This window comes from Winogradskyella tangerina (assembly GCF_003260205.1).
Classification (GTDB): Bacteria; Bacteroidota; Bacteroidia; order Flavobacteriales; family Flavobacteriaceae; genus Winogradskyella; species Winogradskyella tangerina.
On the sequence record NZ_QERF01000002.1, the window covers coordinates 173,015 to 230,685 of the forward strand.

A 57,671-nucleotide genomic window follows, 5' to 3' on the forward strand; every position below is an offset into this window, starting at 1 on the left:
AGCGTAGGACAGATCAAGGAAGTTAAAATTGAAGACTTATTAGGAAGAGATCCAATTAACATTAAAAATCCTGATCTCGAAGACCAATACGATAATAAAGTTATTCTAATTACTGGTGCAGCTGGTTCTATTGGTAGCGAAATTTGTCGTAAAGTCAGCCTGTACAATTATAAGAAGCTGATCTTGGTTGATAATGCTGAGTCTGCGCTTTATGATATCCAACAGGAATTCAAACAATTAGGACTTTCAAATATCGATGCCATTGTAGCCGATGTTCGAAATAAAACCAGAATAGATCAGATCTTTAATCTTTATAAGCCAAAGATCGTTTTTCATGCGGCAGCCTACAAGCATGTCCCTTTAATGGAGAATAATCCTTATGAAGCGGTGAGTGTAAATATTGGCGGAACTAAAAATGTAGCTGATATCGCTGTAAAACACAGTGTAGATAAGTTTGTTTTGATTTCTACCGATAAGGCAGTTAACCCTACAAATGTTATGGGTGCCACAAAACGTATTGCCGAACTATACGTGACTTGTCTTAAAGGTAAAGGACATACAAAATTCATAACCACACGCTTCGGAAATGTACTCGGTTCTAATGGATCTGTGATCCCATTATTCAAAAAACAAATTGAAAAAGGTGGTCCTTTAACTGTTACCCATAAAGAAATCACACGTTATTTTATGACTATCCCAGAAGCTTGCCAGCTTGTATTAGAAGCAGCTGCAATGGGTAATGGTGGCGAGATCTTTGTGTTTGATATGGGAGAGCCCATTAAGATTTTCAATTTAGCTAAGAACATGATCATACTTTCAGGTTTACGTTTCCCTGAAGACATCGACATTAAGATCACCGGACTCAGGCCAGGTGAGAAAATATACGAGGAACTTTTAGCTGATGGTGAAAACACTAAAAAAACCTATCACGAAAAAATAATGATTGCTAAATCGAGATTTGTCGATATTGAAAATACAGAGAAAGGCATCAATAAGTTAACCTCAATTAATTCGTTAACGCAACCATTAGAAATTGTATCCTCTATAAAATCATTAATACCAGAGTACATCTCTAATAATTCAACCTACGAGGTTTTAGACACAAAAAATAATACTAACTTATAAATAATAATCATAAAACGTAACATGAAAACTCGCAACTTTATACTTCCATTATTAGCAATTGTTATGCTAACTTCATGTGGATCAAGAAAGAATATAGTTTATTTTCAGGATGAACCGATTTCAGATGTCATCACATCAGAACCAAAACAACTGATCTATAAACCAGACGATATTATTACTATTAATGTTTCGGCTTTAGACCCTGAAACTGTAAGACCATTTAATCTGACGCTTGTTGCCGGTGGTGCACCTGCAAATAACCCACTTAATGCCCAGGCTGGTTTACAACAACAATCTTATTTAGTAGATTATGACGGAAATATTGAGTTTCCTGTATTAGGAACCTTAAAAGTTGCAGGTTTAACACGAACAGAGTTGACTGATATGCTCACAGAGATGATCTCTGAGTATGCGAAAGATCCTATCGTAAATATTAGATTGGCCAACTTTACAGTGACTATTCTTGGTGAAGTTAGAAATCCAGGAACGTTTACAATACAAGATGAAAGAATAACAGTATTGGAGGCCTTAGGTCTTGCTGATGACCTTACTATCTTTGGTAAGCGAAAGAATGTACTTTTAATTCGTGAAGTTGACGGTAAGAAAAAGTTTGCCAAAATCGATCTCACCTCTATCAATAGTGTGAATTCTCCAGTGTATTATTTACAACAGAATGACGTTATTTATGTGGAGCCAAATACGGCGAAAGTAAGAGCTTCTACCTATAACCAGAATAACGCAATTTTAATCTCAGCTATCGGAACATTAACCACTATTATTACTGTTTTCCTAGTTAATAATAATTAAAATAGTTTTTTTATTTTCACTAAATGGAATCTAAACCAGTCTCTACTACAAATGAAATAAGACAGAGTGTAGAATTATTTCTCGCACAATGGAAGATGTTATTATTATGTGCTGTAATTGGTATTGCACTTGGGGTGACCTATTTGAGGTACGCTACAAATGAATACAATGCAAGCGCCACTATTAAAATTAGAGATGAGAAACAATCGCAAAAGATTCCTACCATGGATGAAATTGCAAGTGAAGGTTTATTTTCTGATGGAACCAATAAGATCAAAGATGAAATTGAAACCATCAAATCAAGGTCCTTATTACGTAAAGTTGTAAAAAGTCTAGGGCTTAATATTAGTGTTTACGCAGAAGGAAACATTAAAGAAAGAGAGATTTACAGAAATGCTCCAGTGAGTATTAATTTCTTTGAAAACGACTCTATCATAGATCGTGTTGGTGCAGATATCCATATTAAAGTGACATCGCAAACCGATTTTCTACTTTTCGACGAAAAGGTTAAATCATTAATAGATAATGGCGATGAAGGTGGTACACCATACGCATTTGGTGATAGAATTGAAATGGGTTTCGGTGATGTTGTAATTACACCAAATATTGGTAAACACGCACCAACAATAGGAAGTAATCTAAAAATTGCAATCTCTCCTGTTGACCGCATAGTCAATAAGTATCAAGCTGCAATTAACATCACAACTGATGTGGGCTCGAGTGTTATTAGGCTAGAACTTAACGATACCAATTCATATAAGGCAGTTGACATTTTAAATCAGATCATTGCAGAATACAACAACGATGTGCTTCTTGATAAAGAGGAAGTTGTTAAAGTGACTTCAGATTTTATTAATAACAGATTACAAGAAGTTGCAGCGGAATTAGGAGAAGTTGAATCTAGTGCCGAATTATTAGCACAGCAAAACAATCTTACAGCATTAGGATCACAATCTGATCTTAATTTACAGAGTAAGAAGCAAATCCAGTCGCAAATATCATCAACAGCGACTAATATTCAAATGATTGCCTATTTACAGGAAGAAATTGCTGATGAAAACAAAATTAGCGACATGCTTCCAGCCAATATCGGAATTGGAGATAGTAATACTGCTCAGGTGATTAAAAGTCATAATGAATTAGTTGCGCAGCGCGATCGTATTCTAAAGAATTCAACAGAAAAGAACCCTGTAGTTATTCAGTTAAATAATCAGATTGAAGCTTTAAAAACAAATCTTCAAAACTCGTTAACATCGATTAAACGAACCTCCGAGCTCACCCTCGAAAACCTAAATGCAGAAAGCAATAGAATCAGTGGTCAGCTGTATACAGCGCCAACAAGAGCGCGTCAATTAAGAGGTATTAAAAGACAACAGGATATAAAAGAATCTCTGTTTTTGTATCTATTACAAAAACGAGAAGAATCTGCCATAAGATTAGGTATGTATACACCAAGTGCGAAGATCGTTGACAAAGCTTATTCTTCACACCGACCTGTAGCACCTAACCCAATGATGGTTTACCTCGCCTCATTAATTTTCGGTTTAGGTATTCCAGTTGGTTTAATTTATATTTCAGACCTTATAGATACTAAAATTTATACGAAAGAAGATCTTGCGAAACTAGTAGACATTCCTTTTTTAGGTGATATTCCAAAAACTTCTAAAAAGCAGAAGCTCGTTAAAAAAACGGATTACTCACCAAAAGCCGAAGCCTTTAGAATTGTGCGTTCTAATATCGATTTTATGCTGAGGGATCTCACAGGAAGGTCTAAAAAATTATTTGTAACATCAACTAAGGCACAAGAAGGTAAATCGCATACCAGTACTAATTTAGCTACCTCTATATCATTCTCTGAAAAATCAGTTTTACTAATTGAAATGGATATCAGAGTACCGAAAATATTGAAGTACCTCGAAATAGATGAAAAACCTGCCAAGGGATTATCAGACTACATCGCAGATACAAGTATCAAACCTCAAGATGTTGTTGTGAAGCATCCTGAAAATAAGTTCTTAGATATTATCCCTTCTGGAAGTATTCCACCGAATCCTTCAGAATTATTAATGAGTGAGAGAGTTACACAGTTGTTCAAATTTTATGAAAATAAATACGACTATATTATCGCAGATACTTCTGCGGTTGGATTAGTAAGTGATACGCTTCTTATCTCAGATCATGCAGATATTTTCATTTATGTGGTAAGTGCTGATAATGTTGATAGTAGACGACTTGTAAGTGTTGTTCAACCGCTTTATGAGAACAAAAGACTTCCTAATATAACCATGCTTCTTAACGGTGTTAAACCTGGTAAAAAAGGATATGGTTACGGTTACGGTTATGGTAATAACCCGTCGAAAAAGAAGAAGTGGTATCAATTTGGTAAAAAATAGAGCTTCCCTTAAACCTATTTTTTTTTAAAGACTATAACTTTCGTCGGCGTTTTTCAGTTTTTAACAACTCTAATTCTCTATTCGTTTGTCCGGCTACTGAAGTATTCTCCTCTGCCCTTCTAATTAAATATGGCATAACATCTTTTACAGGACCAAAAGGAATATATTTTGCAACGTTATAGCCAACAGCAGCAAGATTATAACTGATATGATCACTCATACCATATAATTGCCCAAACCATACATTGTTATCATCCTTGCTAATATTATACTTCTCCATGAGTTCCATGGCTAAATAGCAGCTTTCTTCATTATGCGTCCCAATGAATAATGAAATATCACTGATATGCTCAAGAATATAAGACAATGCATTATTGAAATTATCGTCTGAAGCTTGTTTATTTTCACAAATTGGTGATTTGTAGCCATGTTCTGAAGCTCTTTGACGCTCTTTTTCCATATAAGCGCCACGGACTATTTTCATCCCAACTTTAAACCCACCAGCCTTAGCTCGCTTGTGCAGTTCTTTTAAATAATCTAAACGATCCCAACGATAGCACTGAAGTGTATTGTAGACGATTGTTTGATCGGTGTTGTAAATGCGCATCATTTCCTCTACGAGATCGTCAGCGGCATCTTGCATCCAGCTTTCTTCGCCATCGATTAAAACTTCCACATCTTTTTCCTTCGCCAATTTACAGACAGCATCAAATCTAGCTACAACCCTATTCCATTCCTCCTGTTCAGGTTCATTAAAGGCAATACCTTCTGATTTCTTTTGATAAAGCGCAAATCGCCCAAATCCTGTAGGCTTGAATACTACAATTGGCATCGCTTCTCTCTCATCACAAAAATGAATGATCTTCAAAATCTTTTCTAATGCACTATCAAACTGTTCTTCTGTTTCTTTGCCTTCTACAGAGTAGTCTAAAACAGAGCTAACACCCTTAATAAATAACTTGTCGATAACTGGTAAACAGTCTTCTTCATTTACACCACCACAAAAATGGTCGAATACAGTAGACCTAATTAAACCTTCCACAGGTAAATTAGCCTTTAGCGCAAAATTAGTTGCTGCCGTACCAATACGCACAAGAGGTTGCGAAGAAATCATTTTAAAAAGAAAATAGGCACGTTCTAATTCAGAATCAGATTTTAATGCAAAGGCCGTACCTGTATTTTCAAAGAGTGAGCGATTTATCATAGGTTAGAGAATAATTAATGCAAATATATTTAATCCATTGCTTATTTTTTTCTAAAAAAAGGGAGTATTTTCACAGTCCGAAAAAAGGAATATTGAAAATGACATCCATTACAACAAAAAATGCTGTAGTTCATTTTAATGAGCAGGTTTATGAAGAATTGAATGCTTATATCAAATCTTCGAGTCCTTCTAAAATTTTCATATTGGTAGACACAAATACGCACGAGTATTGTCTTCCGCAGTTTTTAGCAAAGCTTGAGAATGGTGATATTGTCGTTGAAGTTATGGAAATGCCTGAAGGCGAGGATCATAAAACCATAGACATTTGCACAGGTGTCTGGGAAGCACTTTCAGAATATCATGCCGATCGAAAAAGTCTACTTATAAACCTTGGTGGCGGCGTTGTAACGGACCTTGGTGGATTTGTGGCAAGTACCTATATGAGAGGAATCGATTATATTAATGTCCCTACCTCTCTATTAGCTATGGTTGATGCCTCAGTCGGTGGAAAAACAGGTGTAGATCTCGGTGCGCTCAAAAATCAAATTGGTGTTATTAGCGAAGGAAGCATGGTTTTAGTAGATACATCATATCTCGAAACATTACCACAAAATCACATGGTTTCGGGCTATGCTGAAATGCTGAAACATGGACTCATTGCAGATAAAGCCTATTGGGAGCGACTAGTAAACCTTCAGGATTTAGATATTTCAGATCTCGATAAATTAATATACGATTCGGTGGTTATTAAAAATAAAGTGGTTACCGAAGATCCCACAGAGCAAGGGCTGAGGAAAATTCTGAATTTCGGGCATACACTAGGCCATGCCATTGAGAGCTACTTTTTAGGTAATGCAGATAAAACACCATTACTTCATGGTGAAGCTATCGCTTTGGGAATGCTTCTAGAAGCCTACCTTTCAGTAAAAAGTACCGGATTATCAACTTCTGAATACGAAGAAATTAAAACAGGTATACTCAATACCTTTTCAAAAGTTGAAATTACTGAAGCCGATCAGAAAATAATAATCAACTTACTGATGCACGACAAGAAAAACAGTCATGGTAAGGTGAAATTTGTTCTTTTAGAAGCAATCGGCCAGCCAAAGATCAACTGTGAAGTAAGCAATGATTTAATTCTAGAGGCTTTCGCTGACTTTAATTCTTAGAGGTAACGTGTTTTTATAACCTCAATGTGATGGTTTTCATGTCCGGTTATGATATACCCTAATGCCCTTACAGAAATTGGTGCACCGCTAGCCTCACCAACTCGCTGTTGAGACGTTCTGTCAAAACTATCGAATAAAGAGATTGTCGCTTTTCTAACACTTTCATATTCTTGAACAAGACTTTCGAACGATCGATTAGAGGCATTTGATTTAATCACATAATCATTTTGTTCAAAACCAGCTAATGGCGTTTGATCTCCTCTGGCAATCCGCAAGGCTCTATAGGCAAAAATCCGCTCGGTATCAATGATATGAAGTAATACCTCCTTAATCGTCCACTTTCCTTCAGCATAGGCATAATTGTGTTTGCGCTTTGGAATTTCAGACAGAAAATCGCTAACGGTTTGAAGATTACTTTTTAGACCTTCAACAATAACTGTGCCTGTAGCTTTATCTATGTATGCCTTATAATATGGGTGATACTCTGATGCATCTAATTGGTTTGAAATCATAATCCTTTGGGAAATAAAAAACCCTTAACAAAATTGCTAAGGGTTTAAATATATCGACTTTTACTTATAGTTCGTTAAAAATGGTATGCATTAGGCGTTTTTTGTCGTTAATGCTTTCTTCAAGCGATATCATGGTCTCAGTTCTGTAAACACCTTCAATATCATCTAGCATAAAAATTATGTCCTTTGCATGCATGGTATCGCGTGCGCGAATTTTACAGAAAATATTGAATTTTCCTGTGGTAATATGAGCAACTGTTACATATGGTATACTTTCAATGCGCTCTAAAACAAATTTTGTTTGTGATGTATTCTGAAGAAAAACACCAACATAAGCGATAAATGAATATCCTAATTTTTTATAATCTAAAGTTAGAGAAGAACCTTTAATAATTCCTGCTTCTTCCATCTTCTTAACTCGAACGTGAACTGTACCTGCAGAAATCAATAATTTTTTTGCAATATCCGTAAATGGAATACGCGTATTATCGATAAGCATGTCTAGGATTTGGTGGTCAACTTCGTCTAATTTAAACTTTGCCATAATTGTATAATCTTTAAACTTTATGCAAAAATAAAGGATTTTTATTAGCAATTACGCATTGAAAAAGAGTTTTTTTAGGGTTTTAGTACGATTTTTTCATTATTTATCAATACGAAATCGTTTTCGTTAGTAACTTTTATCTCTGAATTATTTTGAGATTTTACAAGTTGACCACGCGCATTAATTTCTCTATGACCAAAAAATTCATCAAGTTTTGAAATTTTTTCAACCGTTGGAACAAATTCAATTTTACCATTCTTTAATAGTTCTACATATTGAATTGCAATGTCTACAACATCAGATTCACTTTCAGATATGCGGGCGTTTCTAATTATGATATCATAAAACTGTTTGCCGTTTTCTGGAATTTTAAAATAATCCTCGTGGTTGAGATTATTCATGCCTTCAGAAATAACACCTAAACCTTTTAAAATAGCCATAAACATGAAGTAGCGCACTTCTTCCCTATCGTAATCGTTAGGTAAATGTCCAGCTTCAAATAAAATGGTTGGAATTCCAAAACTCTGAAATGTATCCCCAACACAGTTTAAATTAAATCCATCATTGTATCTCGCTACTCCATTCGGAATCTCCTCCTGAAGTAATTGGTTGATCCCAATAATGATCTGCATTGCAACCTTTCGATTAGGCGTTATGCTACGTGCTTCATCTTGAGCTGGTGATAAAAACGAAACTGTTGATGATATGTTTGTGTTTCCGACATTATAAATGGTGCGTTGGCCATGTAAATTAAAACAATAATCAGGCTTAAATTTATCATAAACAGCCCTTAAAACCTTACTCTCCGCCTGTGAGAGCTCTTGGGCGTCTCTATTAAGATCAATAGCATTTGCGTTTAAACGTGTGTAGCGCTCAGCCCCATCAGGATTTAATATAGGTATTACCAACAGCGTACAGGCCTCTAAAATAGAATTTGGAACAGTGTTATTAGTGAGAAATAGATTAAAACAATCAAATAATGCCTTGGTTGTCGTTGATTCGTTACCATGCATCTGAGACCATAAAAGTACTTTTCTTGGTCCGTTTCCAAATCTTAAACTATAGATGGGACGTTTTTCTTCGGAATTACCAACGACAGAAACTAGAGACTTCGGAAATTCTAATAAGCAGTTTTCAATATCAGAATTGGTAATATATCGGCCTTTTAATTGGGCTTCTTTTACCAACGAATACAAACTTTTGAGATGACTGATTTTCATTTAGAAATTTTAGCTGTTACAAATGTAACTATTTGATTATTTACAATTGTAAACAGTCAATTGTGATTCTAGTGTTACATAAGTATACAGATGAGTCACAATTGTAGCTAAGGTATAATGTTGGCTTTGAATTATTTTCAATAGGTTTATTTTATTTTTTATATAATATTGTATTTCAGTTTATTATATAATTTTAATAAAGTATTAATTTAATTATATTGGACGTTTCAAACCTTTATTATTGTCTTTTGAAATACTATTGTTTATTTTTGTAACGTTATTTATAAGGATAACCTGTTTACAATGATAAACTCTGCCGATTTTACTATTCGACTTCAAAAAGTCATTGATTTTTACGACGAGACCGCCTCAAGTTTTGCCGAAAAAATTGGTGTGCAGCGCTCTAGTATTTCACATATTCTTTCAGGCCGAAATAAGCCAAGTTTAGATTTTGTGATGAAGGTGCTACACTCCTATCCAGAAGTAGAATTATACTGGTTACTAAATGGCAAGGGCAGTTTCCCTAAAATAGATTCTGCTCCGAGTACTGAACATTCAACGACAAATTTTTCTGAAGACCTACCCGATAATCCGTCTACTACAGATTCAGAAATTGAAAAAATCGTGATCTTTTATAAGGACGGTACTTTTAAAAGTTACAAGCCTTAATATTCAATTTACTAGAGTATCTTTGCACAAACTGTAAGGATGAAGCGTTTAATTATACTCTATTTTTTTCTATCATTAACCAGCTGTTACGAGGTAGAACGAAACTGCAATGACTTTAAAACTGGGGAGTTTGAGTTTAAATACATACTCGACGGTGAGGAGAAAACCGGGCGATTTGTAAGAACAGACTCTCTAAATATAGACTACTACGAAGACACCATTGACACCTCTTCTGTGCGTTGGATTAATGATTGCGAGTTTATCCTTAAAAAAATTAATCCCAAAACCAATGCTGAAAAAGAGGCTATACATATGAAGATTTTGTCAACAGATGGTATGTCCTCATACACCTTTGAATATAAATTAGCAGTGAAAAAACCTAATCGCCCATCGAGAGTGGAAAAAGGTGTTGCTTACAAGATTAACTAGAGACTATGTTAGACTTTTTACTTTCGTCAGACGCAATACTGGCATTACTGACATTAACCTTTTTAGAGATTATCCTCGGAATAGATAATATCGTTTTTATTTCTATTGCAGCCAACAAACTCCCAGAAAATCAACGAAGCAAGGCCACCAACATTGGTTTAATACTAGCAATGGTACAACGTATTGTACTACTGTTCTTTGTCTCCTTCTTAATTGGATTAAGCGAACCTTTTTACACCTACAAATCAAATTGGTTGAACGTAGCTCTGAGCTGGCAATCCATTATACTATTTGCTGGTGGTTTATTTCTACTATATAAAAGTACCGTCGAAATCAGGGAAAAAGTCGAAGAGCCCAGTCATGGAGAAGACACTCTTAAATCAAAAACGTTTAGATCGCTTTCTCATGCTATTACTCAGATCTTAATTATCGACTTTATTTTCTCTGTAGATTCTATTTTAACGGCTGTTGGTATGACTAACGGTCTTCATCCCAACTCTAACTACACTTTGGTATTAATGATTATTGCTGTGGTTATTTCAATTATCGTTATGATAGCATTTGCTAACCCAATACGGAAATTCATCGATAAGAATCCAAGTATGCAAATTTTGGGTCTCGCCTTCTTAATTCTGATCGGTTTTATGCTTATCACAGAGGCAGCACACCTTTCACATACAGAGTTCTTTGGCAAAACTGTAGGTGCCATTCCGAAAGGCTATTTATATTTTGCGATTGCCTTTTCTCTATTTGTAGAATTCTTAAATCTGAAAACGGTACGAAAAAGACGAGCTAAAAAGCAATAGAACATTTTATTTATTCCGCAGGACTGAAATTTTAAGTTATTTTGAGCTAAGTGTAACAAATTTCTACTAGAAGAGCGTCACCTGACCCGAATCGTCAACATCGAGATCTTCGTCATCTTGACTATTTGATGCCTCATCTTTAGTTGTCGATTTCTGCTGCTCCGCATCACTATTTTTTTCCACATTTAAATCTACAGTTACCGTTTCTTCATCAACAACTTCTAGTTCGTCAGCGTGCACTTCTTCGGGAGCTTCAAAAGGCAATGGATCTAATTGATTTATCTGATTTATTTTTTCTTTAGTTAGTTGATTTCCAAGTGCATTAATCCCTTTTACTGCAATAAATTCTTCAAGATTAACCTCCATGTTAGGCTTACGATCTTTTCCTCTAGATTTGGTAAATTCTACCTCAACCATTGGGCGCCATTCGGTTGAAACAATTTCTAGCTGAGAATCGGGATGACTAGAAATAAAAGACTCTTCTCGCCCTTCATTTTCAATCAAGAATCGCTTGACATAATAACGTTCTTTTTCACCGTCGTAATAAATGGCCGAAATTGGTTTTTTTGGAAGCCACTTTTCAAGGACGATCATATCGCTATCAAAATGCGTGGTCAATTCAGGAATAATAGTTTTTACAATACCCGATTGCGTTATCACCAACAAGCGGTCTTCACCTCTAAATTCTCCAATTAACTCGCCGCGCTCATCAACATTAAGGCGTTGCACTGCATCATCGAACCAAATCTTACGAGGTTTTAATGTAGAAACTCCCTTTTCTTTTAATTCAATACGCTTAACTGAGTATTTGGTTACCAAATTTCCTTTAGACGTCCGGCCTTTAATAAGGATATCGGCAAAATTGAGATCCCATTTCAGTTTCTTAATACTTCCTACCTGGCGAAGCAAAACCGTCACTACTTCAGCCTCACCATTTGGATTTGCTGAGAAATACCAGACCACAGAACCCTTGTTTCCATTTGTGAGGTCGTACTCCCGATCGCGGGTAATGCTAGTAACAGCAAAACGTTTCACATAAGACGGACCACCCTTACCATCGCGATAGATCATGTTGTAAATGGTACGCTTGTCTTTCTTTTTAAATACCGCTACATGAATGATATTCTTACCAACAAAGGTTTTAGAATCCACCTTAGTCACCATCATTTTACCTTCCTTGGTAAAGACAATTATATCATCGATATCACTACAATCCGCCACGTACTCATCGCGTCGCAAAGAAGTTCCTATAAAGCCTTCCTCTCTATTGACGTAAAGTTTTGTGTTTCTGATAACCACTTTGGTAGCATCAACATCATCAAACACGCGCAGTTCGGTTTTACGCTCTTTGCCTTCGCCATAATCTTTTTTAAGTCTTTCGAAATAGGCAATTGCATATGCAATGAGGTTGGCTAAATGATGCTTAACCTCAGCGATTTGATCTTCTAAAGCATCGATTTTTTGTTGAGCCTTATCAATATCGAATTTAGAAATACGCTTAATTCTTATTTCTGTAAGCCTAACGATATCGTCTTCAGTCACCTTGCGTTTTAAATGCTTAATATGTGGTTGAAGCCCTTTATCTATTGCGCTTATTACACCTTCCCAGGTTTCTTCTTCTTCAATATCGCGATAGATTCGGTTTTCGATAAAGATGCGTTCTAAAGATGCAAAGTGCCATTGTTCTTCGTATTCACCGAGTTTTATTTCTAACTCTTGTTTTAAAAGCTGTACCGTATTATCTGTTGAACGACGTAACATTTCAGAAACACCAACAAAAAATGGCTTGTTCTCTTCGATAACACAACCTAAGGGTGAAATTGATGTTTCACAATTTGTAAAGGCGTATAGTGCATCAATGGTCTTATCTGGCGATAACCCGGAAGGTAAATGAATTAATATCTCAACCTCAGCTGCCGTATTATCTTCAATACGTTTAATCTTGATCTTCCCTTTATCATTGGCCTTCAAGATCGAATCGATAAGAGATGATGTTGTTGTTCCGAAAGGAATTTCAGTGATTGCTAGCGTATTTTTATTGATTTGAGAAATCTTTGCGCGCACTCTCACTTTTCCACCTCGCATTCCATCATTATAATTTGAAATATCAGCAATTCCGGCCGTTGGAAAGTCTGGTAACAAAGTGAATCGCTTGCCTTTCAAATGCTTAATGGATGCATCTATAAGCTCTAAGAAATTGTGTGGAAGTATTTTTGTCGAAAGTCCGACCGCAATCCCTTCACCACCTTGTGCCAAAAGCAAAGGAAACATTACAGGTAAATTTATTGGCTCTTTTCGTCTGCCATCATAAGAAGCTTGCCACTCCGTGATTTTCGGATTGTAGACTACATCTAAAGCAAACTTAGACAATCGTGCTTCAATGTAACGCGAAGCCGCTGCTCTATCACCTGTGAGAATGTTTCCCCAGTTCCCCTGGGTATCAATAAGAAGATCTTTCTGACCTAATTGCACCATAGCATCGGCAATACTAGCATCACCATGCGGATGGTATTGCATGGTATGCCCAACAATGTTGGCCACCTTATTATAGCGCCCATCATCTAGGTCTTTCATGGAATGCATTATACGTCGCTGCACAGGTTTAAAACCGTCTTCGATTGCAGGTACCGCACGTTCTAAGATTACATACGAGGCATAATCCAAGAACCAGTCTTTGTACATTCCGGTAACTTTGGTGATAGTCTCTTGGTTGCCGTTGTCTTCGTTTAACAACTCATCATGTTCTTCTGTCATCTATCCTTCTTTAAGCTTTCTATTTGCTTTTATTGTTTTTCTTAGCGATTGTCGTACGTACTTCAATTTCTTAGGTTTGAGAAGTGTGACGTTAAATCGCTCTTTAATTTTTGTTCCGTCATAATTCTTTATGAGAACCACTAAAGATTTATAAACGATATAATTTTTTATTTTGAAACCTTCGAGTTGTTGTCTCGAAAATTCTAATTTGTTTTCTCTGTAATTTATATACTCGGTTAAAATTAATCCTTTATTGAGTATTACAATTTTTGCACCATCACTATCATATTCGAAATAACCCGCAATCGAATGAAACAGGACTAATATTACAAACAGCCCAAGAATAATGAAGAATGTACTATCAACAAAAAAATCGAGGGATTTAAAAACGGTTATCATCAGAATCCCAAAAACTATCAAAACGAAATAGATAGAAACAACCGTATTCTTTACCTTTCGATTGTCTGTTCTCATGGAGTTTCTTCTACTATATCAAGTTCAACCTTAAGGTTTTCGATGATAAATTCTTGTCTTGATGGTGTGTTTTTACCCATGTAGAACGACAGTAGTTCTTCAATAGACATGTCTTTATCTAACATTACCGGATCTAACCGAATATCATCTCCAATAAAGTGCTTAAACTCGTCTGGAGAAATTTCACCTAACCCTTTAAATCGAGTAATCTCTGGCTTAGGCTTTAATTTTTCAATGGCATTTTTGCGCTCTTCTTCAGAATAGCAATAAATGGTTTCTTTTTTATTTCGAACTCTGAACAGTGGCGTTTGTAAGATGTATAAATGTCCTTCCTTAATCACTTCAGGAAAGAATTGCAAGAAGAACGTAATTAATAACAAACGTATATGCATTCCATCCACATCAGCATCTGTGGCAATAACAATGTTATTATATCTGAGATCCTCTATAGATTCTTCAATATTTAAAGCAGCTTGTAAAAGATTGAATTCTTCATTTTCGTACACTATCTTTTTACTTAATCCATAAGAGTTTAATGGCTTCCCTTTTAGACTGAATACAGCTTGAGTATTAACATCTCTTGACTTTGTGATACTTCCAGATGCTGAATCACCCTCCGTTATAAAAAGTGTGGTTTCTAAACTTCGCTCACTTTTGGTGTCTCCAAAGTGAATACGGCAATCGCGCAACTTCTTGTTATGTAAGCTTGCTTTTTTAGCACGTTCTTTAGCCAGCTTTCGAATACCCGATAGTTCCTTACGTTCGCGTTCAGCTTGAAGGATTTTACGTTGTAATTTTTCAGCGGTATCTGGATTCTTATGAAGATAATTATCGAGATTACGCTTTACAAAATCGTTGATATACGTTCTTACCGTTGGTAGATCGCCACCCATATCTGTTGAACCTAGTTTGGTTTTAGTCTGACTTTCAAAAACCGGTTCCATAACCTTTATGGCAATGGCAGAAACTACAGACTTTCTGATGTCTGAAGCATCGTAATTTTTTCCGTAGTATTCTCTTATTGTTTTAACGAGTGCTTCTCTGAATGCAGCGAGGTGTGTTCCACCTTGAGTCGTATTCTGACCGTTAACAAAGGAATGGTATTCTTCGCTATACTGGGTTTTACTGTGTGTAATAGCAACCTCAATATCGTCACCTCTTAAATGAATGATCGGATACAGCAGATCACTTTCATTAATGTTTTCTGATAAGAGATCTTTAAGGCCGTTTTCACTGTAATACTTCTCGCCATTAAAAACTATGGTCAATCCAGGATTGAGATAAACATAGTTTTTGAGCATTTTTACAACGTACTCGTTGCGATATTTATAATTTTTGAAAATACTCACATCTGGAACGAAGGTTACCTTTGTTCCTTTGCGTCTTGACGTATCATCCAAAAACTCCTGATCTTTAAGCTCACCTAATTCGAACTCTGCCGAAGCCGACTTGCCATCTCGAGTAGATTCTACTCTGAAATATGTAGATAATGCATTTACTGCTTTTGTACCAACACCATTAAGACCCACTGATTTTTTGAAGGCTTTGGTATCGTACTTACCACCAGTATTCATCTTAGAAACTACGTCTACAACTTTTCCTAGTGGAATACCACGGCCATAATCGCGCACAATAACGCGCTCACCTTGAATGGAGATCTCAATAGTTTTACCAGCTCCCATAACGAATTCATCTATGGAGTTGTCTAAAACCTCCTTTAGAAGAATGTAGATACCATCATCGGGTGAAGAACCATCACCTAACTTACCGATATACATACCCGGTCGCATTCGAATGTGTTCTTTCCAATCGAGTGAGCGTATGTTTTCTTCAGTATAATTAGACTGTTCTGCCATAAAAGTTTTCGAAAATTTAGATGAAGGGCTAATATAATATTATACGTTAAAAAATGAAATATGGTTTAGGTAAAGTAATTAACAATAAATGCTGAATATTGTTGAGAACATTGGCTTCGAGCACATTAATTACTGGATATGTCTTCAGATATTCTAATAAGAACGAATTTCTAGTCGTGAATAGTCTTTGTTGTAAGATTTCAGGAATAATTTAATTGATTTAAACCTCAGGTTGCCATGTCCTTCTTACATCGACATTAATCAGTGCAACACTTCGCAAAAACCGTTTAATTAGACATTAAACAAGAAATGCATCACATCACCATCTTTCACGATGTAATTCTTACCTTCTACCCGCATCTTCCCGGCTTCTTTAACCTTAGCTTCACTACCAAACGACACATAATCATCATATGCAATAACTTCAGCTCTAATAAAGCCTTTTTCAAAATCGGTATGAATAACACCTGCAGCCTGTGGCGCTGTAGCGCCAATAGTGACCGTCCAAGCACGCACTTCTTTTGGTCCAGCCGTGAAGTAAGTTTGTTGTTTTAAGAGCTTATATGCTGCTCTAATAAGTTTTGCCGAACCTGGCTCATCTAGGCCAATATCTTCTAGAAACATTTGACGTTCTTCGTAATCTTCAAGTTCGTTGATGTCTGCCTCAGTACCAACGGCTAAAACTAAAACCTCTGCGTTTTCATTCTCTACAGCCGCTCTCACTTGCTCTACATAAGCATTTCCGGTTGTAGCGGAGCCTTCATCAACATTACAAACATACATTACAGATTTATCGGTAATAAATTGCAATGGTTTTACATATTCCGCATAGTCTTCATCAGAAAACTCCAATGCTCTCACCGAAGTACCAGACTCTAGACCTTCTTTTATTTTAAGTAATACGGCTTCCTCAGCCTGAGCTTCTTTATTACCAGTTTTTGCGGCGCGCTTTACTTTATCTAATTTCTTTTCTGCGGTTTCTAAGTCTTTAAGCTGCAATTCCATATCGATGGTTTCCTTGTCTCTAATCGGATCGACAGAACCATCAACATGAACAATATTATCATTATCAAAGCAACGTAACACATGCAGAATAGCGTCTGTTTCTCTAATATTTGCTAAAAACTGATTTCCTAAACCTTCGCCTTTACTAGCCCCTTTTACTAAACCCGCTATATCTACGATCTCAACGGTGGCTGGAATTACTTTTTCAGGATTAACTAATTCCTCGAGCTTGGCTAATCTTTGATCTGGTACGTTAACTACACCAATATTTGGTTCTATTGTACAAAATGGAAAATTTGCACTTTGCGCCTTGGCATTAGATAAACAGTTGAATAAGGTTGATTTTCCTACGTTTGGTAATCCTACAATTCCAGCTTTCATGTATTGTTAATTTTGCGAGTGCAAATGTAGTTAATTACTAGAATAATTTAGATTAATTAGTACTTGAAAAATAATAGATTCCGACAATACATAAAATATAAAACAAAAGGCCTAAGTAATAATAGATAATACCTTGTTGTTTTTGCTTTTTTGTTCCTGGTAAATTATAGACATAGTGGTTGCCAGCAAAAAGCACTAAAAAAATTCCGAAGAAGAAAATAAGAGCTTTATCGGTAGTTTTTAGTCCGGTATGTTCATTAGAAGTATTCAACTAATCTTTTTTGTTTTTTTCTGAACCTGACATGGCCAAGCCAATAGAAATTCCCATGGCTAGACCAATAGGAATCCATAAGGCAATTTTATCTGTGGCAACTCCAACGGCAGTGCCAATCGCCATTCCAATGCCAATTCCCAACGGTAATTTACTTTCAGTATTTGTAGGTTTCTTGCTCATCTTTTTTGTAAGTCTAAATGATTTAAAAAATGTTACAGTAATCAATGCCAAGTAGCCTCTTTACTTCTTGAAATTAGTTGTTTTAATACGTCAAGATCTATATCTGCTAATTTATTAATGTACAAACAACCTTTACCCCATTTGCATTTTCCGAGTTTCGAAATTAATTCTTGCTCTTGATTGATATCGAAAGTAAGGTATATAGTCATTTTAGACTTTCTTGGCGCGAAACCGACATTAAACCATTCGAACTCTTCCTTTCCTTGCTTTCGCTTGTATTTGTATTTTCCGAAGCCAATAATGAAGTAATCGCCCCAAATTTTGGGTTGGTGACCCGTAATTTCAGACATTATTTCAATCAGTTGTTTACTGTCATTTCTCTTGGTTTCATTTTCTATACTTTCGATATATGCCGAAACATTCTTATCGGTTTCTTGGGTTGCTAGTGCCATAAGTGCGAGTTTTGTTTTAAAGATAAAACATTTAAAAGTACTTTTGCAGCCTGATAATTTTTCATTTTGAAACTCAAAAAAGCAGAACTCAAAGCCTTTTTAGACGAAAAAGTAATTCAATACAATAATCTAAAATTTATTGAAAGCGACCCTATTCAGATTCCACATCAATTTTCTAAAAAAGAGGATATTGAGATTGCTGGGTTTTTAACAGCAACAATAGCTTGGGGAAATCGCAAGAGCATTATCAATAATGCCCACAGAATGATGGAATTGCTAGATCATTCACCTTTTGAATTTATAAGCCAACACGAATCGGCAGATCTTGAGCGTCTTCAGAATTTTGTACACCGCACTTTTAATGGTGATGATTTTGTTCAGTTCATTAAAAGTTTGAAACATATTTACGCCAATCATGAAGGCCTTGAGGCTATTTTTAATAAACATGCTGAAAAAACCTCTCTACAGCAAAGTATTCATGAATTCAAAAAAATATTTTTCGAGATCCCTCATTTAGAACGCACCAAGAAACATGTGAGTGATCCACTCAAAAACTCTGCTGCTAAGCGCATTAACATGTATTTAAGGTGGATGGTTCGCCAAGATCAAGTTGGTGTAGATTTTGGCATTTGGAAAAGCCTCTCGCCTTCACAATTAAGTTGTCCGTTAGATGTTCATTCAGGTAATGTGGCCAGAAAACTTGGATTATTAAAACGCAAGCAAAATGACGCTAAAGCTTTGGCAGAACTTGATAAAAACCTCAGAAGACTCGACCCAGCAGATCCTGTGAAATATGATTTTGCATTGTTTGGCTTAGGTGTTTTCGAAGGGTTTTAAAACATAAAAAAGGCTTCCGAAATGGAAGCCTTCTTCAAATTATATATAATTTATATTATCCTTTTAACCAAGCTTCTCTTGTTGCTTCCTGCTTTTCTGAAGCATTTTCACCTTCTATTAAAGATTCGCTTTTTGCAGTCGCTTTTTCTAAAGTGCCTTTTAAAGTCATAGCCTCACCATTGCGCTCAATGTCTAGGCTATATTCCTGACCAGGCTGCCATCCAAACATACCACCAATTACCTGTTGTGCGTTCTCTAAGGTTAAGTCAGCACCATTTACTTTTTTGATCACATCACCTGCTTGTACGCCTTGAGATGCCCAGAATGAATTTTTTAAAGCAACATCAGAAAAGAAGATGGTTCCTTTTTCCTGATCTGCATCGAAAATAATGTTTTGTCCGCCAGCAAAGATATAGTTAGTTGGAACTTCAGACTCTCCTAAGGTTAATCCAACCATTTCAAAAAACTCATTGTAATTGATCGGTACATCACCTTCAACATGTGTCTTTAAAAATTCACCAACACTTGGATACGTCATTGCAGTGATTTCTTCAATAATGCTGTCATCGTCAAATGGTTTTTCTCTTCCGTATTTGGCTGACAATTCTTTCATAAGCGACAACATACTTCTGTTTCCATCACTTTCTTTACGCATTAAAATATCAATACACATACCGATCAAAGCACCTTTCATATAAACATTGTAATAATTAGATGCGTATGGTTCTTCCAAAACATTTTCACTCATCACCGTAAAACTCATTGCATCATCTAAGTTTTTAGACGTTGCAATCTTCGACATTATCGTGTTGTAAAATTCATTTGGTTCTATCAATCCCTCATATACTTGGAAATGTTGTGCAAAGTATTCAGTTACACCTTCATACATCCATAAATGCTTAGAGAATGTAGGTTGATTGTAATCAAAGTAATGCACGTCTTCTGAATGTACAGATAAAGGTGTTACAATATGAAAAAACTCGTGTGCAACCACATCGATTATTGAGCTTGCTAATCCCTCAGGACTTGAAGACTCAGGTAAAACAACTACCGTAGACGTGTGATGTTCTAAAGCACCCATTCCTTTTGGAGCCGTTTCGGACCCGTCAGACAAGTACAAGTAAATATCGTAACGTGCCGTACTATTTACATCTCCCAGATATTCCTTTTGAGCTTGCATCATTTTAAAAACAGTCTCCTTCTGACTTGCCGCTGTATGCTTTTTATTTGGTGAGTAAACGCTAAGTACAATTTTGATATCACCTACCATAAATTCCTCTACGTCTAAATCTCCATACATCATTGGGTTATCAGTGATTTCGAAGTAGCGCTCAGCAAAATAACTGCTTGTAATTGCCGTTCCATCTGGACTAGATTTCATACCTCTATCCTGAAGTGCAGACGTTCTTACAAATGTTGCTGGTGCAGTAACATCTAAGGCATACTGATTATTTTTTAAAGAATCGAAATACCCAATAAATCCGTGAAGATTCAGTACATAGTTGTCTTCTTCGATATTAGTCCCAGCAGGAGAAAATGGATTTTCACCTCCAATTCCACCACTAGATTCGATATCAAAGGTGTCATTCACGTAATAGGTCACTTTATCAAGCTCAGTAGCATTAGCAATGCTCCATGTGTTGGTATCAACCTTCGTTACTTCTAACTCATTACCATCGTAGTCTAAAGCTTTTAAATCATCTACATACTTTCCAAAGTCACTTACAGAATACGTTCCTTGTACCACACGAGGAAGCCTGTAGGTCACAGTTTCTGAAGTGAAGCGACCTGGATTAATTGTTACAGGTACTTTATCATCAACAACAGCTGTAAGGTCTAATGCGGTTTGAATTGGGTTATTAATAGCTAGATCATCTACTTTTGGTTTTGCTGATCCACAACCAACCAAAATAATACTTAAGCCAACAATGGCTAAATAATTCTTCATCTCTATAATTTTAGTTTTTGTACTTGACGCACAAAACTACAATCTGTTACCACTTTAACTCTAAAGGTTTTGTTAAATTAGTCGCATGTCTCTAGTTACCGTAAGCATATTGGTTCCTTTTAAAAATACCGAAGCGTTTATCGCAGCGTGTATTAATTCTATCATTGATCAGACCTATCCTCATTGGGAGGCTATTTTTGTAAATGACCATTCTGGAGACGAATCGCTTAAAATAGTTGAAGGTTTTGCGCAAACTGAACCAAGATTAAAGGTATTAAATAATGAAGGTTTCGGAATCATTGAAGCACTGCGCGCAGCCTTTAAACATGCGCAAGGAACTTTTATTACCAGAATGGACAGTGATGATATCATGGTGCCTCACCGCTTAGAATTCATGGTTAATAGTCTTATTAAACATGGTAAGGGTCACCTTGCTGTTGGAAAAGTGAAATATTTTAGAACAGATGGTGTTAGCGATGGTTACTCGCGTTATGAAAAGTGGATCAATGACCTCACCGAAACAGGAAATAATTATTCTGAAATTTATAAAGAATGTGTAATCCCCTCACCTTGCTGGATGCTACATCGAGAGGATCTCATTGCCTGTGAAGGATTTAATCCGAATCGTTATCCTGAAGATTATGATCTCACTTTTAGGTTTTACAGAGCAGCCTACAAGTGTATTCCATGCAATGAGGTGCTACTGCATTGGCGAGACTATGCCACTCGCACCTCTAGAACACACGAGCACTATGCTATAAATTATTTCCTTGATATAAAGGTGCATTACTTTCTAGAACTCGATTACGATCATCGAAGACCTTTAACGGTTTGGGGCGCTGGTAATAAAGGTAAAACTGTAGCAAAACTATTGATTGAAAATAAAATACCATTTTATTGGATCTGCGATAATGATAAAAAAATTGGGAAAGACATTTATGGTAAAGAACTACTCAATTTCGATGTTTTAAGTTCGCTTAATCAACCACAAACCATCGTTACTGTAGCCAATGAAAACGAACAGAAAGACATTACTAACTATTTTAAAGAGCGACAAATGTTACCAATGAAGGATTACTTCTTTTTCTGTTAAAATTCTCAAAAGCGAAATACTGTTATCTTCATTCATTTTCTATATTTGGCTAAATAATCACCCTAATTAATAGGAATGCAGTTTAAACACCCTGAATTACTTTACGCACTATTTTTACTGGTCATTCCAATACTTATTCATTTATTCCAACTTCGACGCTTTCAGAAGGTAAAGTTTACCAATGTTAAATTTCTGAAAGCCGTAAAACTCCAAACACGAAAAAGCTCACAACTAAAAAAATGGTTAACATTAGTGTCGCGGTTGTTGCTTTTAGCATGTGCAATAATTGCATTTGCACAACCATTTATTCCAAATACCGAAGACTTTAACGAAGCTCAAGAAACTGTGATCTATTTGGATAATTCTTATAGTATGCAAGCTAAAGGTAAAAATGGTACTTTACTTAATGAAGCTATTCAAGATATCATTAATACCTTGCCGGAAGATGAACCAATCAGTTTATTTACTAATGATCAAACCTACAGAAATACAACCGTAAAGGCTCTTAAAAATGATCTTATTCAATTAGGTCATTCTTCAACTCAGCTTAACTATGACGCGTTGTATCTAAAGGGAAAACAACTTTTTTCAACTGATCTAGGATCAACGAAAAACCTGATTTTAGTTTCCGATTTTCAACAAAAATCAAATCCTATAGCCTTTGAATCGGATAGCATTGTTAATCTTAGATTAGTACAGCCAAAATCTAACATTGCGACAAATGTAAGTATTGATAGTGTTTACATATCCAATACGTCTGCCGAGACACTAGACCTCAATGTTAAACTGTCAAATCAAGGGGTAGCGCTAGAGAATATCACAGTATCTCTGTTTAACAATGATGAGCTTTTGGCAAAAAGTGCCGTTGATCTCAACGGTGAAACTGAGACTACCTTTACCATTTCGAACAATATGATCATTAATGGCAGGTTGATGGTAGATGACGTCGGGCTTCAATATGATAATAGCTTCTACTTTAATATAAACGCAAAGTCAAAAATCAAAGTTCTGGCCATTAATGAAAATGCCGATGACGATTTTTTAAAACGCATTTATACTAATGACGAATTTGAATTGCTGTCCTTTAATATCGACGCCTTAAATTTCAATTTAATTCCCGATCAAAATCTTATCATTTTAAATGAATTAGATGTTATATCTGAAGCACTTAGAACTGCTCTGAATACCTTCAAAAATGACGGAGGAAATATTGTAATTATACCTTCAGATAATATTAACTTAAACTCTTATAATCAATTATTTAGAGATAATAATTTAAGTGGTTATAATTCATATAGTAATTCTGAAAAAAGAATAACGTCCATCAACTATGACCATCCACTTTTAGCCAATGCTTTTTATTCTAAAGTGACAAATTTCCAGTATCCAAAAGTAGATATTGCCTATCGATTTTCATCAAATTCGAATACGGTATTGTCTTATGATGATGGCAGTAGTTTTTTAATTGGAAATAATGGTGCCTACGCATTTTCTTCAGCCTTAAATGAGGACAATTCAAACTTTAAAAATTCACCGTTAATAGTACCTGTACTCTATAATATGGGTAAACAGAGTTTGAAGCTCCCACAACTATATTATTCAATAGGGCAGCCCAACTCCATTGCCATTAATGCTGCCTTAGGTCAGGATGAAATATTAACATTGGCGTCTGATGAATCATCAGTCATTCCATTACAGAAAACATACAGTAAAACAGTGGTTTTAGAGACCAATGAATACCCCAATACTGCTGGGATTCTCGAAGTTAAAAACAAAGAACAAACCCTTCAGAATTTGAGTTTCAACTATAATAGATCTGAAAGCAACCTAAGTTACTTTGAATTGCAGTCAATTAATAACAGAACTTTAAACGAAAGTTTAGCCTTAACGATCAATGATATAAAAAGTAGCTCAACTATTAATGCACTATGGAAATGGTTTGTTATTTTTGCGCTAGTATTTTTGATCATAGAAATACTTCTACTAAAATATCTTAAATGAACGTACTTATAAAATCTGCCACTATCGTTGATTCTAAGAGTGATTTTCACAACGAAACGGTTGATATTTTAATTGAAAAAGGTCGTATCTCTAAGATTTCAAAACGCATTTCAAACCCAAACAATTATCGAGAAATCAAACGCGACAATCTCCATGTTTCGCAGGGATGGTTTGATAGTAGCGTGTCTTTCGGTGAGCCAGGTTTTGAAGAGCGCGAAACCATCGAGAATGGACTTAAAACAGCTGCGCAGTCTGGATTTACAGCAGTAGCGTTAAATGCAAATGCTAATCCGATCATAGATAGTTTTGCAGATATTACTTTTGTTAAAGCCAAGGCTCAAAATAAGGCTACAAGCCTCTATCCTATTGGTGCGCTCACAAAATCGAGTGACGGCGAAGATCTCGCAGAGCTTTTTGATATGAAAAATGCAGGAGCTGTAGCCTATTATGATTATCAACGTCCGATTTCTAATCCGAACCTTATGAAAATTGCTTTGCAATATGCGAGCAATTTCGATGGAATGGTATGTTCGTTTCCTCAAGAATCAAAGATTACTGGTAACGGTGTTGTTAATGAGCACATTAATAGTACTCGTCTTGGATTGAAGGGCAACCCAGCATTAGCAGAAGAACTTCAAATTTCACGCGATCTATTTTTATTAGAATATACAAGTGGTAAACTTCACATACCAACGATCTCTACGGCAAGATCAGTGGAGTTGATCAGAGCGGCAAAAGCGAAAAAATTAGACGTGTCATGTAGTGTAGCCATACACAATTTAGTGCTTACGGATGACGAGTTAAATGGCTTCGACACACGGTATAAAGTATTACCACCTTTAAGAACGCAGAAAGATTGTGATGCTCTTATTGAAGGGCTTAAGGATGGCACCATAGATATGGTAACTACCGATCACAATCCTATTGATATTGAGGATAAAAAAGTAGAATTCGATCATGCCATGTACGGAACTATTGGCTTAGAATCTGCCTTTGGTGCGCTTCAAACTGAATTTACCACTAAGAAAGCAATTCAGCTACTTACACAAGGAAAATCTCGATTTGGGGTTAAAACAAACACTATCGCTTTGGGCGAGGATGCAGATCTGAGTTTATTCAATCCTGATGCCCGCTATACTTTCAGAAAATCAGACATAACATCACGCTCTAAAAACTCCGCCTTTTTAGGAAAGGAATTAAAGGGAATAACTTACGGCGTTATTGCCAACAACAAAATTGTTCTTAAATAATGGACCAGAATACAATTGAAGAAGGAAAAACTCTGGCATTGGTTGCTTACTTATCACTTTTCGGTACGTTGATCGCATTTTTTATGAATCAGGAAAAAAAGAATCCATTTACTTCTTTTCATATTAGGCAAGGTCTTGGACTTGGCTTATTATATATTACGATAGCTTTTTTGATTGGTGGTTTTGATAATATGAATGTTAGTATTGGCTTCTGGATCTCTTTCTCGGTACTTTATCTTTATGGGATTTTTGGCGCTATCACAGGGAAAATGAACAAAATTCCGTTACTCGGTGACTTTTTTCAAAATATGTTTAAATCGATCGGGCAATAATTCATGACCAACTTACACTATATCTCTAGGCCTTCAACCTTAAAAGAAAATGCGCCTTTATTAATTATGTGTCACGGCTATGGCAGTGATGAAAATGATCTATTTTCTTTTGCTTCAGAATTACCTCAGGAGTTACACATCATATCGCTACGAGCACCTTTCGCTATGCAACCTTATGGAAATGCCTGGTATGCTATTAATTTTGATGCTGAAAAAGGTAAATGGAGTGACAACGAACAAGCGAGACTGTCAGTAGACTTGATCTCGGAGTTTATAGATTATGCCTGCGAAACCTATCCTGTAGACAGCTCTAATGTAACTCTTTTAGGATTTAGCCAAGGTACAATTTTAAGTTATGCAGTAGCTCTTAATTATCCTCATATAGTAAAGAATATTGTTGCTTTGAGTGGCTATATTAATGAAGAAATTCTTCCTGAACGTATTGAAAACAGTGATGTCTCTCATTTAAATTTCTTCTGCTCACATGGTTTTGTGGATCAGGTAATTCCGGTAGAATGGGCAAGAAAAACGCCAGATTTTCTAAAAGCACTCGACATTAATCATGTCTATAAAGAATACCCTGTAGGTCATGGTGTAGCACCGCAGAATTTTTATGATTTCAAAGCCTGGTTAGATCAGTACCTCTAGCCCAATTTCGGATAGATAAAATATTCGGTTAATTTATATTTCAAATTGTTGTTTTCGTCGATATCATAGGTGACAAAGATTTCACCCCAGTGTTCTCCATCTGTAAAATTTGCCAGTATCCATCGATGGTTCACAATTCGAATTTTATTGATAACCAATTTCGATTCTGTCATTGAAACATAAGGAACGATCGGATGATCTTCACCTTCATAATCATTCATATTGTATAAGCCTTCAGAAATTGCCTTTATGAGTTCATCAGCATCATAGCCTTGCGCAATGAAATAATCGAGAGCGTTATCATTGCGGTCAATATTGAAATAATTCAGTTCGAAATTTTGTTCCTCAAGATCAGCAATGGCCTTCTCTTGGGTTTCTATTTTAGATTTAAAGCTATTTATATCCTTTTCGTATTTATCAATTATATTTTTTGAATTGACATATTGAAATATGATCAGTAAGGCTGAAAATATAAACAGATACATAAAAACTCTATTCTTCATATCTAAATTGTAATTTGTAAATTATCGTATGCCAGAAAAACGTTCTCTGGCAATTTTTGTTGTACGTCGTCATGAAAACCTAACCAATGACTAATATGCGTTAAATAGGCGCGCTTTGGACGAACTTTTTCAATGAACTCTAAGGCTTCTTCAAGATTGAAATGTGATATATGCGGTTCTTCACGTAAAGCATTAACCACTAATACGTCGAGATCTCGAAGTTTTTCAATTTCAACATCAGGAACTGTTTTCATATCTGTGAGATAGGCGAAATTACCAAACCTAAAGCCAAAAACCTGAAGTTTATAATGCAAACCATCAACCGGAATGATCTCTAGGTTCCCAAGAGTGAAAGGTTCATTTTTGATTTCATGCTTAATAACACTAGGCACACCAGGATACTTAGCTTCAGAAGTAAAAATATAGTCAAAACGTTTTTCAAGCGCCTTAAACACGCGTTTGTGTGCATAAAGGTCAATATCACCTTGCCTGAAGAAAAAAGGACGAATGTCATCTAATCCCATGGTATGATCGGCATGCTCGTGGGTAAATACAACTCCATCAATTTTAGTGACCTTGGCATTCAGCATTTGCTGTCTAAAATCTGGCCCACAATCAACAACATAACAATAGTCATCCCATTCAACCAGAATGGAAACCCGAAGTCGCTTATCTTTTGGATTATCGCTCAGACAAACCGGATGTGTGCTCCCAATAATGGGTATTCCTTGTGATGTTCCGGTACCTAAAAAAGTTATTTTCAAAGGTGTTAAGTTTATAACAAAAATAAGGCTATTTTTTTGTTTAATAAGCTAAATTGATACCTTTGTAACATCGATGTAACCCAATAACCATGGAAGAAATAACGTATAAAGGGGACTCAGTTTTTGAAAATATTCCTTCATTAAAAGACAAGGCCCTACGTATTAATCTAAATAAAGACATTTACGGAACATTTGCAGAGATTGGTGCCGGACAAGAAACTGTAAGACAGTTCTTTAGAGCTGGAGGAGCTTCTGGTACTATTGCAAAAACTATGTCGGCCTACGATAAAGATTTCAGTGATGCCATATACGGCATAGAAGATGACCGCCGCTACGTTACTGAAGCAAGATTGCGTAAAATGCTTAATCATGAAGTGGGGCTTATTGAAAAGCGAATTAAAAGAGAAAACCATCCTACAAAACTTTTCTTCTCTTATGCCAACACAGTGGCTACCATCGATTTTGCAAAGAAATATAAAGGACATGGATGGGTTGGTATTAAGTATCAGGTGGCTCCAGACCAGGAGTACAATGATATTGTTTTGCATATTCGATTTAAAGAAAATGACGCGCGCTTACAGCAAGAAACCTTAGGTAAATTAGGAACTAACCTTATTTATGGTGCTTTCTATAAATACAATCAACCTAAAAAGTTATTGCGCTATTTATACGACCATCTTGATAAAGATCAATTAGAGATCGACACGATTAATTTTTCCGGACCAGTTTTTAAAGACATTGACAACCGTCTAATGAGTTTACAATTGGTTAAAAACGGCATGACTGATGCTGTAATGTTTGCACCTGATGGTAACAATGTGTTACCAGCACGTGTGCTTTATAAGAAGAACATATTAGCACTTAGAGGTAGTTTTAGGCCAGTAACCAAGGTAAATATGGACATGTATGAGAAATCATATGAGATGTTCATAAAAGAAAATAAGGTTGAAAAGGAAAAAACGCAAGTTATTTTCGAAATCACCTTATCTAACCTTCGTGCTGAAGGAGAAATTGATGAGCAAGATTTTATGGATCGTGCGAAGTTGCTATGCTCCTTAGGCCAAACTGTACTCATCTCTAATTTTCAGGAGTATTACAAACTAGTCGAATACTTTTCTCAATATACGAAGAGCAGAATGGGACTTACACTCGGCGTGAATAACCTTGTCGATATTTTTGACGAAAAATACTATCGCCATTTAAGTGGTGGTATTTTGGAAGCCTTCGGAAAGTTATTCTACAAAGATTTACGTGTTTATCTATATCCGATGCAAAATGAAGATGGAAGCATCACAAATAGCGAAAATCTTAAGGTTCACCCACGTATGAAGGAACTTTATAAGTTCTTCAAATACAACGGAAAGGTAGTTGATATTAACGATTTTGATTCGTCAAACTTATCTGTATTCTCAAGAGCTGTATTAAAGATGATTATGAATGGTGAAGAAGGCTGGGAAGAAATGCTCCCTGAAGGTGTAGCAAAACTAATTAAAGAGAAAAGCTTATTTGGTTGTGAAACTGAAGAGGTTGTTCACAAGTAAAGAATAGAAACAAAAATAAAAGCGACCTACAGATTAATTTAAATCTTAGTAAGTCGCTTTTTTTATGCCTAAAATTTTAATTAGTCTGTTAAGATCTGTGCAGTGTGTTCTTTAGTTTTTACTTTGGTAATAACATCTTCTAAAACCCCATTCTCATCGATTACAAATGTAGTTCTATGGATTCCGTCATACTCTTTACCCATAAATTTTTTCGGACCCCAAACACCAAAGGCTTCAATAACCGCTTTGTCCTCATCAGCTAACAAAGGATACTGAAATCCATATTTGTTTTTAAAATTCAATTGACGTTTAGCACTGTCTGCACTTACACCAAGAATTTCATAGCCCTGTGCCTTAAAGCGATCGTAGTTATCATTTAAGTTACAAGCTTCAGCTGTACAGCCTGGAGTGCTTGCCTTTGGGTAAAAGAAAACTACTAGTTTCTTTCCTGCATAATCCGATAATGAAATCGTATTTCCTTGTTCATCCTTTGCTGTAAAATCTGGTGCCTTATCACCTACTTTTAAATGCGTCATATTGCTTAAATTTGTTTTTGTAAAAATACGATGAATGACAAAGCAAGAAAAGGTACATTTTGTTATAAATACGTTAAATCAATTGTACCCTGAAATCCCAATTCCACTAGACCATCAAGACCCTTACACCCTGCTGATAGCGGTATTACTTTCTGCACAAAGTACAGATGTAAGGGTAAATCAAATTACACCATTGCTTTTTGAACGTGCCGATAATCCTTACGACATGATCAAACTCAGCGTCGAAGAAATTAGAGAGATCATTAAGCCAGTTGGGTTATCACCTATGAAAAGTAAAGGCATTTATGGATTGTCTCATATACTGATCGATAAGTATGATGGCAAGGTACCTCAGACCTATGAGGAACTAGAAGCGCTTCCTGCTGTTGGCCATAAAACTGCTGCTGTTGTTTTGTCTCAAGCTTTCGGAATACCAACATTTCCGGTAGATACGCACATTCATCGCTTAATGTATCGTTGGAACCTCAGTAATGGTAAAAATGTAGTTCAAACTGAAAAAGATGCAAAACGAATCTTCCCAAAAGAACTCTGGAATGATCTGCATCTTCAAATCATTTGGTATGGTAGAGAATATTCGCCTGCTCGTGGCTGGGATCTAGAAAAAGACATCATTACCAAAACAGTGGGAAGAAAGTCTGTAATTAACGAGTATTACAAAAAACAAAAGAAGTAGTATTGGTATAATTATTGAGGGATAGAACCTAAACCTATCAATCAATGAAAAAGCCATTACTACTTATCTTAATAGTAATTACGTCCTCTTGCATTCCGTATAAAATTGCACCAAAATTTAAGAATGAATCTTATAAGGTAATGAAGGCCAAAAAGTTTCAGCGTAAACTACCGCGCGAGACTTCCTTTATTTTCAAAGATCCTAAAGATGCGGATGAATTTTATCAATACATCAACAAAAAATACAATTTGAAGGATGACAACGTTGGTTTAAATACTCCCATCCAAATTAATGATAATGACTATTATTTGACTTATTCGGAAGTAGAACGCACGGACGAATCCGTGAACTTGCCTTTAGTTCTGGTTGATGCCAAACGCGATCAGAATGGTAATGCGCCTCTATTTGAGGGTAATTATACCACAAGAAAAGGGCATTGGTACATTGTGATCACAATCTATGATTCTGAACTTAAAAATTGCTTACTCGAAAAGCATCCTGAAAAGCAAACTGTCCTAAAGTATTTAAGAGATTTACAGCAAGAGTACTTAACCGCTCATAATTATGAAGCATTATTATTTACTACAAAATCATGAGATATTTAGTCCTTTTCATATTGGCGATAACAATGTCATCTTGCATTCCGGTGAGCTTCCCTCCTAATTTTCGTGATGATGGTTATAAAGTAAAAGAAGCTAAAAGCTTCAAACGAAACCTACCTGAAAAACAGGCGTTTATTTTTGTGGACACTAAAGATGAAGGCGATTTTTATGATTTCATCAATACCAAGTATGAACTGTATGATTTTGAAGTGAATTTCGAAGTGCCTTTCAGAATTGAAGGCCATTTGCATTACCTTTCATTTTACGAAGTCAAAAAGGTTATGACTGCCGTTGATATATTTGGAATTACCGATGACATCATTCATGAATCCCACACCTATTATGTGGCTTTAACCGTAATGGATAACGAATCCAAAGACTGTTTGAATTCATCACATCCTAATTATGCACTAGTTATTCAATATCTGAAAGATCTCAAACAAGAATACTTAAAAACTACTGAAAAGTCTGAAGAAAATTCAGGTATAAAAAAATCCTGACTTAGCATCAGGATTCTTTTCCAACTTAATTTAGAAGTGCTTCAAACTTCAATTTATTATAATTTATAACACTTAAAGCCTTTGAGTAATTCAAAAGGAAACGCACGGTTTCATCTTTTGGTTTTAGGTTATTGTTTTTTGGGGAAGCGTTAGAGTAAATTTTTGCCATATTTTTAAATTAGGGTTAATTATATGACAATAACGTACTTTAAAACTCTTTATTGTATCAATTTGTTAAAATGATATTATTCTGCTCTATAACCTTACGCATATTGATCAATGCATAACGCATTCTTCCTAGCGCCGTATTAATACTAACTCCTGTACGTTCTGAGATTTCTTTAAAACTCATATCTTGGTACATACGCATCAAAAGCACCTGTTTTTGGTCTTCTGGTAACTCTTCTATAACGCGTCTTACATCAGACTCAACCTGATCTTTGATCATACTTTTCTCTGCATTTAAGCTTGAATCGCTCAATACTGAAAAAATGCTAAACTCACCAGCGTTGTCGAATTTTGGCATTCTGCTGTTCTTTCTGAAGTGATCAATAACTAAATTGTGAGCAATACGCATTACCCAAGGTAAAAACTTACCTTCTTCATTATACTTTCCACGTTTTAAAGTTCTGATAACTTTAATAAAGGTGTCCTGAAATACGTCTTCAGTAATATCTCTATCATACACTTTTGAATAAATAAAGCTATAGATTTTTTGCTTATGCCTTTCAATTAAAACCGAAAGTGCGCTTTCGTCTCCTCTAATGTAGTTGCTGACCAACTCTGCGTCTGGGATAAGTTCTCTTTTCATAATATTACTCTTAGTAGCAAGAAGCAAGCTTCTTCGCAAGGGGTTAAATTTTATAAAGTAATATTATGCGATACGCAGATGTTTTTTAATGATTATGAGGTAAATATAACAACAATCATTCCGAAAAAGCAAAAAAAACCATCAAATTTTAACATTTAATCTAACATTCGTGCATTTTATCAGCTTAAATAGATAACGTATCTTTGCAAAATTATACACTCAAATATCCTATGAACACTAACATTTTAGAGGTAAATCCGAAAGAAAACATCATCATTAAAGGCGCTAAATTGCATAACCTAAAAAATATTGATGTTGTTATTCCAAGGAATAAATTAGTGGTTATAACAGGATTATCAGGCTCCGGGAAGTCAAGTCTGGCCTTCGATACGCTTTATGCTGAGGGTCAGAGACGTTATGTTGAAAGCTTATCGAGTTATGCTCGTCAGTTCTTAGGAAGACTAAACAAACCTAAAGTAGATTATATAAAAGGTATTGCGCCTGCCATTGCTATAGAACAAAAGGTAAATTCCACCAACCCGCGATCTACAGTGGGCACAACTACCGAGATTTATGATTATTTAAAATTACTGTTTGCGCGTATTGGTAAAACCTACTCTCCTATTTCTGGCAAGGAAGTTAAGAAGCATACCGTTACCGACGTCATTGACCATATTTCAACTTTCGAAGAAGGCTCAAAGCTTTTACTGCTTTCTCCGATAACCCTCGAAAATGGTAGAACCGTTGAAAACAAACTTCAAACCTTATTACAGCAAGGCTATGCTCGTATAAAATACAATAACGACGTTCTACGAATAGATGACGCCGTCAAAGAGAATATTTCCTCAGATAAGAATCTCTACTTAGTTGTCGATCGAATTGTTTATAAAGACGATGAAGATTTTCTTAACCGGTTGGCAGATGCAATAGAAACTGCATTTTTTGAAGGTGTTGGAAGTTGTATCATTGAATCCTTATCGGATAAAAAGCAGACCTCATTCAATAATAAGTTTGAATTAGATGGCATGACTTTCCTCGAACCAAATGCACATCTCTTTAGTTTTAATAATCCTTATGGTGCTTGTCCGAAATGTGAAGGCTATGGTGATGTTATTGGTATTGACGAGGATCTTGTTGTTCCAAATACTGCGCTTTCAGTTTTTGAAAATGCTATTTTTCCATGGCGCGGAGAAAGTATGAGTTGGTATAGAGATCAGTTGGTTAATAATTCTCATAAGTTTGATTTCCCTATTCATAAGCCATATTTTCAATTGAGTGACGAACACAAAGCTTTAATTTGGAAAGGCAATCAATATTTTGAAGGCTTAAATAGCTTTTTTGCTGAGCTTGAATCTAAAGCTTATAAGATTCAAAATCGCGTGATGCTCTCGCGCTACCGTGGAAAAACAAAATGTAACGTTTGTAAAGGTAAGCGCTTAAGAGAAGAAGCCAGTTATGTAAAAATAAATGGATCTACTATAACTGATCTGGTAGATATGCCTTTAAATGAACTTGCTCAATTTTTCCACGAGCTTGAGCTTAATCCCTATGAAACCAAAATCGCTAAACGTCTTCTAGCAGAAATTAATACACGACTAGAGTTTTTAACGAACGTCGGACTTAATTACTTAACATTAAACCGTCGCTCTAATACGCTCTCTGGTGGTGAAAGTCAGCGTATAAACCTCGCAACATCACTTGGTAGCAGTCTTGTTGGATCGATGTACATTTTAGATGAACCTAGTATTGGTCTACATCCAAAAGATACTGAACGCCTGATAAAAGTTTTAAAATCACTTCGTGATCTAGGTAATACAGTAGTGGTTGTAGAACACGATGAGGATATTATGAAAGCTGCTGATGAGATCATTGATATTGGCCCCGAAGCAGGCACATTTGGTGGTGAAGTTGTTGCAACTGGTGAATTCAAAGATATACTTGTGTCAGACACTTTAACTGCCAAATATTTGAATGGCCAATTAGAAATTAAAATCCCAGAGCAACGAAAAACATCAAAATACCATATTGATATAATCGGTGCTCGTGAAAACAATCTCAAGAACATCGATGTGACGTTCCCACTAGAAATGCTTACGGTAGTAACGGGAGTTTCGGGTAGTGGCAAAAGTACTTTGGTGAAAAAAGTGCTATTTCCTGCCATTCAGAAAAAGTTAACTGGCTTTAGTGATAAGGCTGGACAGTTTACCGAAATGAAAGGAAGTTTCAGTAATATCCAACATGTTGAGTTTGTAGATCAGAATCCGATTGGAAGATCTTCACGTTCTAATCCGGTGACTTATGTTAAGGCCTATGATGATATTAGAGCCTTATTCGCCTCTCAGAAACTGAGTAAAATTAGAAACTATCAGGCGAAGCACTTCAGCTTTAATGTTGATGGTGGTCGTTGTGAGACGTGTAAAGGTGAAGGTGAAGTTACTATTGAAATGCAATTCATGGCCGATGTGCATTTAACTTGCGATACATGTGGCGGTAAACGATTCAAAAAGGAAGTACTCGAGGTGAATTTTGAAGGCCAATCTATAGATGACATTTTAAATATGACCATCGATAACGCCATTGAATTTTTCAAGACGCATAAAGCCACTAAAATTCAAAATAAGTTACAACCCCTTCAAGACGTAGGATTAGGCTATGTTACTTTAGGGCAATCCTCTTCTACCCTTTCAGGTGGTGAAGCGCAACGCATAAAACTTGCAACCTTCCTAGGAAAAGGAAGCAAAAGTGACAATGCGCTCTTTATTTTTGATGAGCCAACCACCGGACTTCATTTTCATGATATTCAAAAGTTATTAAAATCCTTCAGAGCACTCATCGCCAAAGGCCATTCAATTATTGTTATTGAGCATAATATCGATTTAATAAAATGTGCCGATCATATTATTGATCTTGGTCCAGAAGGAGGTAAAAATGGTGGTTATATGGTGGCAAATGGCACTCCAGAGGAAATAGCTTCAAATGGAAGATCAGTAACTGGTAAATACCTTCAGGAAAAATTAAGTTGAGAAAATTTCTACTCTTCATGCATTCATCAGGCCGAAGAAGAATAAGAATCCGGAGGTAATAAACACCATAATAGTAAACACAAAGGTGATAAACCCACTTTTAAGAAAGGTGGTGAACCAATGCCGTTCATAAAATTTGAGCAGGGCCATATAGAAATAGAAAAAGGTTGACAATACTATGAGTAGACTGATCCATCCAGGTATTTCTATTAAAAATCGATTGATCGCCATTAAAATCGCAAATAGCGTAAATAAAAAAGAAAAGAAGTAAAATGTAAATACTAAATGGTAGGAATATCTTCCTTTTCTGAAATACAATATTTTTAATAACAGTGCGAAAAGCGGCAATAAAATGAACATGGTAATAGGAATAGCATCGAATGCTCTTCTTAGAATATTACCGGCACCAGAACCTTTAGCAATATTCAACATACCCTTAAATAAGCCACGCTCAAAATAGCTAGGATCGTCAGACATACCCATTTCCTTATAAATGACCTCGTCTTCAGCGCCAATTTCAATTAAGGAGTCTACCTTTTTCTTATTAAAATCCCATGTCACATTGCTGTTGCTATTTTCTAAATTCATAAGGGAATCAACTTCTTTTAGGCTTTCTTCCGGAATACCATAGAGCTTTTTGTTCTTTTCAAGGTTGTTCATTATTTCAGCCTTTTGAATAGAATCGAGACTGACCTTAGAGATATTTTCATCAACATTTACGGGTGCTTCAGCAATTTTCTTATTTATTTTATTGGCCTCCTTTTCCCATTCAGCAATAGTGAAAGACGAGAGAAAAAAGAAGATAACCGAAATAAAAAGATACATCTGCGCTGGATGTAAATACAATAGGCGTTTACCCTCTATAAAACGTTTTGCCAAATAACCAGGTCTAAACATTAAGGGTATAAAACTTTTTAAAAAGCGAGCATCGAATGAAAAGTAGTTACTAATAGTGTTATAAAACAAAACACCAATAGTTAATTCATCATTGGTTTTCTGTCCGCAATGTGGACAGAAATTAGCTCCTACTTCAAAGGGTTGTTCACAGTTTTTACAAATCTCTTTTTCTGTGCTCATGATGTGGTGGTTAGTCTCGTTTAAATTTAAGGAATTTTATGAAATTATCTATCATATTTACGAAGACTTGAAATGATTAATGTTACATCGCTTTTCAGAATAAACATGATAAGCCTTTGTTTATGAGGTGCTTAAAAATATTGGCACGCTAATTGGTTTTACCAAAACATAACGTAAACCTAAAAGTCCTAAATGAGTTAGAGACTAGGTAAATCTAAAAACCTATATTATGAAAAAGTATGTACTTTTTTTGGCAGTAGTGTTAATGGGAATTACACCTGCCACCGCAACAACAGTAGGAGATGCTGTTTTAGATAGGGAAGATTTAAACCGTACGCGTTATCGTTTTGCACAACCTATATTGTTTGTAGAACGAGGTGTAGAGTTTTATATTTTTCCTGATGGAAGTTTCGATTTTAACACGGAACCTTTTGCCACTGAACCTCACAACGACGACTACTATTATAGACGAAATCGTCGCGGCCCAAATCAAACCTTTGGCGCACCAGGAACAAGGTACAATCCGAGACCACGTGGAATTTTAATAAGACACGACAGACTTGGTCGCGTAAGACAAATAGGAAACGTATTCATTAATTACGACCAACAAGGACGAATTAAACGCGCTGGCTCTGTTTATATGTCGTATAGAAGAGGTCAGCTGAGACAAGTTGGTGGATTACGCATATTGTATAATAGATATGGTGATGTCATCGGTACAAGAGGATTTGTCAATGTTAATAATCAGAATTATGGTCTTTGGGACAATCAAGGATTTGAGAATGATCAGTTCGATGACGGATTCTATTCTGATGATTGGAACGATGACTGGGGAAATGACGACGACTTTTACTATTACCGAAAAAATGGTAAAGTTAAAAAGCAAAGAAAGCTAAAGCATTAAACCCAGACGATTAAACATAGCATTAACGTAGTTTAATGTGACTAAACCCTGAATATTTTCCCCAAATAGTTCAGGGTTTATTATTTGAAAGTCTATCGACAATATTCTATTCTATCTTAGGTGCATTAAAATCACCATTCTGATGGAGGGTTAAACTACTAATCTTCCCGTTGCTATTCTTTTGAAAAGTAATTTGAGCATCGACTATCTTACTATAAAACTTAATATCAGACATCGGAAATACTTCAATTTTACCCTGACCTGTAGCTTGTACAAAAAGCCTGTTTTCATCTCGGGTTACAGACAATATGAAATTTGGCTGAAGCTCATACTTCCCAACATAGGTATCAAGAATCTTCGCATCTACTTCTAAAGGCTTTGTCATTTCAGAAGTGTCCACGCCTATTCGTTTTAATACATCAATAGCATTGGTATTGTTTGGGTCTAATTTATACGACTTTTTATAGTTATTTACAGCTTGAATGGTATCTCCCATAGCTAGTTGCACTTCACCTAAACTATCATATGGATTTGATGCATTCGGGTTTTTGGCTACATTAAATTCGAATATGGCCAAAGCGGTCTTTAGATCACCTTCACCAAAATAATCGTAACCTAAGGAGTTGATTCCAAACTCATCGATCTCATATTTTTTTGAATTTGAATTTAAAAGTGTTTCTATTTTTGAAATGGCCTTTTCAGCTTTATGATCAGATAGCAGTTTTGACAATTCTGAAGATAAGGGTACCCGAGGCATTTCATAAGATTCGTCAGCCAATATTGCATCAAGCGCTCTTAATATTGGCGTTAAATTAGTCTGATTGCCATGATTAGTTAGGACGATATAACCACTATTGTCATAAAGATTTCTTCTGATAAAGGTGCGATACCCTGCCAATCCTCCCGAATGCTGAACACTTTTTTTACCGTCATTATCTTGTACACCCCAACCAAAACCATACTGCGTATATTCACCATTATTCAATTTTGCCGGTGTAAAGGCCTCCTCAAGCGTTTCTTTAGAAACAAGTTTTTCCGTATATAAAGCCTGATCCCATTTGTGCAGATCATAAATATTTGAATACATACCTCCTGCACCAGTAGTAAAAATTGTATAATCGTCTAATTCACCATTGGCATTATAACCTACAGCTCTATCTTTAATTTTAGGCTCAGAAGTATCATAAACTAAAGTATTATCCATTCCTAAGGGATCGAATATCTGGGTTTTCATAAATTCATGGAATGGCTGTTCCGCAACTTTTGCTACTATCATTGATAATAACACATAACCACCATTGCTATAGCTAAAGCGTTCACCCGATTTAAAGTCTAAGGGCTGATCTAACAGCAATTTATACACATCTTCATTGCTCAATCCTGGTTTATAAATCCCGAATCTATAATGATCTGGAATACCTGAAGTATGCTGCATCATCTGCTTAATTGTTACTTCTTTTGCATATTCTGGAAATTCTGGAAAATAATCCGCCAAAGTATTGTCGTAAGACAGCTTGTTTTGCTCTTTTAGGATCATTATGGCCATTGTGGTGAACTGTTTAGAAACAGAAGCTAAATACACTGAGGTAGACTTATTTAGTTTTCGACCGCTATTTTTATCTGCATATCCAAGGGCATTACTATAAATCTCTTTTCCATCTACTGACACTAGAATGGTGCCATTAAAAATTCCATAATCATAAGAATGTTGCATTAATTGATCAATAGCTACTTGTTTATCGCTAAGACCATTAGATTGGGCAGCTGTGCTCTGAAATAAAAAGAACACTAACAGAAGGGATGTGAAATATTTCATGATTCAGATTGTATTGATTAATAGTTTTAAGTGCGATTGCACTAAAGTTACAACATTTAAACTAAGAGGTATTGATACTTAGAAACTTCCTTGTAAAATGGGGACTAACAGATTTTGGCACGCTGTTTGTTTTATAATAAATGAGTTTAATTTAAAACCCTTAACTATGAAACGGATTCTATTTTTATTTGCAAGTTTAGTGGCATTTTCCACAACTGCATTCGCATCTAACACAAACGCATCATCCTCAGAAGCGGAAGCTTCAATTAATAATTATGTGAGAGGTTATGGCAATTCTTTCATATTTAATGAGGGTGGTATTGAATTCTCTGTATATAGAGATGGACAGTTCGATTTTTATATCCCTGATTACGGACCAGATGTAAGTGTGGGTATTGACGCCCCTGGATTCACATTGAGTTTTAACTCAGGTTATAATTACAACCCATATGTACAATATGATAGTTTTGGTGCTATCATTCAAATTGAAAACACACCAATATTTTATGACTTCTATGGAAGGGTAAATCAAATTGGAAATATTTTTATCACTTATAATAGTTTCAACAGAATCAACAGAATTGGTGGTTTAAATGTGTATTACAGAAACAATGTGTTCTGGAGGTATGATGGTTTCATCAACGTATATAACAGAGCTTATGTTTGGAGACCTTGGCACAGATTTTACATCGTTCCACCTGTTAGCTTCTGTGTATTAAGCATTAATCCGTACAGACAGTTCTATACACCAATAAGACATATTTGGTACAGACCATATAACAACAATGTAAGGTACTTTAATGTGAATACTGGAAGACGTGGCAGTACACAAGTTGTACGACGAAATAGCAGCGACAATTATGTACAAACGCCTCGTAACCGTAGAGAGCGAACGATCCAAAGAACAGTTACTCGCAGAAATGAGGAAATTACCCGAACACGTTCTGAACGTTTAACTACAAACACAACGACACGTTCTACTCGAAATAATACGGCGCGTTCAACAACACGCAGTAACACGATGAGAACAATTCGAGGTAATAACGCCAGTACATCACGTTCGGTTACTAGAAGTAATAATGAAGGTACAAGAACTCGTTCTAATACCAGAGTAACGACTCCTAATACTAGAAGTAATTCTGATAGCAGAACAGTTAGATCTACCCGTTCTAACACTAGAGTAACGACTCCGAATAGAACAACACGTTCAAATAACGGAACGCGATCTAATACGACTCGTAAAAATGTGACCAGATCAGGTAATACTGTGTCTAACAATAAAGAGCGATCAAGAAATACTTCAGTTCGAAAACCAAATACGAGTAAATCTCGTACTTATAATAGAAGTAGTTCTAATAGTAACAAACAGCGCAGTACTGTTCAAACTAAGAGAAAAAGCTCCTCAGTCTCAACAAGGTCTAATTCAAGTAGAAGAAGCAACCAAAGTTCTACAAGATCGAGTTCAAGACGAACAAGAGGATAAAAATAAAACATGATTTTTTTGGTTGGTTAGTAGAAGTCCCGTATGATGTATGCCTCAGAGCACCTTACGGGATTTCTCATTATAAACAAGTACCTATATCTTTAGGTACTTTTTTATTTGCAGGGTAACATCTTCTGAAATATTTAATCTGAAAACCATCGAGAAATAGATCAGACCAATTAAAATCGACTTAAGACCAATGTTTATTATAGGATGAAAAGCAAAGTCCCAGAAATACATCAATCCTGAAATAATTATTAAAAGTAGAACTACCTTGAAAGAAGACCAGGTATAGGGCTGCATTTTCAGCTTGTACCTTACAAAAATGATCTTCACTGTATTATAAATAAAAACGGCTAAAAATGTAGCGATTGCTGAGCCATCAATACCGTAAATAGGAATGAAAATAAAATTCAGAAGTATGGCGATTACAGCTAAAAAAACACCCAGAAGTAGAACCATTTTATAATAATCACTATTGAATAAAATGGCATTATTATTACCTAAACTATTATCAAATAATTTTGCCAAACTAACGATCAAAACAACAAACAATCCACCTGTAAATTCTTCAGGAAGAATCTCATATAATTGATTGATATTCAGTATTATCAATAAAAAGATAAACCCACTAATAACTAATAAACTAATCGAACTTCGCTTGTAGAGGTCCGTTAAAGCAGGCATGTCCTTGTCATTCAAGTATTGTGCTGTTAATGGTAGCATAATCTGATGCATGGCACGTTGCGGTACTGCAATAACCGTTGCAATGAATATGGCTACACTGTAATAAGCCACCTGTTCTATGTTTTCGAGCATTAGGCCAATCATGAATTTATCAATATCAAGAATCAGCATAGCTACCGAACCTGCAATAATCATCAGCCCGGCATAATTTAATATAGATGATAAGCCATTAACTTTCTTAAAACTAAATTTCGGAAATCTCACCATATATGCGTAAGCCTTCATAATCAGCATTCTAACGACGTATACAGCTACTAAACCAATAATAAATTCATCAACGTTAATCCATTTCAAACTAACCATAAACAGCAGAATCATAATACAGACACGATGAAATATCTCCTTCATTAGATTGCCAAAAACGGTCTTCATTTGCACCTTAGACCAGGAGTAAAAGACTTCAAAATAAGCCATAGCAACTGCAATGATAAAGATGTGCCATACATAATCACCCGCAATGGCATTTTCTTGAGCAAGCAGTGCTGCAATAGTTTCATAAGCAAAATAGCCTATAATTCCAACAGGCATTATAAACACTAATGGTAGAAACAACATTAGGGTTAAAAAACTATTAATGCTTGCCTTGGTCTTGAAAGTCGAATAATACTTTACAATGGCATTGTGGACTCCAAATGCCATAAAAGGCATCATAATATTTGCAGCAGACAGCAAGAACGCCACCAGACCATAGTATTCGTCAGTTAAAAAATTAGTGTATAGAAACAGCGTATTTATGGCTCCTATACCGAATCCAAAATAGGTGCTTAAGGTATTTTTGAAAGATTGGTTTAATACAAGACCCATGCGGTTAAATTACAAAAACTCACCAACTCCTTAGAGCATTTTAATAAGTTCGCTTAGTCGTTTAGTGAGTGCCTTTCTGCTATATGGTTGTAAACCAATGGCATGCACTTTAAGACTATTCTTTTGAAAGTCTTCAAAATAAATGAGTATTTGTTGCTTTAATTCTTCCTTTTGAAGGTAATTGAAATACGTACCAGTATTGGTTGATTTAATGATTTGTTCAATATCAGAATCCTTGGGACCTATGGCCAATATTGGCGTTTCCGAAATCATATATTCAAATAATTTACCAGGAATGATGGCTTTAGTGTCTTCGGAATTGATCTCTACCAATACTAAGACCTGAGATTTCATTTGAAATTTTATAGCCTCTTCATGACTAACATAGCCCGTCAACTCTATATAATCTTTTAAACCGCTATTTGAAATAGTCTCTAAAACATCGTCGCTAACAACACCAATTAGATTCAACTGAAAGGTTTTAGAAAAATCGGCATTTTCAATAATTAATTCTGAAAGTACCTCCCATAAAATCTCTGGGTTTCGATCAGATAATAACGAGCCTATATGGGCCAATGTAAATTTGTTATCCTTCTCCTCTATTTGTACAGAATGCGAATCGTAACCATTTGTTATAACAGAAATAGGTTGGCTCGTCTTATCCTGAAACTCAGTCTTTGTATGATGACTTGTTACTATGAGGTGATCAGCGGAATTCAAAACGTCTGCTTCTAAGGCTAAATGTTTTGCCTTCGACGATTTACTGAGTTTTAGGGCCTTATGATAACCAATAGTAGTCCAAGGATCTCTAAAATCTGCAATCCAATTTAGGCCTAATTGTTTTTTCAATTGCAAACCAATTAAATGCATACTATGCGGTGGACCTGTGGTAATCACAGTGTCTATTGCATTTTCTTGGATATAATTCGATAGGAACTTAACCGATGGGTTTACCCAATTTTTCCGAGCATCAGGTATAAAGAAATTACCGCGTACATAAAGCATTAATCGCTCGATAAAAGTCTGCTTTTTGGCTTTAGGTATAACGCCTGAACTTATCGTTTGGGCACTTTTCTTTGAAAACAACTGCGCCAATCTATATGGTTCATTAATGGGCTGCTTCAGAATGGTTAGACCTTCCGGAATTTCTTCATTTAGGCTTTCATCAATGATTGGATAATTTGGATTTTCCGGACAATAAACAATAGGATCGATGTCAAATTCTGGTAAGTACTTTACAAATTTCAACCAACGCTGAACACCTGGCCCACCTGCTGGTGGCCAATAGTAAGCTACAATAAGTACTTTTTTATTCATTTTTGTCATCACTGACAATCAACTGTCTATTTTTTCTGATTGTATAGTAAATACCCAAAATTAAAAGTACTCCGAAAATTGCTGAACTCGCTAAAGAAATTTTACTTCCTGTTTCTACGACTGAAGGCTCAAATTTGAATTCAATGGTATGCTTCCCTGCCGGAATAAACATACCTCTTAGGGCATAATTAACACGCTCATGCGGAACTAATTCATCATTTAAATAAGCATTCCAGCCATTTTCATAATAAATCTCTGAGAAGACTGCAAAACCGTCATTGTTGTTATTAGACTCGTACTTGAGATAATTGGGTTTAAAATCGGTCAACCGAATAGATGCGGTCGAATCTACGACATAGGTTTTCACATTCAGCTTACTGCTAAATTCTGACATCGCTTTGACTGCAGTAATTTTAGTATTTATACTATCAAGAATTTTAATCTCAGTATTGGCATCGGGTACGTCCCTAAGCTCAGTTACAAACCAAGCATTACCGTTCGGCTCTGTATACTCGGTAGAAGCTCTAGTTTGCCCTTGCTGATTTTGTTGAATAATATACTTTGTGTTGAGCATATTGAGTACTTCAACATTATTTTGATATATGTGAAAATCTAATAGATCATTATAGCGTCCTAGCTTAGCTGCGTGATATCCAAACAACGAATTATGATAGTAAGAGGCTTTCGCAGGACCACCATTTGAAGCATCTAAAACTCTAAAATGACCTTTGTCTTTCATAATTTCCCTGTCGGCTTCGTTAGGTTGGTAAGGTCGATCAACCTGTATTGATGAAACAAAGTCATCATTATTTACGTAATTTTTATTCACAGATACCAGATCAAAAACAATCAAAATCCCAAATACGACAACGACCAAAGTTTCAGATAATTTCTTCTTTAAGAACATATAAATAGCACCGGCTGATAGCAATACTAAAACCAGCGACCTTATGGTGTCCGCTGTAAATATTGACTTTCGATCTTCAATAATCGCATCGACCATTAGTTCAGGAATACCTTCATCTCTAAAGCTCTTAAAATCGAACAGCGTCGATTTAAATAACAAGAAAACCAAACATAAACCTGCAGTAATTGCTACGGTATATTTCAAAGCTTTGAGCTTCTCTTCATCCTTTTGAAAATCATTGAATAATCGAACCAAAGCAAAAATTCCTAAAACCGGAATGCACAATTCTAAAATCACCTGAATAGAACTCACAGCTCTAAACTTGTTGTACAATGGTATATAGTCTATAAAGAAATCGGTTAAAAATCCTAAATTCTTTCCATAGGATAACAATAGAGATAATAATGTTCCTCCTACAAGCCACCATTTTAATCGGCCTTTCACCAAAAACAATCCAAGAACAAATAGAAAAATAATGACTGCTCCAACATAAGCAGGTGCTTCAACTATCGTTTGATCACCCCAATACATAGGTGCTCTTCGAGAAACTTCTAAGGCTTCAATAGGCGATGCACCCATTGTCACATACGTTTTATAGATCTCTGAATCTTTTCCGACGTCTTCAGTGTTTCCACCACCCATAAACCTCGGTATGAACAGGTTAAAAGTTTCTGCTAAACCATAACTATATTCAGTAATATATTCTCTACTTAGTCCGTTGGTGATCTCTTTTTCAGTACCATCAGGATTGATGGTAAGTTCACTTTTACCACGTGTACTTTCCTTCGCATACTCTTGAGTTGCCATAATATTTGTGGCGTTTAATCCAACAGCGAGTAGCGCCGCCACCGACAATAATCCTACAGACTTAAAAAAGTGTGGTAAAACCTTTTTCTGATAAGCGTCAATGAGGTATGCAATTCCCAATACTAAAACCAAAAATAACAGATAGTAAGTCATCTGATAATGATTCGCCACGATCTCTAAACCTAAGGCAACTACAGTTAACAAAAATCCGAGGATGTATTTCTTCCGGAAGGTCAGTATAATTCCGGCTAAAACTAAGGGCATATAGGCAATAGCATGGGCTTTTGCATTATGTCCGACGCCAAGAATAATAATGAGATAGGTTGAAAACCCAAAGGCCAAAGCACCTAGTGCTGCCAGTTTAAAGTCGACCTTAAGAGATAATAATAGAATATAAAACCCAAGAAAATAAAGGAACAGATAATCCGCTGGTCTTGGCAAAAATCGAAGTGTTAGATCGAGTTTCTTAATGTAATTATGAGGGTATTTTGCCCCTAATTGATAGGTAGGCATACCACCAAATGCACTATTGGTCCAATAGGTTTCTTCACCTGTCTTCTTGGCAAATTCCTTCTGTTGTTGCGCCATTCCGATATAGTGCATTATATCACTTTGGAATATTTTTTTGCCTTGTAAAACCGGACTAAAGTAAGCTAAGGATAACACTACAAATCCGACAAGAACAAGGATATGCGGTATAAAACGTTTGAAAGAAAATGACATGAAATCGACTAAATTATTGATTCCGAAAAGTAGTTATTTTTTAAGAATTATCTTGAAAATAAAGGTACTTAATCAATCGATCTCCTCGAAGTCGATATATTCCCCTACTTTTTCGTTTGAAGGTTTATTCTGCTGTGGCATTTTATCGATCACAGTCTCTCCGGCCTTTCTTTTCTGTTCTTCACGCTGCTGAGCCTGATTTTGAAAACCACCGAATTGCTGTCCAAAGCGCTCTTCAGCTTTCTTTGCAACAAATTTCATAAGAACAGGTGCAAAAAGTCTGGCCAGTATTCTTAAACCGAACCAAACCAGTAGTATAATTAATATCGTTCTTAATAATCCCATTAATGATGCCTCTTGCATAAACTAAAGTAATAGTCAAAAATACAATTATAAGTGCTTATAATCCGTTATAATTACTTAAAAAAAGTATAAAATATCTATATTTGAATTCAAACCAAAAAAAATGCAAAGACTCAAATCCGTTATTATTCTTGTAGTTCTGCTAACCTACTCTTCAGTTCATGCACAATATACCGAGGTAATCAATTCTAACCGTCCAGGCGTCTCAGAGAGCGCGTTTTCTGTGGGTACAAACGTTGTTCAGTTTGAAGCAGGAGCCTTCACCGTAAAAGAAGAACATACTCCTTTAAATTATGAAGTTTCAGGTTTTGGATTAGATTTCGCCGTGCGCTATGGACTTTTATTCGAGCAATTAGAAATACAACTCGATGGGGTTTATCAGAATGATACCCAGACCTTTAATGCTGGTCAGATTCCTGTTGAAAATAAACGCTCAAACTTTAGAAATTTTACACTTGGTGCTAAATATTTAGTCTACGATCCTTACAAAAATGCCGAAGATGCTAAGCCTAATTTATACAGCTATCACGCAAACAGAAAATTCAATTGGAAATCTCTAATCCCTGCTGTGGCCGTTTATGTAGGTGCAAATTTCGATACTGAAAACAACCCTTTCACAGCGCCAGATGTAGAAGGTATAAGTCCGAAAGTGATGATCGCTACGCAAAATAACTTTAATGGTGGTTGGGTATTTGTGATGAATTTGATAAAAGACAGAATTGGTTCTGATTTTTCAGATTTCCAGTATATTTTCACATTAACGCATTCTTTCACACCACAGTGGGTTGTATTTGGTGAAGCCCAAGGAATTAACAGTGATTTCTATGCTGACAATATTTTTAGATTTGGAGGTGCTTACCTTTGGAACAAAGATTTTCAGCTCGATGCCAATATTGCGTTTAATACAAAAGATACGCCTTCAGTATTTAATATTGCCTTTGGAGCCTCTTACCGACTAGATTTTCATCAGGATAAGAAAATTGATAATGGTAACTCGGCAAAGGATGAAAGAAAGCGTAAACAGAGAAGAAATAAAAATAAGAAAAAGAAAGACGATTTCGACTCTGATAGTTTATAGATTACTGCATGATTACAATCAAAGAAATTACATCCAAGCGTGATTTAAAGACTTTCGTAAAGTTTCCGTTTTCACTTTATAAGGATTCAGAATATTGGGTACCTCCTATTATCAGTCAAGAAGTTAAGACTTTTAATAAAGATAAAAACCCTGTATTTCATGATGCCGATGCTAGGTTTTTCTTAGCCTTTAGAGGCCCTAAAATTGTTGGACGCGTAGCCGCGATAATTAATTGGATTGAAGTTAAACAACAAGGCATAAAGAAAATGCGCTTTGGTTGGTTTGATTTTGAAGACGACCAAGAAGTTTCTAAAGCCTTGCTCGACAAAATTACCGAGATCGGAAAGCAAGAAGGACTCGAATTTATTGAAGGCCCAGTTGGATTTTCGAATTTAGATAAGGTTGGCGTAATGACTGAAGGATTTGATCATATAGGAACAATGATCACTTGGTATAATTACCCTTATTATCAAGAGCATTACAAGGCATACGGTCTTGAGGTTTCTAAAGAATATGTAGAGAGCAAGTTTGCCTATAGCGATATAAAGTCTGAAACCTTTACAAAAATTCAGGACCTTATTAAACGCAGGTATAAGCTCAAGGCTCTAGATTTTAAGACGACTAAAGATATTATGGCCTATGCCGATGAAATGTTTGATGTCTTCGAAACTTCGCATGCCAAATTATCGTCTTTTGTAGCTATAAATCCTGAACAGAAAGCTTATTTCAAAAAGAAGTTTTTACCGTTTTTAAATCCAGAATACGTCAAGTTTGTTGTGGATAAAGACGATAAATTGATTGCTTTTGCAATTGTTACGCCTTCATATGCTGAAGCACTTCAAAAAATGAATGGAAAACTATTTCCGTTTGGATTTAGACATATTATGAAAGCTAAGAAATCTTCGAAATCGGTAACCTTTTATTTGATAGGTATTTTACCTGAATATCAGAACAAAGGAGTTACAGCTATTATATTTAATGAGTTCTATGAAGAGTTTAGAAAGAAAGGTGTGGAACAATGCATTCGTGGACCAGAGTTGGCTGATAATACTGCCATTCATCAAATCTGGAAGCATTTCAATCCGAAAGTACATAAGAGACGTTGTACAATGAGTAAAACCATATAATGAAAAAAGCCTAAACTAATGTTCAGGCTTTTCTATTATAATCTCTATATTTTTATTCTCCCATGGCTGCAATTAAGGCTGCAGACATTCGCTTATACGTTCCATTTTGAAGACGATCTCTAATAGCATCAAAAGCATCTAATGTTTCTTTAACATCTTCTAAAGTGTGTGTAGCCGTAGGGATCATTCGTAGTAAAATTAATCCTTTAGGTATCACAGGATAAACTACTATAGAACAGAAGATTCCATGATTTTCTCTTAGATCTTTTACTAAAGCCATGGCCTCAGGAATACTTCCTTTCAAATAAACTGGTGTTACGCAACTTTGCGTAGTACCAATATCAAATCCGCGTTCTTTTAATCCAGATTGCAAAGCATCAACGATTGTCCAAAGATTCTTCTTAAGCTCTGGCATCGTTTTTAACATTTCAAGACGCTTAAGTGCACCAACAGTTAACTGCATTTGCAACGACTTCGCAAACATTTGAGAACGAAGGTTGTATTTTAAATAATCTATTATTTCTTGGTCTCCGGCAATAAATGCACCAGTACTTGCCATAGATTTCGCAAATGTGGCAAAATAAACGTCAATCTCATCCTGAACACCTTGCTCCTCACCTGCACCAGCACCTGTAGCTCCTAAAGTTCCAAAACCGTGTGCATCGTCAACTAAGAATCTGAAATTAAATTTCTTTTTTAGCTCTACAATCTCTTTTAAACGACCTTGCTCGCCTCGCATTCCAAAAACACCTTCAGAAATCACAAGAATTCCTCCGCCTGTTTGCTCGGCCATTTTTGTAGCACGCTCTAGGTTTTTCTCTAAACTAGCCACATCATTGTGTTTATAAGTGAATCGTTTACCCATATGTAAACGCACACCATCAATAATACAAGCATGGGCATCTACATCATAAACAATGATATCATCTTTAGCTACAAGGGCGTCAATTGTTGACATAATACCCTGATAACCAAAGTTTAAAAGATAAGCCGCTTCTTTATTAACAAATTCAGCCAACTCACGTTGTAATTGCTCATGTAAATCTGTGTGGCCAGACATCATACGTGCTCCCATTGGATACGCTGAACCATATTTAGCAGCAGCCTCAGCATCTACTTTTCTTACTTCAGGATGATTTGCCAGACCTAAATAATCATTAATACTCCAGGTGATTACCTCTTTCCCTTGGAACTTCATTCTATTTGAGATCTCACCTTCAAGTTTAGGAAATACAAAGTAGCCTTCTGCTTGAGAGGCCCATTTCCCTAAAGGTCCCTTATCCCTGTAAATCTTTTCGAATAAATCCTTCATACCTTGCGTTTGCCATTAATCATTAAATCTAGATCAATAAATTGAATAGATTTTATTAGTTAAATTTTAGTTTTATTAGTTGCGCAAAATTAGGCAATTATATTATCTCTGCATAATAATATTTTTATCAACCTTTTGCAACTTTTAAACATAAAAAAGCCTACCACAAAGTAGTAGGCTTTTAAGTTAGTTAGTCGTGTTATTTGATGTATTGAATGGTTGTTGAAACCTCGTTTTTACTATCGAAAAAGCCTTGATCAGCCATCCATTTATCACTGTAAACCTTGCTCATATATCTCGAACCATGGTCAGGGAAAATTACAACCACCTTATCAGTTGGTTTAAATTCTCCTTCTTCATTAAGTTGCTTAAGTGCCTGCATTGCTGCACCACTAGTATAACCTACAAAAAGACCTTCAGTGTTTGAGATCTCTCTTGCAGTATGTGCACTTTCTTCGTCAGTAACCTTAATAAATTTATCTATAAGGTCAAAATCGGTTGCTGTTGGGATCAAGTTTTTTCCTAATCCTTCAATGCGGTATGGATAAATCTCTTTATCGTCAAACTCGCGGGTTTCGTGATATTTCTTCAAAACTGAACCGTAAGCATCAACACCAATAATCTTTACATTTGGGTTTTGCTCCTTTAAATACTTAGCAATTCCCGAAATGGTTCCTCCTGTTCCACTACAAGCTACTAAATGAGTAATTTCACCATTTGTCTGATCCCAGATTTCTGGGCCAGTAGTGTTGTAATGTGCATCAATATTTAATTGATTAAAATACTGATTGATATAAATAGAACCTTTAATTTCTTCATGAAGGCGTTTAGCCACCTGATAATAAGATCTTGGATCGTCTGCATTAACGTGCGCCGGACAAACATATACCTTAGCGCCCATAGATTTAAGCATATCTATTTTATCAGCTGATGATTTAGAACTCACTGCTAAAATACACTCATAGCCTTTAATGATACTTACCATGGCAATACTAAAACCAGTATTTCCAGAGGTAGTTTCAATAATTGTGTCGCCCGGAGTTAAGATGCCTTGGCGTTCTGCTTCTTCTATGATGTGTAATGCAATTCGGTCTTTTGAAGAATGACCTGGATTAAATGCTTCTACTTTAGCATAAAAATCACCATCGTAGTTTGCGGTCATTCGGCTTAGTTTGATAAGTGGTGTACTACCGATGAGCTGAAGTACGTTATCAAATACATTTTTGTTTTTGTCCATAAATGCTATTTAATCAAGTGTAAAAAATACACCCTTAAAACCTCGCAAAACTAACACTTTTTTTTTAATTAGCTCGAAATACCTTCTAAATCTAAAAGAAAAGCAAATTCCTCGGCATCTTCCCGTAGACTTTCAAATCTACCCGAGGCACCACCATGGCCCGCATCCATATTGGTCTTTAAATATAATCGATTAGAATCCGTCTTCATTTCCCTAAGTTTTGCAACCCATTTTGCAGGTTCCCAATACTGTACTTGAGAATCGTGTAATCCGGCTGTTACCAGCATATTTGGGTAAGCCTTAGGTTCAATATTATCGTATGGCGAATATGATTTCATGTAGTTATAATAGGATTCATCATTAGGGTTTCCCCATTCGTCATACTCACCAGTTGTTAAGGGAATGGAATCATCTAACATTGTGGTGACTACGTCAACAAACGGAACGGCTGCAATAACGCCATTATAAAGCTCTGGCGCTTTATTTATTATGGCTCCTATTAATAATCCGCCTGCACTACCACCCATTGCATACAAGTGTGCTTTTGAGGTATATTGTTTTTCGATCAAATGATTAGAACAGGCAATAAAATCATCGAAAGTGTTTTGCTTTTTTAATAGTTTACCGTTTTCGTACCATTGACGGCCGAGGTATTCTCCACCTCGCACATGTGCTATAACATAAATAAAACCGCGATCTAACAAACTCAATCTAATAGTTGAAAAGTAGGGGTCGACGGTAGAACCATAACTTCCATAGGCGTATTGTAATAAAGGATTATTTCCATCTTTTTTTAGACCTTTTTTATAAACTACGCTCATCGGAATCTTTGTTCCGTCAGTAGCCGTGGCCCAAATTCGTTCCGAAATGTAGTTATCTTTATTGAATTTACCTCCTAAAACCTCTTGTTCCTTTAGTACGTTTTTGGTTTTGGTTTTCATATTGAATTCAATAACTGAGGCCGGCGTAGTCAATGAATTGTAAGAATATCTTAAGAGTTCAGTATCAAAATCAACATTTGTGCTGGTGAAAGCCGTATACGTCTCATTATCGAAAGGTAAATAGTAATCCGAACCATTATCCCAACGTCTAATTCTTATAGTATTAAGTCCGTTTTGACGTTCACTGATCACAAGGTAGTCCTTGAAAATATCAATATTTTCAATGAGTACATCTTCTCTATGTCCAATAACCTCTTCCCATTTATCGAACGTCCTTTCAGATTCAAGACATTTCATCAATTTAAAATTGAAGGCTTTATCCTTATTGGTAAGGATATAGAAGTGATCTTTGTAATGGGCTATACTATATTCTACACCTCTTTTTCTAGGTTGAAATAATTCAAAATTTGCCTCAGGTGTGTCAGCATTCAGAATATGATATTCATTGGTTAACGTACTGTAAGAAGCAATTATGATATACTTTCTAGATTTTGATTTATAAACGGTTGTTCCGAAGGTATCATCACTTTCTTCATACATTAAGGTGTCCTTTGTCTCCCCAAGTCGATGTTTATAAATTTGAAAAGCCCTTAAGGTAGTTTCATCTTTTTTGGTATAAAACAGTGTCTTATTATCGTTTGCCCAGCTTGAAGACCCCGTAGTATTCTCGATTACATCTGAAGTCAATTCGTTGGTATTTAGATTTTTTACTTGAATGGTATATTGACGACGACCAGTCGTATCAACACCAAAGGCTGCTAAATGGTTATCCGGACTAATACTAATTCCAACCAATTTGAAATAACTATGACCCTTAGCCATTTCGTTACAATCAAATAACAGCTCTTCAGGGCTATCTAAGGATTCTTTTTTTCTAGTATAAATCGGATAATCTTTACCTTTTTCAAACTTTGTTATATACCAATACCCATTGTATTTATAAGGAACTGAGGAATCATCTTCCTTAATTCTGGCTTTCATTTCCTCAAATAATTCATTTTGAAAATCTTTGGTATGCGCCATTTGAGAATCACAATAATCATTCTCGCGCTTTAGATAATCAATAACCTCAGGATCTTCTCTGTCATTCATCCAGAAATAATTATCAACACGGACGTCGCTGTGCTTTTTAAGGGTATGCGGTTTTTGTTTTGCAACCGGCGGATGAATATTTGAATTCTTGGTCATACGATTTAAGTAGATAATAGTCTAAAAAGTGGCGCAATTTAGTAATTTTGCATGGTAAAATTTAAAACTACATAGATATGTTTGGAGATATGATGGGTATGATGGGCAAACTGAAAGAAGCCCAAAAAAAAGTTGAAGAAACTAAAGAACGCTTAAATACGGTTTTAATCGATGAAGCAAGTAATGATGAAAAGCTTAAAGTAACGATCACTGCTAATAGAACAATTAAATCGATCAGCATTGATGATGACCTTCTCGAAGACAAAGATATGCTTGAAGATTACTTGATTTTAACCCTCAATAAGGCAATAGAAAAGGCCACTAGTGTAAATGAAGCCGAGATTGCTGCGGTAGCTAAAGAGGGTCTTCCGAACATTCCTGGGATGGATATGTTCAAATAACCAATTAGACACTTATCTTTTTGGTAATCAGATTAGTACTGATTGCATTAAAATTCAGTATTTATCGTTCATTCTTCTAAGAAATGCATATAAATGCGATAAAACGCATACTATTCTTATGTTATCCTATTCTTTAGCATTTGGTCTAAAAAAAATGTTAAATGACTGCTGAAAATATATATTTGTTTCATTATTAATGCTATTAACCTAATTTTTAAAATGAAACAATTAACTAAATTGATCGCGTTAGCGATGCTTGTAATCTTGGCATCGTGTCAAAGTGATTCTTCCGAAGAACAAATGCAAGACCCACAACCGCAGCTTCGTTTCGGTACTGATGGGAATGTTATTGGTGATGGTGAAGAAGACAAAGAACTTATTTTTAATGAGGATAGTGAAATTCTAAACTCAGGAACATTCGCTATTACTCAAATGAACAACACAAGCTACAATAACGGCAATGTTGTTCAGATTTACGATGTTATGGATGCCGATAGAGACCCATTTGGTCATATCCAACCAGCATCTAACTTCTGGTGGTCTGAAACTCCAGAAGGTGATGACTATTTCAATCCTGATACTTATTTTGGTTCTCCTGATGGAGAAAATCTTGTTTTTACTGAATACGACAATGGTACAGCTCACCTTGAAGGAACTACTGTTTCTGGAACTTGTGTTGTTACTTTAAATGTTTGGTTCAAGAATAAAAAGTCTTGGGATGAGTGGCAAGCCATTGGTGGTGGACACAAGAAAGAAGGTACTGCCGGAAATGCTTCTAACTCTGAAGACATGGTATTTTACGTTATCGATCACACAAGAAGTTCAGTAGTAGCTGAAGGTGGTGATTGTGTTCAAGAAGGTACTTTTGGTTTAACACAAAGACCTGATCCTAACGATCCTAACACACCAAACTATGGTGCACACAAAGGACCTGGTGGTGCTAATTACGATTCTAATATTGGTCATGACGGTTTAAGTACATGGGGATGGTTAATCGACCCTGTATCTTGTGAGCACTTATATTTAATGGACTTTAACTTTAAGTTAATGCCTAGACCGGATGAATGTGATGATTGTATTGGTAAAGTTGATCACTTAACTTTAAACTGGGATTGGCACAACGATTACAGAGTAAGAGTTTACCAACGTTACGAAAATACTTGTTATGCAACTAAGATCTTTGATGAAGTTGTAGGAGCAAATGAGAACTTCTCTTTAAACGGAGCAAACTCTAACGGAACATTTGGTAAGTGGATCTACATCTACGTAGGAAACTGCTACTATACAAAAATTAAAACCAATTGCTACTTAAACATCGGACCAGGTTACAGACGCGGTGTTGTTGAAGTTGTAAGCGGAACAAGTACCCATGGTGGTGAATTATGTGAATACGAACCACCTACTCACTGGTGCTGGTGGTGGTAGTATGTGCCACACAAAACAAAATTACCCTAACACTATAGACTAATTCTTAAGTGTTAATAATAAGAAAGGAGACATAAAAAATGTCTCTTTTTTTATTGGATTAATATGATTAATTACAACCGCTTTAAAATTGGATTGAATATTCTGAATAGAAAATAATAAACTTGTTTTTTATTAAAAAGAACAGTCAATACTTTGTATTTGAAGTCGCTGTAGTCTTTACTGATGAAATTGGTTAAAGGATAAGCATGAGTTGTTGAAAGCTGATTCATAGTTTCTTTAACCTTATTTAAGCTTATTGTAGATTTAAGCATCCGAACCATCATAAAAAATACGAAAGACTGTTGTCTTACGCGCAAACGATCTATACATTCAGTATTGGCTCCTGAATTCTCCAAATCGCGTATCAATGGTTCAAAAACCATTGCCGCGTTCCTGTTGTCATCAATTACCCTCAAATAATGTTCTGGCTCCCTGCTCTTCATTGCTGAACCTATAATGGTAACATGCCTATGACCATCAAGAGAAAGTTTAGCCATTCGTTCAGCCTTTGTAAACAGTTCAACAGTTAGAATAGCATCTTCCATCCAACGGTCTTCTATAAATCTTATCTGAGTGTCTTCAATAAAGGAACGTTTTATCAGGTACCACCAAATTTCATTCTGAAATTTGTACTTGGCGATATAATCAATACCTGAATAAATTTTTGATAATTCTGGGGATTCCCTCTGGTCAGAGTTTAGCAACATTTCATTTATATCAACAGACTTAGAACCGAAAGTCAATATGTCTAAATTTTCCTTTATAGCAACTTCAATTAATTTCGATAAGACATGATCCGCGAGATAATCATCAGGGTCAATAAAGTAAATATAATCACCTGAGGCCTTTGAAATGCCCATATTTCTTGCACTTCCTACACCTCCGTTTACCTTAGATACAATCTTAAAATTCGAATGTTCTTCTGCATAGGCATTGGCCACTTCTAAACTATCATCTGTTGATCCATCATTAACAATGATAATCTCAAATTGGCTTTTAGCAAGATTTTGACGCAATAAGCTATCCAAACACGTCGGAAGGTATTTTCCAGAGTTATAAAGTGGAATGATAATACTCAGTTTCATGAATTTACATCTTGGCGATTAAGCTGATTTTGAAAATAAACGATTCATGGAAACAAGGAGATATAAAATAGATTCTGTATTTAAAATTTTTCTCAATATACGATATTGTAAAGTATTGTAACGATGTCTATTAAAATGACGCATAGGATATGCTTTTTCCATCTTAAGTTCTTCAACTGTCTTTTTGATATAGTCTGAAGAAAGCGAGCTACGAATCATTTTTATAAGATTGAAAAACGTAAAAACATCTCGACGGTGAGAAAGATTTGTTATCAATATTTCTGAAGGTGATTTTACTTTTAACTTATTGATTAACTGACTGTTGTCAATAATCATCATATGCATAAACTCTAATCGCCTTTTTGTAACCTCATGGTCTTTACTTCGCATAATGGAATCTTCAGATTGAACATAGCGATGTATCGTGACATCAAAAAATCCAACCTTCCCCGCAGCAAGTAGAGCATTTAGTGTAAAGGTTACATCAGCATTGAATTGATTTCGGTTGAATGTAAATTCATGAGTTGACAATAGTTCACGTTTTACAAAATACCACCATAGTTCATGACGTGTTAATGGATAGTTTTCTAAGAATTCAACACCTGTTTGAAAATGAAATTTCGAATCGTCAATAGGCTGTTCTATTTCATAATCAGTAAGTGATTTTGTTTCTTTTGTTTTAAAACCAATAATATCTAAATCCTTTTGCTCTGCAGTTTCCAAGAGTTCTTTCAAACAATTATGAACTATATAATCGTCTGCATCAAGATTGTATATATATTTTCCTTTTGCTAATTTCAAAAGTTTATTTCTCTTGTTATAAGCACCTGAATTTGAATCTTTAATTAAGGTTATATTGCTTTGCGACTTGGCGTAGTTGGCTACAATTTCTGCAGAATTATCTGTAGAACCATCATCCATTATGATGATCTCATAGTCTTTCTTCGGTATATTTTGATTTAGTAAACTTTCAATACAATTACCAATAAAATCTTGGGCATTGTACATCGGAATAAGTATGCTAAGTCTCATCTTTTTTTAATTGGGCAAAACGAAAATATAAGTATTAACAGTATTCACTAAATATACTCGTTAACATGCTGTAGATTAGCCTTTAAAATCACAATTGACTTATAATTTCTAAAAACCGTTGATGCATTTGGTCTGTATAATCCAAATGTGTTACCATTCTTAATTTATTACTTCCCATGCCAATAATATGAATCTCCTTTTCTTTCAGTCGATTCAGAAAAGTATTCTCGTCGATATCATCATTCAGTTCGAAAATGATAATATTAGTTTCAATCGGCTCCACTTTTTTGATGAAAGTCAAACCCGATAAAACCTCACCTATTTCTAGTGCTTTTGAATGATCCTCGCTCAGGCGCTCAATATGGTGGTCTAAGGCGTACAAACCGGCTGCGGCCAAATACCCAACTTGTCTCATGCCACCGCCAAGTATTTTTCTAACTCTCAAGGCACCTTGCATGAGCTCTTTATTTCCTATTAACACTGATCCAATTGGGCAACCAAGGCCTTTACTTAAACAT

52 protein-coding genes (2 of these 52 running past the window's edge) are annotated in these 57,671 nt (G+C 35.6%); 24 read left to right on the forward strand and 28 right to left on the reverse strand.

The features are described 5' to 3' along the window. The 3 genes in view from DDY94_RS03485 to DDY94_RS03495 are tightly spaced (at most 23 nt apart) and all read left to right on the forward strand, a layout consistent with a single transcriptional unit that may run on beyond the window. Positions 1-1,125, forward strand: the 3' portion of a protein-coding gene (locus DDY94_RS03485; RefSeq protein WP_111682659.1) for a polysaccharide biosynthesis protein. Its footprint begins 783 nt before the window's first position; 1,125 of the gene's 1,908 nt are visible here — the last part of the coding sequence; its start codon lies beyond the left edge, outside the window; the stop codon is at positions 1,123-1,125. A gap of 21 nt (positions 1,126-1,146) precedes the next feature. Next, complete coding sequence (locus tag DDY94_RS03490) at positions 1,147-1,932, forward strand: polysaccharide biosynthesis/export family protein (protein ID WP_111682660.1); 786 nt, start codon at positions 1,147-1,149, stop codon at positions 1,930-1,932. Between the two features lie 23 nt (positions 1,933-1,955). Continuing rightward, complete coding sequence (locus DDY94_RS03495) at positions 1,956-4,325, forward strand: GumC family protein (protein ID WP_111682661.1); 2,370 nt, start codon at positions 1,956-1,958, stop codon at positions 4,323-4,325. 31 nt (positions 4,326-4,356) lie between these two features. On the opposite strand, the gene DDY94_RS03500 is transcribed toward DDY94_RS03495, so the two are convergent. Further along, complete coding sequence (locus DDY94_RS03500) at positions 4,357-5,529, reverse strand: proline dehydrogenase family protein (RefSeq protein ID WP_111682662.1); 1,173 nt, start codon at positions 5,527-5,529, stop codon at positions 4,357-4,359. Positions 5,530-5,627: 98 nt separating this feature from the next. On the opposite strand from DDY94_RS03500, the gene aroB reads away from it, so the two are divergent. Then, positions 5,628-6,698 carry a 3-dehydroquinate synthase gene (aroB, locus tag DDY94_RS03505; protein ID WP_111682663.1) on the forward strand — a complete coding sequence of 357 codons (1,071 nt, stop codon included), beginning with the start codon at positions 5,628-5,630 and terminating at the stop codon, positions 6,696-6,698. Here the strand turns inward: aroB and DDY94_RS03510 are convergent. From DDY94_RS03510 to DDY94_RS03520, 3 genes are all read right to left on the reverse strand, one after another. Beyond that, entirely contained in the window at positions 6,695-7,210 is a 516-nt protein-coding gene (locus DDY94_RS03510) for a DinB family protein (protein WP_111682664.1), read from the reverse strand. The genes aroB and DDY94_RS03510 overlap by 4 nt on opposite strands. 64 nt (positions 7,211-7,274) lie before the next feature. Next, complete coding sequence (locus tag DDY94_RS03515) at positions 7,275-7,754, reverse strand: Lrp/AsnC family transcriptional regulator (protein ID WP_111682665.1); 480 nt, start codon at positions 7,752-7,754, stop codon at positions 7,275-7,277. A 74-nt stretch (positions 7,755-7,828) separates the two neighbouring features. Then, positions 7,829-8,974, reverse strand: a complete 1,146-nt coding sequence (locus DDY94_RS03520; RefSeq protein ID WP_111682666.1) for a M14 family metallopeptidase — start codon at positions 8,972-8,974, stop codon at positions 7,829-7,831. A gap of 303 nt (positions 8,975-9,277) precedes the next feature. Here DDY94_RS03520 and DDY94_RS03525 point away from each other — a divergent pair, with 303 nt between their 5' ends. Genes DDY94_RS03525 through DDY94_RS03535 form a run of 3 tightly spaced genes read left to right on the forward strand, consistent with a single transcriptional unit; the run spans position 9,278 to position 10,878 of the window. After that, complete coding sequence (locus DDY94_RS03525) at positions 9,278-9,643, forward strand: helix-turn-helix domain-containing protein (protein WP_111682667.1); 366 nt, start codon at positions 9,278-9,280, stop codon at positions 9,641-9,643. Positions 9,644-9,682: 39 nt separating this feature from the next. Beyond that, positions 9,683-10,072, forward strand: a complete 390-nt coding sequence (locus DDY94_RS03530; RefSeq protein WP_111682668.1) for a hypothetical protein — start codon at positions 9,683-9,685, stop codon at positions 10,070-10,072. A 5-nt stretch (positions 10,073-10,077) separates the two neighbouring features. Continuing rightward, a complete protein-coding gene (locus tag DDY94_RS03535) occupies positions 10,078-10,878 on the forward strand; it encodes a TerC family protein (RefSeq protein WP_111682669.1) in 801 nt (266 codons plus the stop codon). Between the two features lie 66 nt (positions 10,879-10,944). Here the strand turns inward: DDY94_RS03535 and DDY94_RS03540 are convergent, their stop codons facing one another. From DDY94_RS03540 to DDY94_RS03570, 7 genes are all read right to left on the reverse strand, one after another. Then, the gene (locus DDY94_RS03540) at positions 10,945-13,632 is read right to left on the reverse strand and encodes a DNA gyrase/topoisomerase IV subunit A (protein WP_111682670.1); all 2,688 of its coding nucleotides are present in this window, start codon (positions 13,630-13,632) and stop codon (positions 10,945-10,947) included. After that, positions 13,633-14,106 (reverse strand): hypothetical protein, encoded by a 474-nt coding sequence (locus DDY94_RS03545; protein WP_111682671.1) that lies wholly within the window; start codon positions 14,104-14,106, stop codon positions 13,633-13,635. Continuing rightward, positions 14,103-15,962: a DNA topoisomerase IV subunit B gene (locus DDY94_RS03550; RefSeq protein WP_111682672.1), complete on the reverse strand. Its 1,860-nt coding sequence runs from the start codon at positions 15,960-15,962 to the stop codon at positions 14,103-14,105. The genes DDY94_RS03545 and DDY94_RS03550 overlap by 4 nt, the downstream gene beginning before the upstream one ends. Positions 15,963-16,253: 291 nt before the next feature. Next, positions 16,254-17,348, reverse strand: a complete 1,095-nt coding sequence (ychF, locus tag DDY94_RS03555; protein ID WP_111682673.1) for a redox-regulated ATPase YchF — start codon at positions 17,346-17,348, stop codon at positions 16,254-16,256. Positions 17,349-17,400: 52 nt separating this feature from the next. Then, a complete protein-coding gene (locus DDY94_RS03560) occupies positions 17,401-17,619 on the reverse strand; it encodes a hypothetical protein (RefSeq protein WP_111682674.1) in 219 nt (72 codons plus the stop codon). Further along, positions 17,620-17,802, reverse strand: coding sequence for a hypothetical protein (locus DDY94_RS03565; RefSeq protein WP_111682675.1), 183 nt, complete (start codon positions 17,800-17,802; stop codon positions 17,620-17,622). Between the two features lie 41 nt (positions 17,803-17,843). Then, positions 17,844-18,254: a DUF1801 domain-containing protein gene (locus DDY94_RS03570; RefSeq protein WP_111682676.1), complete on the reverse strand. Its 411-nt coding sequence runs from the start codon at positions 18,252-18,254 to the stop codon at positions 17,844-17,846. 66 nt (positions 18,255-18,320) lie between these two features. Here DDY94_RS03570 and DDY94_RS03575 point away from each other — a divergent pair, with 66 nt between their 5' ends. Next, the gene (locus tag DDY94_RS03575) at positions 18,321-19,091 is read left to right on the forward strand and encodes a TIGR02757 family protein (RefSeq protein ID WP_111682677.1); all 771 of its coding nucleotides are present in this window, start codon (positions 18,321-18,323) and stop codon (positions 19,089-19,091) included. A gap of 55 nt (positions 19,092-19,146) precedes the next feature. On the opposite strand, the gene DDY94_RS03580 is transcribed toward DDY94_RS03575, so the two are convergent. Next, positions 19,147-21,039, reverse strand: a complete 1,893-nt coding sequence (locus DDY94_RS03580; RefSeq protein WP_111682678.1) for a M61 family metallopeptidase — start codon at positions 21,037-21,039, stop codon at positions 19,147-19,149. An 85-nt stretch (positions 21,040-21,124) separates the two neighbouring features. Between DDY94_RS03580 and DDY94_RS03585 the strand changes: the two genes are divergently transcribed. From DDY94_RS03585 to DDY94_RS03605, 5 genes are all read left to right on the forward strand, one after another. Then, positions 21,125-22,132: a glycosyltransferase family 2 protein gene (locus DDY94_RS03585; RefSeq protein WP_111682679.1), complete on the forward strand. Its 1,008-nt coding sequence runs from the start codon at positions 21,125-21,127 to the stop codon at positions 22,130-22,132. 75 nt (positions 22,133-22,207) lie between these two features. Further along, positions 22,208-24,133: a BatA domain-containing protein gene (locus DDY94_RS03590; protein WP_111682680.1), complete on the forward strand. Its 1,926-nt coding sequence runs from the start codon at positions 22,208-22,210 to the stop codon at positions 24,131-24,133. Beyond that, positions 24,130-25,383: a dihydroorotase gene (locus tag DDY94_RS03595; RefSeq protein WP_111682681.1), complete on the forward strand. Its 1,254-nt coding sequence runs from the start codon at positions 24,130-24,132 to the stop codon at positions 25,381-25,383. The genes DDY94_RS03590 and DDY94_RS03595 overlap by 4 nt, the downstream gene beginning before the upstream one ends. Continuing rightward, positions 25,383-25,715, forward strand: coding sequence for a hypothetical protein (locus tag DDY94_RS03600; RefSeq protein ID WP_111682682.1), 333 nt, complete (start codon positions 25,383-25,385; stop codon positions 25,713-25,715). Before DDY94_RS03595 ends, DDY94_RS03600 begins: the two co-directional genes overlap by 1 nt. 3 nt (positions 25,716-25,718) lie before the next feature. After that, a complete protein-coding gene (locus DDY94_RS03605; RefSeq protein ID WP_111682683.1) occupies positions 25,719-26,363 on the forward strand; it encodes an alpha/beta hydrolase in 645 nt (214 codons plus the stop codon). Here DDY94_RS03605 and DDY94_RS03610 read toward each other — a convergent pair. Further along, complete coding sequence (locus DDY94_RS03610) at positions 26,360-26,866, reverse strand: thioredoxin domain-containing protein (RefSeq protein WP_232817810.1); 507 nt, start codon at positions 26,864-26,866, stop codon at positions 26,360-26,362. The two genes, DDY94_RS03605 and DDY94_RS03610, sit on opposite strands and share 4 nt — an antisense overlap. Positions 26,867-26,868: 2 nt before the next feature. Beyond that, on the reverse strand, positions 26,869-27,630 hold the full coding sequence (locus DDY94_RS03615; protein ID WP_111682684.1) for an MBL fold metallo-hydrolase: 762 nt from the start codon (positions 27,628-27,630) through the stop codon (positions 26,869-26,871). 89 nt (positions 27,631-27,719) lie between these two features. On the opposite strand from DDY94_RS03615, the gene DDY94_RS03620 reads away from it, so the two are divergent. Then, complete coding sequence (locus tag DDY94_RS03620; RefSeq protein WP_111682685.1) at positions 27,720-29,171, forward strand: TonB-dependent receptor; 1,452 nt, start codon at positions 27,720-27,722, stop codon at positions 29,169-29,171. 80 nt (positions 29,172-29,251) lie between these two features. Here the strand turns inward: DDY94_RS03620 and bcp are convergent, their stop codons facing one another. Then, positions 29,252-29,707 carry a thioredoxin-dependent thiol peroxidase gene (gene bcp, locus DDY94_RS03625; RefSeq protein WP_111682686.1) on the reverse strand — a complete coding sequence of 152 codons (456 nt, stop codon included), beginning with the start codon at positions 29,705-29,707 and terminating at the stop codon, positions 29,252-29,254. A gap of 34 nt (positions 29,708-29,741) precedes the next feature. On the opposite strand from bcp, the gene DDY94_RS03630 reads away from it, so the two are divergent. Genes DDY94_RS03630 through DDY94_RS03640 form a run of 3 tightly spaced genes read left to right on the forward strand, consistent with a single transcriptional unit; the run spans position 29,742 to position 31,503 of the window. Beyond that, on the forward strand, positions 29,742-30,401 hold the full coding sequence (locus DDY94_RS03630) for an endonuclease III domain-containing protein (protein WP_111682687.1): 660 nt from the start codon (positions 29,742-29,744) through the stop codon (positions 30,399-30,401). Positions 30,402-30,445: 44 nt separating this feature from the next. Beyond that, on the forward strand, positions 30,446-30,997 hold the full coding sequence (locus DDY94_RS03635) for a hypothetical protein (RefSeq protein WP_111682688.1): 552 nt from the start codon (positions 30,446-30,448) through the stop codon (positions 30,995-30,997). Then, on the forward strand, positions 30,994-31,503 hold the full coding sequence (locus tag DDY94_RS03640) for a hypothetical protein (RefSeq protein WP_157957232.1): 510 nt from the start codon (positions 30,994-30,996) through the stop codon (positions 31,501-31,503). Before DDY94_RS03635 ends, DDY94_RS03640 begins: the two co-directional genes overlap by 4 nt. A 226-nt stretch (positions 31,504-31,729) precedes the next feature. Here the strand turns inward: DDY94_RS03640 and DDY94_RS03645 are convergent, their stop codons facing one another. Next, a complete protein-coding gene (locus DDY94_RS03645) occupies positions 31,730-32,314 on the reverse strand; it encodes an RNA polymerase sigma factor (protein WP_111682690.1) in 585 nt (194 codons plus the stop codon). A gap of 230 nt (positions 32,315-32,544) precedes the next feature. On the opposite strand from DDY94_RS03645, the gene uvrA reads away from it, so the two are divergent. Next, positions 32,545-35,337, forward strand: a complete 2,793-nt coding sequence (uvrA, locus tag DDY94_RS03650; RefSeq protein WP_111682691.1) for an excinuclease ABC subunit UvrA — start codon at positions 32,545-32,547, stop codon at positions 35,335-35,337. Positions 35,338-35,352: 15 nt separating this feature from the next. Here the strand turns inward: uvrA and DDY94_RS03655 are convergent, their stop codons facing one another. Then, the gene (locus DDY94_RS03655; RefSeq protein ID WP_111682692.1) at positions 35,353-36,414 is read right to left on the reverse strand and encodes a DUF3667 domain-containing protein; all 1,062 of its coding nucleotides are present in this window, start codon (positions 36,412-36,414) and stop codon (positions 35,353-35,355) included. Positions 36,415-36,643: 229 nt separating this feature from the next. On the opposite strand from DDY94_RS03655, the gene DDY94_RS03660 reads away from it, so the two are divergent. Beyond that, positions 36,644-37,318 carry a hypothetical protein gene (locus tag DDY94_RS03660; protein ID WP_111682693.1) on the forward strand — a complete coding sequence of 225 codons (675 nt, stop codon included), beginning with the start codon at positions 36,644-36,646 and terminating at the stop codon, positions 37,316-37,318. Between the two features lie 106 nt (positions 37,319-37,424). Here the strand turns inward: DDY94_RS03660 and DDY94_RS03665 are convergent, their stop codons facing one another. Beyond that, a complete protein-coding gene (locus DDY94_RS03665; protein WP_111682694.1) occupies positions 37,425-39,134 on the reverse strand; it encodes a serine hydrolase in 1,710 nt (569 codons plus the stop codon). Positions 39,135-39,300: 166 nt separating this feature from the next. Between DDY94_RS03665 and DDY94_RS03670 the strand changes: the two genes are divergently transcribed. Then, the gene (locus tag DDY94_RS03670; protein ID WP_111682695.1) at positions 39,301-40,617 is read left to right on the forward strand and encodes a hypothetical protein; all 1,317 of its coding nucleotides are present in this window, start codon (positions 39,301-39,303) and stop codon (positions 40,615-40,617) included. 93 nt (positions 40,618-40,710) lie between these two features. Here the strand turns inward: DDY94_RS03670 and DDY94_RS03675 are convergent, their stop codons facing one another. From DDY94_RS03675 to DDY94_RS03690, 4 genes are all read right to left on the reverse strand, one after another. Then, on the reverse strand, positions 40,711-42,168 hold the full coding sequence (locus tag DDY94_RS03675) for a lipopolysaccharide biosynthesis protein (protein WP_111682696.1): 1,458 nt from the start codon (positions 42,166-42,168) through the stop codon (positions 40,711-40,713). Between the two features lie 30 nt (positions 42,169-42,198). After that, the gene (locus tag DDY94_RS03680) at positions 42,199-43,485 is read right to left on the reverse strand and encodes a glycosyltransferase (protein WP_111683037.1); all 1,287 of its coding nucleotides are present in this window, start codon (positions 43,483-43,485) and stop codon (positions 42,199-42,201) included. After that, complete coding sequence (locus DDY94_RS03685) at positions 43,478-45,922, reverse strand: YfhO family protein (protein ID WP_111682697.1); 2,445 nt, start codon at positions 45,920-45,922, stop codon at positions 43,478-43,480. Before DDY94_RS03685 ends, DDY94_RS03680 begins: the two co-directional genes overlap by 8 nt. Positions 45,923-45,994: 72 nt before the next feature. Next, complete coding sequence (locus DDY94_RS03690) at positions 45,995-46,285, reverse strand: DUF4834 family protein (protein WP_232817811.1); 291 nt, start codon at positions 46,283-46,285, stop codon at positions 45,995-45,997. Between the two features lie 103 nt (positions 46,286-46,388). Between DDY94_RS03690 and DDY94_RS03695 the strand changes: the two genes are divergently transcribed. Together DDY94_RS03695 and DDY94_RS03700 are read left to right on the forward strand one after the other, a co-directional pair. Then, entirely contained in the window at positions 46,389-47,363 is a 975-nt protein-coding gene (locus DDY94_RS03695) for a transporter (RefSeq protein WP_111682698.1), read from the forward strand. Between the two features lie 8 nt (positions 47,364-47,371). Further along, positions 47,372-48,490, forward strand: a complete 1,119-nt coding sequence (locus DDY94_RS03700; protein WP_111682699.1) for a GNAT family N-acetyltransferase — start codon at positions 47,372-47,374, stop codon at positions 48,488-48,490. A gap of 52 nt (positions 48,491-48,542) precedes the next feature. Here DDY94_RS03700 and DDY94_RS03705 read toward each other — a convergent pair whose 3' ends face one another. The 3 genes from DDY94_RS03705 to DDY94_RS03715 all read right to left on the reverse strand — a co-directional run bounded on the left by DDY94_RS03705 (position 48,543) and on the right by DDY94_RS03715 (position 53,168). Further along, positions 48,543-49,802: an aminotransferase class I/II-fold pyridoxal phosphate-dependent enzyme gene (locus DDY94_RS03705; RefSeq protein ID WP_111682700.1), complete on the reverse strand. Its 1,260-nt coding sequence runs from the start codon at positions 49,800-49,802 to the stop codon at positions 48,543-48,545. A 199-nt stretch (positions 49,803-50,001) separates the two neighbouring features. Next, complete coding sequence (locus tag DDY94_RS03710; RefSeq protein WP_111682701.1) at positions 50,002-51,039, reverse strand: PLP-dependent cysteine synthase family protein; 1,038 nt, start codon at positions 51,037-51,039, stop codon at positions 50,002-50,004. Positions 51,040-51,107: 68 nt separating this feature from the next. Further along, positions 51,108-53,168, reverse strand: a complete 2,061-nt coding sequence (locus tag DDY94_RS03715; RefSeq protein ID WP_111682702.1) for a S9 family peptidase — start codon at positions 53,166-53,168, stop codon at positions 51,108-51,110. A gap of 77 nt (positions 53,169-53,245) precedes the next feature. Between DDY94_RS03715 and DDY94_RS03720 the strand changes: the two genes are divergently transcribed. Both DDY94_RS03720 and DDY94_RS03725 read left to right on the forward strand, forming a co-directional pair. Continuing rightward, positions 53,246-53,569, forward strand: coding sequence for a YbaB/EbfC family nucleoid-associated protein (locus DDY94_RS03720; RefSeq protein ID WP_111682703.1), 324 nt, complete (start codon positions 53,246-53,248; stop codon positions 53,567-53,569). A 219-nt stretch (positions 53,570-53,788) separates the two neighbouring features. Then, positions 53,789-54,994 (forward strand): hypothetical protein, encoded by a 1,206-nt coding sequence (locus DDY94_RS03725; protein ID WP_111682704.1) that lies wholly within the window; start codon positions 53,789-53,791, stop codon positions 54,992-54,994. A 113-nt stretch (positions 54,995-55,107) separates the two neighbouring features. Here DDY94_RS03725 and DDY94_RS03730 read toward each other — a convergent pair whose 3' ends face one another. The 3 genes from DDY94_RS03730 to DDY94_RS03740 all read right to left on the reverse strand — a co-directional run. Then, complete coding sequence (locus DDY94_RS03730) at positions 55,108-56,121, reverse strand: glycosyltransferase (RefSeq protein ID WP_111682705.1); 1,014 nt, start codon at positions 56,119-56,121, stop codon at positions 55,108-55,110. An 18-nt stretch (positions 56,122-56,139) separates the two neighbouring features. Continuing rightward, entirely contained in the window at positions 56,140-57,153 is a 1,014-nt protein-coding gene (locus tag DDY94_RS03735; protein WP_111682706.1) for a glycosyltransferase, read from the reverse strand. 88 nt (positions 57,154-57,241) lie between these two features. Next, on the reverse strand, positions 57,242-57,671 hold the 3' end of the coding sequence (locus tag DDY94_RS03740) for a threonine aldolase family protein (RefSeq protein WP_111682707.1). 590 nt of this gene lie beyond the right edge of the window; only the last 430 of its 1,020 coding nucleotides appear in the window; its start codon lies off the right edge, out of view; its stop codon occupies positions 57,242-57,244.

Coding starts and splice junctions, on each gene's coding strand:
- DDY94_RS03715 (WP_111682702.1), bottom strand. CDS start 53,168: ATGACCAAGAATTCAAATATTCATCCGCCGGTTGCAAAACAAAAACCG.
- DDY94_RS03500 (WP_111682662.1), bottom strand. CDS start 5,529: ATGATAAATCGCTCACTCTTTGAAAATACAGGTACGGCCTTTGCATTA.
- aroB (WP_111682663.1), top strand. CDS start 5,628: ATGACATCCATTACAACAAAAAATGCTGTAGTTCATTTTAATGAGCAG.
- DDY94_RS03690 (WP_232817811.1), bottom strand. CDS start 46,285: ATGCAAGAGGCATCATTAATGGGATTATTAAGAACGATATTAATTATA.
- DDY94_RS03645 (WP_111682690.1), bottom strand. CDS start 32,314: ATGAAAAGAGAACTTATCCCAGACGCAGAGTTGGTCAGCAACTACATT.
- DDY94_RS03710 (WP_111682701.1), bottom strand. CDS start 51,039: ATGGACAAAAACAAAAATGTATTTGATAACGTACTTCAGCTCATCGGT.
- DDY94_RS03495 (WP_111682661.1), top strand. CDS start 1,956: ATGGAATCTAAACCAGTCTCTACTACAAATGAAATAAGACAGAGTGTA.
- DDY94_RS03720 (WP_111682703.1), top strand. CDS start 53,246: ATGTTTGGAGATATGATGGGTATGATGGGCAAACTGAAAGAAGCCCAA.
- DDY94_RS03535 (WP_111682669.1), top strand. CDS start 10,078: ATGTTAGACTTTTTACTTTCGTCAGACGCAATACTGGCATTACTGACA.
- DDY94_RS03540 (WP_111682670.1), bottom strand. CDS start 13,632: ATGACAGAAGAACATGATGAGTTGTTAAACGAAGACAACGGCAACCAA.
- DDY94_RS03730 (WP_111682705.1), bottom strand. CDS start 56,121: ATGAAACTGAGTATTATCATTCCACTTTATAACTCTGGAAAATACCTT.
- DDY94_RS03520 (WP_111682666.1), bottom strand. CDS start 8,974: ATGAAAATCAGTCATCTCAAAAGTTTGTATTCGTTGGTAAAAGAAGCC.
- DDY94_RS03605 (WP_111682683.1), top strand. CDS start 25,719: ATGACCAACTTACACTATATCTCTAGGCCTTCAACCTTAAAAGAAAAT.
- DDY94_RS03670 (WP_111682695.1), top strand. CDS start 39,301: ATGAAACGGATTCTATTTTTATTTGCAAGTTTAGTGGCATTTTCCACA.
- DDY94_RS03525 (WP_111682667.1), top strand. CDS start 9,278: ATGATAAACTCTGCCGATTTTACTATTCGACTTCAAAAAGTCATTGAT.
- DDY94_RS03565 (WP_111682675.1), bottom strand. CDS start 17,802: ATGAGCAAGAAACCTACAAATACTGAAAGTAAATTACCGTTGGGAATT.
- DDY94_RS03515 (WP_111682665.1), bottom strand. CDS start 7,754: ATGGCAAAGTTTAAATTAGACGAAGTTGACCACCAAATCCTAGACATG.
- DDY94_RS03595 (WP_111682681.1), top strand. CDS start 24,130: ATGAACGTACTTATAAAATCTGCCACTATCGTTGATTCTAAGAGTGAT.
- DDY94_RS03610 (WP_232817810.1), bottom strand. CDS start 26,866: ATGAAGAATAGAGTTTTTATGTATCTGTTTATATTTTCAGCCTTACTG.
- DDY94_RS03665 (WP_111682694.1), bottom strand. CDS start 39,134: ATGAAATATTTCACATCCCTTCTGTTAGTGTTCTTTTTATTTCAGAGC.
- DDY94_RS03585 (WP_111682679.1), top strand. CDS start 21,125: ATGTCTCTAGTTACCGTAAGCATATTGGTTCCTTTTAAAAATACCGAA.
- DDY94_RS03545 (WP_111682671.1), bottom strand. CDS start 14,106: ATGAGAACAGACAATCGAAAGGTAAAGAATACGGTTGTTTCTATCTAT.
- ychF (WP_111682673.1), bottom strand. CDS start 17,348: ATGAAAGCTGGAATTGTAGGATTACCAAACGTAGGAAAATCAACCTTA.
- DDY94_RS03580 (WP_111682678.1), bottom strand. CDS start 21,039: ATGAAGAATTATTTAGCCATTGTTGGCTTAAGTATTATTTTGGTTGGT.
- DDY94_RS03640 (WP_157957232.1), top strand. CDS start 30,994: ATGAGATATTTAGTCCTTTTCATATTGGCGATAACAATGTCATCTTGC.
- DDY94_RS03705 (WP_111682700.1), bottom strand. CDS start 49,802: ATGAAGGATTTATTCGAAAAGATTTACAGGGATAAGGGACCTTTAGGG.
- DDY94_RS03695 (WP_111682698.1), top strand. CDS start 46,389: ATGCAAAGACTCAAATCCGTTATTATTCTTGTAGTTCTGCTAACCTAC.
- DDY94_RS03655 (WP_111682692.1), bottom strand. CDS start 36,414: ATGAGCACAGAAAAAGAGATTTGTAAAAACTGTGAACAACCCTTTGAA.
- DDY94_RS03735 (WP_111682706.1), bottom strand. CDS start 57,153: ATGAGACTTAGCATACTTATTCCGATGTACAATGCCCAAGATTTTATT.
- DDY94_RS03635 (WP_111682688.1), top strand. CDS start 30,446: ATGAAAAAGCCATTACTACTTATCTTAATAGTAATTACGTCCTCTTGC.
- DDY94_RS03725 (WP_111682704.1), top strand. CDS start 53,789: ATGAAACAATTAACTAAATTGATCGCGTTAGCGATGCTTGTAATCTTG.
- DDY94_RS03685 (WP_111682697.1), bottom strand. CDS start 45,922: ATGTCATTTTCTTTCAAACGTTTTATACCGCATATCCTTGTTCTTGTC.
- DDY94_RS03530 (WP_111682668.1), top strand. CDS start 9,683: ATGAAGCGTTTAATTATACTCTATTTTTTTCTATCATTAACCAGCTGT.
- DDY94_RS03490 (WP_111682660.1), top strand. CDS start 1,147: ATGAAAACTCGCAACTTTATACTTCCATTATTAGCAATTGTTATGCTA.
- DDY94_RS03700 (WP_111682699.1), top strand. CDS start 47,372: ATGATTACAATCAAAGAAATTACATCCAAGCGTGATTTAAAGACTTTC.
- bcp (WP_111682686.1), bottom strand. CDS start 29,707: ATGACGCATTTAAAAGTAGGTGATAAGGCACCAGATTTTACAGCAAAG.
- uvrA (WP_111682691.1), top strand. CDS start 32,545: ATGAACACTAACATTTTAGAGGTAAATCCGAAAGAAAACATCATCATT.
- DDY94_RS03550 (WP_111682672.1), bottom strand. CDS start 15,962: ATGGCAGAACAGTCTAATTATACTGAAGAAAACATACGCTCACTCGAT.
- DDY94_RS03600 (WP_111682682.1), top strand. CDS start 25,383: ATGGACCAGAATACAATTGAAGAAGGAAAAACTCTGGCATTGGTTGCT.
- DDY94_RS03630 (WP_111682687.1), top strand. CDS start 29,742: ATGACAAAGCAAGAAAAGGTACATTTTGTTATAAATACGTTAAATCAA.
- DDY94_RS03510 (WP_111682664.1), bottom strand. CDS start 7,210: ATGATTTCAAACCAATTAGATGCATCAGAGTATCACCCATATTATAAG.
- DDY94_RS03590 (WP_111682680.1), top strand. CDS start 22,208: ATGCAGTTTAAACACCCTGAATTACTTTACGCACTATTTTTACTGGTC.
- DDY94_RS03570 (WP_111682676.1), bottom strand. CDS start 18,254: ATGGCACTAGCAACCCAAGAAACCGATAAGAATGTTTCGGCATATATC.
- DDY94_RS03680 (WP_111683037.1), bottom strand. CDS start 43,485: ATGAATAAAAAAGTACTTATTGTAGCTTACTATTGGCCACCAGCAGGT.
- DDY94_RS03675 (WP_111682696.1), bottom strand. CDS start 42,168: ATGGGTCTTGTATTAAACCAATCTTTCAAAAATACCTTAAGCACCTAT.
- DDY94_RS03620 (WP_111682685.1), top strand. CDS start 27,720: ATGGAAGAAATAACGTATAAAGGGGACTCAGTTTTTGAAAATATTCCT.
- DDY94_RS03660 (WP_111682693.1), top strand. CDS start 36,644: ATGAAAAAGTATGTACTTTTTTTGGCAGTAGTGTTAATGGGAATTACA.